At 30.2% G+C, this 57671-nt stretch carries 50 protein-coding genes, 1 tRNA gene and 1 pseudogene (2 of these 52 cut by a window edge); 24 read left to right on the top strand and 28 right to left on the bottom strand.

Annotated elements, in window-relative coordinates; all coding sequences use genetic code 11:
• Positions 1-1199, bottom strand: partial view of a GEVED domain-containing protein gene (locus tag AAC008_RS02950; protein ID WP_339887323.1) — the beginning only. 3865 nt of this gene lie to the left of the window's left edge; the window shows 1199 of its 5064 coding nt (coding positions 1-1199); its start codon is at positions 1197-1199; its stop codon lies beyond the left edge, outside the window.
• Positions 1200-1407: 208 nt separating this feature from the next.
• Between AAC008_RS02950 and AAC008_RS02945 the strand changes: the two genes are divergently transcribed.
• Positions 1408-1785, top strand: coding sequence for a regulatory protein RecX (locus AAC008_RS02945; RefSeq protein WP_339887322.1), 378 nt, complete (start codon positions 1408-1410; stop codon positions 1783-1785).
• 208 nt (positions 1786-1993) lie between these two features.
• Here AAC008_RS02945 and AAC008_RS02940 read toward each other — a convergent pair whose 3' ends face one another.
• Positions 1994-3808, bottom strand: coding sequence for a TonB-dependent receptor (locus AAC008_RS02940; RefSeq protein ID WP_339887321.1), 1815 nt, complete (start codon positions 3806-3808; stop codon positions 1994-1996).
• A gap of 79 nt (positions 3809-3887) precedes the next feature.
• Here AAC008_RS02940 and AAC008_RS02935 point away from each other — a divergent pair, with 79 nt between their 5' ends.
• From AAC008_RS02935 to AAC008_RS02920, 4 genes are all read left to right on the top strand, one after another.
• Positions 3888-5384: a PLP-dependent aminotransferase family protein gene (locus AAC008_RS02935; RefSeq protein WP_339887320.1), complete on the top strand. Its 1497-nt coding sequence runs from the start codon at positions 3888-3890 to the stop codon at positions 5382-5384.
• A gap of 80 nt (positions 5385-5464) precedes the next feature.
• Positions 5465-6022, top strand: coding sequence for a hypothetical protein (locus tag AAC008_RS02930; RefSeq protein WP_339887319.1), 558 nt, complete (start codon positions 5465-5467; stop codon positions 6020-6022).
• 2 nt (positions 6023-6024) lie between these two features.
• Positions 6025-6528, top strand: a complete 504-nt coding sequence (locus AAC008_RS02925) for a DUF2975 domain-containing protein (protein ID WP_339887318.1) — start codon at positions 6025-6027, stop codon at positions 6526-6528.
• Between the two features lie 2 nt (positions 6529-6530).
• Positions 6531-6737 carry a helix-turn-helix transcriptional regulator gene (locus tag AAC008_RS02920; RefSeq protein WP_339887317.1) on the top strand — a complete coding sequence of 69 codons (207 nt, stop codon included), beginning with the start codon at positions 6531-6533 and terminating at the stop codon, positions 6735-6737.
• A gap of 324 nt (positions 6738-7061) precedes the next feature.
• Here AAC008_RS02920 and AAC008_RS02915 read toward each other — a convergent pair whose 3' ends face one another.
• The 5 genes from AAC008_RS02915 to AAC008_RS02895 form a co-directional block, all read right to left on the bottom strand.
• On the bottom strand, positions 7062-7343 hold the full coding sequence (locus tag AAC008_RS02915; protein ID WP_026717634.1) for a F0F1 ATP synthase subunit epsilon: 282 nt from the start codon (positions 7341-7343) through the stop codon (positions 7062-7064).
• A gap of 75 nt (positions 7344-7418) precedes the next feature.
• Positions 7419-8930 carry a F0F1 ATP synthase subunit beta gene (atpD, locus tag AAC008_RS02910; RefSeq protein WP_339887315.1) on the bottom strand — a complete coding sequence of 504 codons (1512 nt, stop codon included), beginning with the start codon at positions 8928-8930 and terminating at the stop codon, positions 7419-7421.
• A 152-nt stretch (positions 8931-9082) separates the two neighbouring features.
• A complete protein-coding gene (gene glmS, locus AAC008_RS02905; protein ID WP_339887313.1) occupies positions 9083-10933 on the bottom strand; it encodes a glutamine--fructose-6-phosphate transaminase (isomerizing) in 1851 nt (616 codons plus the stop codon).
• 8 nt (positions 10934-10941) lie between these two features.
• Entirely contained in the window at positions 10942-12645 is a 1704-nt protein-coding gene (locus tag AAC008_RS02900) for a DUF4270 domain-containing protein (RefSeq protein WP_339887312.1), read from the bottom strand.
• An 8-nt stretch (positions 12646-12653) separates the two neighbouring features.
• Complete coding sequence (locus AAC008_RS02895; protein WP_339887311.1) at positions 12654-13463, bottom strand: glycogen/starch synthase; 810 nt, start codon at positions 13461-13463, stop codon at positions 12654-12656.
• A gap of 101 nt (positions 13464-13564) precedes the next feature.
• Between AAC008_RS02895 and panC the strand changes: the two genes are divergently transcribed.
• From panC to AAC008_RS02860, 7 genes are all read left to right on the top strand, one after another.
• Positions 13565-14413 (top strand): pantoate--beta-alanine ligase, encoded by an 849-nt coding sequence (gene panC / locus AAC008_RS02890; protein WP_339887310.1) that lies wholly within the window; start codon positions 13565-13567, stop codon positions 14411-14413.
• A gap of 13 nt (positions 14414-14426) precedes the next feature.
• Positions 14427-14777, top strand: coding sequence for an aspartate 1-decarboxylase (gene panD, locus AAC008_RS02885; RefSeq protein ID WP_339887309.1), 351 nt, complete (start codon positions 14427-14429; stop codon positions 14775-14777).
• A gap of 2 nt (positions 14778-14779) precedes the next feature.
• Positions 14780-15742 (top strand): lysylphosphatidylglycerol synthase transmembrane domain-containing protein, encoded by a 963-nt coding sequence (locus tag AAC008_RS02880; protein ID WP_339887308.1) that lies wholly within the window; start codon positions 14780-14782, stop codon positions 15740-15742.
• Between the two features lie 36 nt (positions 15743-15778).
• Positions 15779-16927 (top strand): alpha/beta hydrolase-fold protein, encoded by a 1149-nt coding sequence (locus tag AAC008_RS02875; protein ID WP_339887306.1) that lies wholly within the window; start codon positions 15779-15781, stop codon positions 16925-16927.
• Complete coding sequence (gene radA, locus AAC008_RS02870; protein ID WP_339887305.1) at positions 16927-18288, top strand: DNA repair protein RadA; 1362 nt, start codon at positions 16927-16929, stop codon at positions 18286-18288. Before AAC008_RS02875 ends, radA begins: the two co-directional genes overlap by 1 nt.
• 104 nt (positions 18289-18392) lie before the next feature.
• Entirely contained in the window at positions 18393-20003 is a 1611-nt protein-coding gene (locus tag AAC008_RS02865) for a DUF4139 domain-containing protein (protein WP_339887304.1), read from the top strand.
• Between the two features lie 93 nt (positions 20004-20096).
• The gene (locus AAC008_RS02860; protein WP_339887303.1) at positions 20097-21473 is read left to right on the top strand and encodes a PQQ-dependent sugar dehydrogenase; all 1377 of its coding nucleotides are present in this window, start codon (positions 20097-20099) and stop codon (positions 21471-21473) included.
• 72 nt (positions 21474-21545) lie between these two features.
• On the opposite strand, the gene AAC008_RS02855 is transcribed toward AAC008_RS02860, so the two are convergent.
• From AAC008_RS02855 to AAC008_RS02840, 4 genes are all read right to left on the bottom strand, one after another.
• Positions 21546-22586 carry an NADP(H)-dependent aldo-keto reductase gene (locus AAC008_RS02855; protein WP_339887302.1) on the bottom strand — a complete coding sequence of 347 codons (1041 nt, stop codon included), beginning with the start codon at positions 22584-22586 and terminating at the stop codon, positions 21546-21548.
• A 110-nt stretch (positions 22587-22696) separates the two neighbouring features.
• The gene (locus AAC008_RS02850; protein WP_339887300.1) at positions 22697-23194 is read right to left on the bottom strand and encodes a MepB family protein; all 498 of its coding nucleotides are present in this window, start codon (positions 23192-23194) and stop codon (positions 22697-22699) included.
• Positions 23187-24155 (bottom strand): OmpA family protein, encoded by a 969-nt coding sequence (locus AAC008_RS02845; protein WP_339887299.1) that lies wholly within the window; start codon positions 24153-24155, stop codon positions 23187-23189. Before AAC008_RS02845 ends, AAC008_RS02850 begins: the two co-directional genes overlap by 8 nt.
• 90 nt (positions 24156-24245) lie before the next feature.
• Complete coding sequence (locus AAC008_RS02840; protein WP_339887298.1) at positions 24246-25007, bottom strand: exodeoxyribonuclease III; 762 nt, start codon at positions 25005-25007, stop codon at positions 24246-24248.
• 183 nt (positions 25008-25190) lie between these two features.
• Between AAC008_RS02840 and AAC008_RS02835 the strand changes: the two genes are divergently transcribed.
• A complete protein-coding gene (locus AAC008_RS02835) occupies positions 25191-26996 on the top strand; it encodes a lysophospholipid acyltransferase family protein (RefSeq protein WP_339887297.1) in 1806 nt (601 codons plus the stop codon).
• A 20-nt stretch (positions 26997-27016) separates the two neighbouring features.
• On the opposite strand, the gene AAC008_RS02830 is transcribed toward AAC008_RS02835, so the two are convergent.
• From AAC008_RS02830 to AAC008_RS02810, 5 genes and pseudogenes are all read right to left on the bottom strand, one after another.
• Positions 27017-27418, bottom strand: a complete 402-nt coding sequence (locus AAC008_RS02830; RefSeq protein WP_339887296.1) for a DUF805 domain-containing protein — start codon at positions 27416-27418, stop codon at positions 27017-27019.
• A gap of 40 nt (positions 27419-27458) precedes the next feature.
• Entirely contained in the window at positions 27459-27770 is a 312-nt protein-coding gene (locus tag AAC008_RS02825; RefSeq protein ID WP_339887295.1) for a DUF2752 domain-containing protein, read from the bottom strand.
• A gap of 128 nt (positions 27771-27898) precedes the next feature.
• Entirely contained in the window at positions 27899-28285 is a 387-nt protein-coding gene (locus AAC008_RS02820) for a DUF4234 domain-containing protein (protein ID WP_339887293.1), read from the bottom strand.
• A 41-nt stretch (positions 28286-28326) separates the two neighbouring features.
• Positions 28327-28692, bottom strand: a complete 366-nt coding sequence (locus AAC008_RS02815) for a VOC family protein (protein ID WP_339887705.1) — start codon at positions 28690-28692, stop codon at positions 28327-28329.
• 42 nt (positions 28693-28734) lie between these two features.
• A pseudogene (locus tag AAC008_RS02810) lies at positions 28735-29685 on the bottom strand (2-hydroxyacid dehydrogenase); the annotation flags it as partial.
• 75 nt (positions 29686-29760) lie between these two features.
• Here AAC008_RS02810 and AAC008_RS02805 point away from each other — a divergent pair.
• The gene (locus AAC008_RS02805; RefSeq protein ID WP_339887292.1) at positions 29761-30435 is read left to right on the top strand and encodes a hypothetical protein; all 675 of its coding nucleotides are present in this window, start codon (positions 29761-29763) and stop codon (positions 30433-30435) included.
• On the opposite strand, the gene mgtE is transcribed toward AAC008_RS02805, so the two are convergent.
• The 5 genes from mgtE to serS form a co-directional block, all read right to left on the bottom strand.
• Positions 30432-31784 carry a magnesium transporter gene (mgtE, locus tag AAC008_RS02800; protein WP_339887291.1) on the bottom strand — a complete coding sequence of 451 codons (1353 nt, stop codon included), beginning with the start codon at positions 31782-31784 and terminating at the stop codon, positions 30432-30434. The genes AAC008_RS02805 and mgtE overlap by 4 nt on opposite strands.
• Positions 31774-32550 (bottom strand): 16S rRNA (adenine(1518)-N(6)/adenine(1519)-N(6))-dimethyltransferase RsmA, encoded by a 777-nt coding sequence (gene rsmA / locus AAC008_RS02795; RefSeq protein WP_339887289.1) that lies wholly within the window; start codon positions 32548-32550, stop codon positions 31774-31776. Before rsmA ends, mgtE begins: the two co-directional genes overlap by 11 nt.
• A 39-nt stretch (positions 32551-32589) precedes the next feature.
• The gene (locus AAC008_RS02790; RefSeq protein WP_339887287.1) at positions 32590-32913 is read right to left on the bottom strand and encodes a DUF4286 family protein; all 324 of its coding nucleotides are present in this window, start codon (positions 32911-32913) and stop codon (positions 32590-32592) included.
• 14 nt (positions 32914-32927) lie between these two features.
• On the bottom strand, positions 32928-34703 hold the full coding sequence (locus AAC008_RS02785) for a tetratricopeptide repeat protein (RefSeq protein ID WP_339887286.1): 1776 nt from the start codon (positions 34701-34703) through the stop codon (positions 32928-32930).
• A gap of 84 nt (positions 34704-34787) precedes the next feature.
• The gene (gene serS, locus AAC008_RS02780; RefSeq protein ID WP_339887284.1) at positions 34788-36059 is read right to left on the bottom strand and encodes a serine--tRNA ligase; all 1272 of its coding nucleotides are present in this window, start codon (positions 36057-36059) and stop codon (positions 34788-34790) included.
• Between the two features lie 158 nt (positions 36060-36217).
• On the opposite strand from serS, the gene AAC008_RS02775 reads away from it, so the two are divergent.
• From AAC008_RS02775 to AAC008_RS02760, 4 genes are all read left to right on the top strand, one after another.
• Positions 36218-38158, top strand: coding sequence for a M1 family aminopeptidase (locus tag AAC008_RS02775; protein WP_339887283.1), 1941 nt, complete (start codon positions 36218-36220; stop codon positions 38156-38158).
• A 73-nt stretch (positions 38159-38231) separates the two neighbouring features.
• Complete coding sequence (gene rseP / locus AAC008_RS02770) at positions 38232-39554, top strand: RIP metalloprotease RseP (protein WP_339887282.1); 1323 nt, start codon at positions 38232-38234, stop codon at positions 39552-39554.
• 110 nt (positions 39555-39664) lie between these two features.
• A tRNA-Asn gene (locus tag AAC008_RS02765) sits at positions 39665-39738 on the top strand.
• 121 nt (positions 39739-39859) lie between these two features.
• On the top strand, positions 39860-43933 hold the full coding sequence (locus AAC008_RS02760) for a choice-of-anchor L domain-containing protein (protein ID WP_339887281.1): 4074 nt from the start codon (positions 39860-39862) through the stop codon (positions 43931-43933).
• Here AAC008_RS02760 and AAC008_RS02755 read toward each other — a convergent pair.
• A complete protein-coding gene (locus AAC008_RS02755; protein ID WP_339887279.1) occupies positions 43920-44534 on the bottom strand; it encodes a 2OG-Fe(II) oxygenase in 615 nt (204 codons plus the stop codon). The genes AAC008_RS02760 and AAC008_RS02755 overlap by 14 nt on opposite strands.
• Positions 44535-44645: 111 nt before the next feature.
• Between AAC008_RS02755 and AAC008_RS02750 the strand changes: the two genes are divergently transcribed.
• Positions 44646-45155, top strand: a complete 510-nt coding sequence (locus tag AAC008_RS02750) for a nuclear transport factor 2 family protein (RefSeq protein WP_339887278.1) — start codon at positions 44646-44648, stop codon at positions 45153-45155.
• 2 nt (positions 45156-45157) lie between these two features.
• Here the strand turns inward: AAC008_RS02750 and AAC008_RS02745 are convergent, their stop codons facing one another.
• Positions 45158-46114 (bottom strand): L-threonine 3-dehydrogenase, encoded by a 957-nt coding sequence (locus AAC008_RS02745; protein ID WP_339887277.1) that lies wholly within the window; start codon positions 46112-46114, stop codon positions 45158-45160.
• A gap of 251 nt (positions 46115-46365) precedes the next feature.
• Here AAC008_RS02745 and AAC008_RS02740 point away from each other — a divergent pair, with 251 nt between their 5' ends.
• Positions 46366-47010 carry a hypothetical protein gene (locus AAC008_RS02740; protein ID WP_339887276.1) on the top strand — a complete coding sequence of 215 codons (645 nt, stop codon included), beginning with the start codon at positions 46366-46368 and terminating at the stop codon, positions 47008-47010.
• 46 nt (positions 47011-47056) lie between these two features.
• Positions 47057-50368, top strand: coding sequence for a transcription-repair coupling factor (gene mfd / locus AAC008_RS02735; protein WP_339887703.1), 3312 nt, complete (start codon positions 47057-47059; stop codon positions 50366-50368).
• On the opposite strand, the gene AAC008_RS02730 is transcribed toward mfd, so the two are convergent.
• From AAC008_RS02730 to AAC008_RS02715, 4 genes are all read right to left on the bottom strand, one after another.
• Positions 50369-51028 (bottom strand): aspartate kinase, encoded by a 660-nt coding sequence (locus AAC008_RS02730; protein ID WP_339887275.1) that lies wholly within the window; start codon positions 51026-51028, stop codon positions 50369-50371.
• Positions 51029-51090: 62 nt separating this feature from the next.
• Positions 51091-51450 (bottom strand): YraN family protein, encoded by a 360-nt coding sequence (locus AAC008_RS02725; protein WP_339887274.1) that lies wholly within the window; start codon positions 51448-51450, stop codon positions 51091-51093.
• An 88-nt stretch (positions 51451-51538) separates the two neighbouring features.
• Entirely contained in the window at positions 51539-52438 is a 900-nt protein-coding gene (locus AAC008_RS02720) for an LD-carboxypeptidase (RefSeq protein ID WP_339887273.1), read from the bottom strand.
• Between the two features lie 67 nt (positions 52439-52505).
• Positions 52506-53141, bottom strand: a complete 636-nt coding sequence (locus AAC008_RS02715) for a hypothetical protein (protein ID WP_339887272.1) — start codon at positions 53139-53141, stop codon at positions 52506-52508.
• 94 nt (positions 53142-53235) lie between these two features.
• Here AAC008_RS02715 and metG point away from each other — a divergent pair, with 94 nt between their 5' ends.
• The 3 genes from metG to AAC008_RS02700 are packed head-to-tail and all read left to right on the top strand — an operon-like array spanning position 53236 to position 57419.
• A complete protein-coding gene (metG, locus tag AAC008_RS02710; protein ID WP_339887271.1) occupies positions 53236-55290 on the top strand; it encodes a methionine--tRNA ligase in 2055 nt (684 codons plus the stop codon).
• An 11-nt stretch (positions 55291-55301) separates the two neighbouring features.
• On the top strand, positions 55302-56723 hold the full coding sequence (locus AAC008_RS02705; protein ID WP_339887270.1) for a hypothetical protein: 1422 nt from the start codon (positions 55302-55304) through the stop codon (positions 56721-56723).
• Between the two features lie 3 nt (positions 56724-56726).
• Positions 56727-57419, top strand: a complete 693-nt coding sequence (locus tag AAC008_RS02700) for an HAD family hydrolase (protein ID WP_339887268.1) — start codon at positions 56727-56729, stop codon at positions 57417-57419.
• Here AAC008_RS02700 and AAC008_RS02695 read toward each other — a convergent pair.
• A protein-coding gene (locus AAC008_RS02695; protein WP_339887267.1) for an HRDC domain-containing protein crosses the window boundary here: on the bottom strand, positions 57405-57671 show its 3' portion. Its footprint extends 177 nt past the window's final position; 267 of the gene's 444 nt are visible here — the last part of the coding sequence; its start codon lies beyond the right edge, outside the window; its stop codon occupies positions 57405-57407. The genes AAC008_RS02700 and AAC008_RS02695 overlap by 15 nt on opposite strands.

The raw sequence follows: 57671 nt of genomic DNA, 5'->3' as shown, positions 1-57671 counted from the left end.
GTAGTAACAAATGTAATAGCTGTTAAAACTGCATTGAAATTAGTGACAGCTAAATCAAATTTATAAATTACGTTATTTGTAGTTGCTTGTGAAATTGTACTAGCTGCAACAGCTGGATTTGAAGAACTAAGTACAACATTTGGAGGTAATGATACATTTATTCGTACTTGACCAGAAGTTACTGTTCCACATGAATAGGTTGAAACACAAACCACATAATAAGTACCTGCCGAAACAAAGTTTGGTGTATAAGTTGTAGCTGTAGCTCCAGAAATTGCTGTACCATAAGGCCCTCCAGAAACTGTTCCATAATACCACTGTCTGCTGATAGCCCCAGCGTTTTCTGTAGCAGTTAATAAAGTACCATTTGTAGACACAAATATATTTTGTGTTGCAGTTGGCCCAACGGTTACATTTGCTAAGTTTACAGTTAAATTAACTGTATTATCTGTACCTATTACAGTTGGTGCGCTAGAAACTACTCTAATTCTATATCCTGTTCCTGCAGCAGTTCCTGCTGGAATTGTTGCTGAAATTGTACCTGAATTTGCTGTACTAGACAAAGTACCAATGTTTATTGGTGTAACAAAACTACCCGAAGTATTAGATAATTGAGCTGTATATACATTACCCGCAGTAAAAGTATCTGTACTTGTAAAAGGAACTGAAACTGAAGCGCTCGTTGAACCTGTTACACAAAAAGGACTACCTGCTATAGCGGTATTTGTAGTAATTGTGTTTGGATTTGGAGGTGTTGTAATTATTACATCATCTATTGTAACATTTTGAGCAACTTTATTATAAGTCCATCTAACATATCTTGTTAAAGAGTTTAATGTATAACTATAATTTGTACATGATGTAGGTAAAGTAGTATGGTTAACTACTGTGGTCCAAGTTGATCCATTTGCAGACTCTTGTACTAACAAACTACTAGTTGCAGACCCTGATATTTTTATATCATAAGTTAATTGGTTTGGGGTTCCAGTAAAAAATACTTGATAGTAATCATTTGTGTCATCAAACTGACCACCATTATTCCCTGAACATGCAAATGATGACGTGTAATTTCCTGTTCCTGAATCAATCCAACCAGTTGGTGTAGCACCTGTCCAAGTTGTACGATTTACCGGAAGACTAGCTTGCCCCCAACTAAAAATTGAGCACAGAAAAGTAATAATGAGTAAAAATTTCTTCATTTTTTGTTTGTATTGGTTTATTAAATACTTTTGGGAAAAATTCTCTGTGTCTAGTACCAAAAGTACTATATAATAGAGAATTTATTAAACAATCATTCAGCAAGTGCAAAATAATCGACTAAATACATTTTCTATCGCCGAAATACGTAAAAAGCTGGAATACTACTGTGCTTATCAAGACAGATGCCACCAAGAAGTGTATCAAAAAATGTTTTCTTTCTCACTAAATACTTACGAAAAAGAGGAGCTTATGGTCTATTTAATTGAAAATAACTTTTTAAACGAAGAACGTTTTGCCCAAAGCTTTAGCAGAGGAAAACACAATTATAAAAAATGGGGAAAAGTTAGAATCGTAAATGAATTAAAAGCAAGAAACATTTCATCAAACCTCATAAAAATTGCTTTAAAAGAAATTAATGATTCCCTTTATCTAGAAACTTTTGAAGAATTAGCCAACAAACATTGGGAGTCTATTTCAGAATCAAACTTTATGAAAAAAAGAAAAAAATTCTGTGATTATTTCATGAGAAAAGGTTGGGAAAATGATTTGATATATGAAAAGGTGAGAGAGCTGGAGAAATTGTGATGGGGAGAAAGGGAGAAAATTAAAGATTTTGATAATTGATTTTTCTTTTGGAACACAGATTTAAAAAATTTAAGAAATCTTTGAAATTGAGTTTTTTTTACAGATTAATTTGATGTTGTCTTTAATAGTATCATAAAAACCACCCCGTCCTTCGGACACCCCTCCAATGGAGGGGAAGTTAGAAGTGCAATTGATTCTTGAAAAGCTCTTATCTAAAAGTATATTTTAAACCTAACATCATGTTTCCTTTTGGCATGGGTACATAAGTATGTTCAAAATATTCTGTGTTGAAAATGTTTTGAAATAAAGCTGTAAGCTCTAAATCATTTATTTTATAACTGGTATTTAAATCAAACACATTATAAGACACCCCTGAAGTTCGTTCCACATATTTATAGGCTATGTTTTGTTTAAATCTTTTGAAAATTTGCAAATTATAATTAATTATCGCTTGATGTTTCATTGAATTTATTCCGTTCTTAGAAATTAAACTTGTATCAATATTGTCATCAATATAGGTGTAATTTAAATGAATTTGATGTGTAATGGAATTAGTGTCAAACATGAATTTTAATGAAGATTCAATTCCTTGAGTTCTTACATCAATATTTAAAGGTTTCCATAAATCACTTGGTGTTGCTCTTCTGTAATCAATAAAATCATCCGTTTTCCTATTAAAAAGAGCTGCATTAAACTGAAATGATTTTAAATTATATTTTAATCCTAATTCTTGTGCAAAAGCACTTTCAGCTTGTAAATTTGGATTTCCAGCCGTTGAACTGTCTCTATAATATAAATCTGTATAAGTTGGAACTCTGTATGTATAACCTATGTTTCCGTATACTTTAACTTCGTTGTTTATTTTATATCCTAAATCAATTCCGGGAAATAATTTATTGTCAAAATCTGAGAAATACGATGCTGCAATTCCTGGTGTAACATCTAATTTATTATCTAAAAACTGAAAACGATGTTCTAAAAATAATGTGGCAATTTCTCTTTCCGCATCTCCTAAATTATTACTTTGAATTACATATTTAGAAAATTCTATACCAAAACCTGTTGTTCCTAAATTGGAATCATACGAACCGTTTAATTCACCAGCAAATTTATTAGTTATGTGTAGATTTCTATAAAAACTTGGGTCATTTTTTTTTAATAGAAATTCATCTTGGTTTCTTCTCCAATATACTTTTGGTTTCCAATTAAAATTTCCTTTTTTGATTACAGTAGAAAGTCCAACTAAACTGGTTTGAGTTTCTTCATATGGAATTGCAGATGAAAAGGTAACCCCATAAAAATTTTGTGCTCCAAATTTTCGTTCGGAATGACTTGCAATCAAATTAATAGGAAGTTTATTTTTATTGAACTGACTTTTTACAAATAAATTTTGGTTGTCAAAATCGGTGTTTTCTCTATAACCGTTTGAAAAATTCTTACTAAAATGAACAATATGACTGCTATTCTCTAAATTAACTGAACCAGTAGCTTCAGCCAAAAACTGATCATAAGAACCCGCTTGAAATTTTGTTACTAAAGCATTACTAGGAGCGTTTTTGGTAACGATATTTACAGCTCCAGAAAAAGCATTTTGCCCAAAAATACGAGCAGCTGGACCTTTTATAATTTCGATTCGTTCGATAACTTCAATTGGTAAAGCTAAATTTAAAGTATGATGTCCTGTTTGTGGATCGTCTACTTTTATGCCGTCAATTAATAATAAGGTTTGATCAAAACTTCCACCTCTTATGTATAAATCGGCTTGCATACCATTTACACCTTGTCTTCTTACATCAATTCCTGCAACTTGTTGTAAAGCATCAGCCACATTTGTAACGCCTAATTTCTGAATATCAGAAGCTGTGACAATTTGAATGGTTCTCGAGTTTTCATCAAAAGGTAAATCAATTCTAGAAGAAGTCACGACAACTTCTCTTAACGAATCTGTTTTTTGTTGTGTGTCTTGCGCTTTTCCTGTTAAAGTAAAAACCGCTAAAGAAGCTATTAAAAAGGTATTTTTCATAATACTGACTATTGTTTATTTTAAAACGATGCAAAATTCGTAACTTTCCGGACGAGTAATGTAGTCCAGTTTTTAAATTATGAATAGTCCGGTTGAAACACTTTTAAAGCAATTAATTCAGTTTGAAAAAAATATTTCCACAGCTGTATTTATTCAAATTTCTCATCAAATTATTGATGCCATTCAACGTGGTTATTTAACCCGAGGAACTGCTTTGCCAGGAAGTCGAACGTTGAGTCAAGTATTGAATATTCATAGAAATACTGTTGTGGCTGTTTATGATGAATTGGCTTCACAAGGTTGGGTTGAAATTATTCCTAATAAAGGAACATTTGTAATTGTACCTGATCAAAAAACAGTTTCTATTAAAGCTATTTCTTACCCCACAAATCAAGAAAACGAAAATACAGAAAGGACTGGATTTGATTTTAAACCTTCTTTTCACCTAGCTTCTACCACTGAAACTAAAGAAACAAAGTATACAATAAATGATGGACAGCCCGATTTACGGTTACACCCAACACATCAGTTTTCAAAATGGTATAGTGCTTCTATGAAACGGAAAACTTTGCTTTCTAAATGGAATCAGGCTTCAAATACAACTCATTCGGTTTATAAAAATCAACTGTGTAATTATTTAAATGCTACTCGTGGCTTTCACATTAAACCTAAAAACTTAATAAGTACACGAAGTACAGAAATGAGTTTGTACATCGTATCACAGCTTTTACTGCAGCCCAACGATGTTGTTTTGGTTGGTGATCTGAGTAATTATGCTGCCAATATGATTTTTCAACAAGTTGGAGCAACGATTCATACTATTCCAATTGATGAAAATGGTTTGGATGTTGAATACATTCGAAAACATTACATAAAAAAATCGATTCGTTGCGTTTATGTTTGTGCTCATCGTCATTACCCAACAACAAATACACTTAGTGCTGAACGAAGATTGGCATTACTAGAATTGGCCAAAGAATATGGGTTTGCCATAATTGAAGACGATTTTGATTACGACTTTCAATTTGAAGGCTCGGCTATGTTACCAATGGCAAGTTCTGATGCTAATGGAAATGTGATTTATTTAGGAAAACTGGGACAATCTTTGTTTCCTAGTTTTCAAACGGGTTTTGTCGTTGCTCCAACTAATTTAATTGTTGAAGCAAAGAATTATTTGCAAATGTTGGATAAACAAGGAGATGTAATTCAGGAACAAATGCTTTCTGAATTGATTTATGAAGGTGAAATTCACCGATTGATTAAAAAAAATATCATCAACTATAAACAAAGACGTGATTATTTATGTCAAATGCTAAATCTACATTTTAAAGAAAGTGTTTGCTGGGGAAAACCTTCCGGTGGATTGGCTATTTGGTTGCAATTTGAACCTAAAATATCATTAGTTCAATTAGCTAAAGAAGCACAAAAGAATGATTTATTTCTTCCTAAAACCATACTTTTTCAGAATAAAAACACTTGTGCTATTCGTTTTGGTTTTGGTCATTTAGATGAAGATGAGCTTGAAATTGTGGTAAAGAAGTTGAAAAATGCCTATGATTTAGTTGGTAAAAAATAATTTTTTATTCTTTTTTGATGTTTTTTTATTGTTATTCGATAATTTTTATATATTTGTGAAATAATTTTAATTAATTAAACATGGAAATTAAAATCACAAACAATCAAATCTTGAAGGTATTGGAAATACTTTCGTGGATCATTTTTATTGGATTATGTGTGGAAGCAGGTGCAATTGTTGTAAACACATTTATCTCGCTTTTTATTAATCCTGATGGTGTGGAAAATTTTTGGAAAGGAAAAGAGTATTTATCTAGCATTTACCAACACGATTATGGTTATTTTATGGTAGTGGCAATTATTATGTGTATTGTTGCTGTTTTGAAAGCCATTATGTTTTATCTTATTATAAAAATGTTCGTTAATAAAAAATTGGATTTTTACAAACCCTTTAGTTTGGAATTAAGACTGTTCATTTCTAGACTATCTTATCTTGCATTAGGAATTGGACTGTTTTCTATTTCTGGGGATAAATATTCTGAATTACTTTCAAAACAAGGGCTTCAAGCAGTTAACTTACAATTGTTAAACTTAGAAGGAGCAGATGTTTGGTTGTTTATGGCTGTGATTCTTTTTATTATTTCACATATTGTAAAAAAAGGAATAGATATACAAACCGAAAACGAACTAACTATATAATTATGAGAAAACTAAATATTTTAAAAGCTATCGTAGATTTTGTTTGGATTATGTCGTTTATTGCAATTCCATTATTAATTCTATTTTTAGGTTATGTTTTAATAAATGATGAACCTTTTGGAATACCAATAAATATAAATGGTATTGAAGTAGCTGTTGTAGATTTACAGTCTAAAATCTTATTAATTTGTATTACACTTGCTGCCCTACTAATTGTTTTTTGTCTATTTCTATTTAGAAAAATATTAAGATCTTTTCAAAGGAATAAAATATTTGATTTAGAAGTTATTAAAAACTTTAATATGATTGGAATTTTGCTACTTATTTCATCTCTTTTGTCAGGAGTTCCTGCTTTTATTATAAAATTATTGAAAAGAGAAGTTAGTATTGAGATGGGGTTAAATCCTTTTGTTATGCTATTTTGTTTAGGGTTATTTTTTATGGTTTTAAGCGAAGTGTTTATGATTGCTAAAACACAAAAGGAAGAAAACGAATTAACGATATAACTATGCCAATAATTGTAAACTTAGATGTAATGTTAGCCAAACGCAAAATGAAGAGCAATGAATTGGCAGAGAAAGTAGGCATAACTGTTGCTAATTTATCGATTTTAAAAACTGGAAAAGCAAAAGCCATTAGGTTCTCTACTTTAGAAGCTATTTGTGAAGAATTGGAATGTCAACCTGCTGATATTTTGGAGTTTGTTAGAGAGTAGTTATTTCACAGAGATTCACAGAGGTTTACACAAAGTTTCGCAAAGAATTTTGTTTTAAACTTAAGTATAAAAGTAAACCTAACAGATTTTTAAAACCTGTTAGGTTTGATATAAGTGAATATGAAAATGATTTATATTTATTAACGTAAAACCCTAGCCCAGATAGTAATGGCATCCTTTTATTGCGAGGAACGAAGTAATCTCCTCAAAAGATTGCTTCGTTCCTCGCAATAAAAGATATAGTGAATAGCCGGAAATAGCTTAAAAACAAAAAAAACCTAACAAATTAATGTTAGGTTTTTTATTTATAAAATCGAAATTGTCTTAGTCTGCTAAAACAATAACTTTATTTTCATTCATTTCGATTGTTCCTGAGTTAATTGGTAACCAAAATGTTTGCTCGTTTACTTTTTTGAATTGAGAAATAAATTCTTTATCAATATTAATTTTTTGAGCATTTATTTTAATGTTACCTTTTGTCAATAATGAAACAATTGGTGCGTGATTATTCAACATTTGAAACTCACCATTCACACCTGGCAAAGCTACTGAAGTAACTTCTCCTTTAAATAATGTAGCTTCTGGTGATACTATTTCTAAAATCATATTTTTAGTGATTAGTAATTAGTGATTAGTAAATAGCAATAACTAAATGTTGCTACCTCCTAACTGCTAACTAATTTATGCTTCTGCTAACATTTTTTCTCCAGCTTCGATAGCTTCTTCGATAGTACCTTTAAGGTTGAAAGCTGATTCTGGTAAGTGATCTAATTCACCATCCATAATCATATTAAATCCTTTGATAGTATCTTTAATGTCTACTAAAACTCCTTTTAAACCTGTAAATTGCTCTGCTACGTGGAATGGTTGCGATAAGAAACGTTGTACACGTCTTGCTCTACCTACAACTAATTTATCTTCTTCAGATAATTCTTCCATACCTAAAATTGCAATAATATCTTGTAATTCTTTGTAACGTTGTAATATTTCTTTTACCTTTTGAGCACAAGTATAATGTTCTTTTCCTAAGATGTCTGCAGTTAAAATTCTAGAAGTAGAATCTAACGGGTCAACCGCAGGATAAATTCCTAACTCAGCAATCTTACGAGACAATACAGTTGTAGCATCTAAGTGAGCAAACGTTGTTGCTGGTGCTGGATCCGTTAAATCATCCGCAGGTACGTAAACCGCTTGTACAGATGTAATAGAACCTCTTTTTGTTGATGTAATACGCTCTTGCATCACACCCATTTCTGTTGCTAAAGTTGGTTGGTAACCTACTGCAGAAGGCATACGACCTAAAAGAGCCGAAACCTCAGAACCTGCTTGTGTAAAACGGAAGATGTTATCAACGAAGAAAAGTACATCTTTTCCTTGTCCGTCTCCTGCTCCATCACGGAAATATTCAGCAATAGTTAATCCTGATAATGCCACACGAGCACGAGCTCCAGGTGGTTCATTCATTTGTCCGAATACGAAAGTAGCTTTCGATTCTTTCATTATATTTTTATCTACTTTAGATAAATCCCATCCACCTTCTTCCATAGAGTGCATGAATTCATCACCGTATTTGATAATTCCTGATTCTAACATTTCACGTAAAAGGTCATTTCCTTCACGAGTTCTTTCTCCTACTCCTGCGAATACTGAAAGTCCACCGTGTCCTTTTGCGATGTTATTAATTAATTCTTGGATAAGTACTGTTTTACCAACACCTGCTCCACCAAATAATCCAATTTTTCCTCCTTTTGCATAAGGCTCAATAAGGTCGATTACTTTGATACCTGTAAATAATACCTCAGTAGCAGTAGATAAATCCTCAAATTTAGGTGCACTTCTGTGAATTGATAAACCATTTGTACCTGCTTTTGGCAAATCTCCTAATCCGTCAATTGCATCACCAATTACGTTAAATAAACGTCCAAAAACATCTTCACCAATTGGCATTTGAATTGGAGCACCAGTAGCAACTACATCAACTCCTCTTGCTAAACCATCTGTTGAATCCATTGAGATAGTACGAACCGTATTTTCTCCAATGTGAGATTGTACTTCAAGTACTAATAATGTTCCATCTTTTTTAGTGATTTCTAATGAATCATAAATTTTTGGAAGTTCGACTCCTTCTGTGCTGAAAACAACGTCAACAACTGGTCCGATAATTTTTGAAACTTTTCCTGTAACTTTAGACATTACTTATGTATTTATTTAATAGCTATTTACTGTTGAAAAAAAGATACTTTTTTCCGTTTGCAAAGATAGTTTTTTTCAAAACAATTTTGCAATTTATTTTTTGAATTTTTTGCAATAAAAAAGCGAAATCTTTCAATTTCGCTTTAAATATGTTATTCTACCGTCACCGATTTTGCTAAATTCCTAGGTTGATCAACATTACACTCTCTCATAACCGCGATGTGATAGGATAATAATTGTAAAGGAATTGTTGTTAATAATGGAGTTAATGCTTCCGTAGCTTCTGGAATCTCAATTACGTGATCCGCTAATGCTTTTACTTGCGTGTCTCCTTTCGTAACAATTGCAATAATTTTACCACTACGTGATTTAATTTCTTGAATATTACTAACTACTTTATCATAATGCCCTTTATTTGGTGCAATTACAATAACCGGCATTGATTCGTCAATTAATGCAATTGGTCCGTGCTTCATTTCTGCAGCTGGATAACCTTCCGCATGAATATATGAAATTTCTTTTAATTTTAATGCTCCTTCTAAGGCTACTGGGAAATTATAACCTCTTCCTAAATACAAACAATTTGGTGAGTCTTTATAAATTTCAGCAATAGCTTTTGCCGCTTCATTTGTAGTTTGAAGTGCTTCTTCTACTTTTTCTGGAATTAATTCTAATTCTAATAAATATCTTTGATAATCAGAATTATTCATTGTTCCTTTTGCTTTAGCTAAACGCAAAGCTAACATTGTAAGCACTGTAATTTGAGTCGTAAATGCTTTTGTTGAAGCTACTCCAATTTCTGGTCCAGCATGCGTATAAGCTCCTGCATGAGTTTCACGTGAAATTGATGAACCCACAACATTACAAACTCCAAAAACAAATGCTCCTTTTTCTTTTGCTAATTTGATTGCTGCTAAAGTATCCGCTGTTTCTCCTGATTGAGAAATTGCTATGATTACGTCGTCTTTATTTATGATTGGATTTCTGTATCTAAATTCTGAAGCATATTCTACCTCAACAGGAATTCTTGCAAATTCTTCAATAATATATTCTGCTACTAATCCTGCATGCCATGATGTTCCACAAGCAATGATTACTATTCTTTTAGCATTGATAAATCTTTCAAGATTGTCTTCTACACCAGCCATACGAATTATACCTTTATTTGCTAAAAGTCTTCCTCTATATGTATCTTTTATTACGCTTGGTTGTTCGTAGATTTCTTTTAACATAAAATGATCATACCCTCCTTTTTCAATTTGCTCCAAATTCATTTGAAGTTCTTGAATATATGGGTCAACTAAAGAATCATCTTTAATTTTACGAACTTTTATAGGTTTATGTAGACGCACAATTGCCATTTCTTCATCTTCTAAATAAATTGCATTTGAAGTATACTCAATAAATGGAGATGCATCTGAAGCTATAAAGTATTCGTTTTCACCAATACCTAATGCTAGAGGACTTCCTAATCTTGCAACTACAATTTCATCTGGCTTATCTACATCAATAACTGCAATTGCATAAGCTCCTACCACTTGGTTTAAAGCTATTTGAACAGCTTTTCCTAGTTTGCATTTTTCGTTTTTCTTAACTTCTTCTATTAGATTAATTAAAACTTCTGTATCGGTGTCAGACTGAAATGTATATCCTCTTTTAATTAATTCTATTTTTAATGGCTCATAATTTTCGATGATTCCATTGTGGATAATTACTAATTTTCCTGAGTTAGAAAAATGTGGATGAGAGTTTACATCATTTGGAACTCCATGAGTTGCCCAACGTGTATGACCCATTCCTACAAATCCTTTAGTAGTTCCTTCTTGTTCAGCTTTTAGTTCTAAATCTGAAACTTTTCCTTTAGTTTTTGACATTTTTAGATTCGTTCCATCAAAAAGAACTAAACCTGCACTGTCATAACCTCTATATTCTAATCTCTTTAATCCTTTTATAATAACAGGATAAGCTTCTCTATATCCAATATAACCTACAATTCCACACATAAATTATTTTATTTAGGTTCGGTGTAATAAATTTCTAGTTTCAATTTTTTATCAGGATCTGTACTTTGTGCTCCATACAAAACAGTTCCTAACGGATGCATTACTGATGCTACTGGCAAGTATTTTAATTCATCAGTACCTATTGTATATGGAGTTTTTAAAAATGCGTTTGTTACTAAATTTATATTTTCAGTTACAATTAGTCCTAATCTTGAATTTCCATTATTATTAGGATTAGTCCCATTTAAAACATTATTGATGTAATCAGTAATTCTGATTTTATACTTTGTCCCTTTTCCATCACTATCTTTTTGGATAATTCCACCGTGAATATACTTATTTAATTTAGCATTAGCCCCTAATGAAATATCTGCATAATAATCTAACAATGGTTTGTTTTTTGTTGCATCAAATAAATAAACTCTTTGAGGTTCATAATCAGCGTTAGCCATGGCTGTTTGATCAATATAGAACACTAAATTAGCTTCATTGATTAACCATTTATTGGCACGCAATTTATCTAATTCATCAGGTATTCCATTTGGACCTCCATTTACAGCTCCAGTCAAATCTTCTGTTCCAAAAAGATCGATATAAGCTACAGATCCATTAACTCCTCCTTTTAAATATAATTTTCCATCTGTATTATTTCCTAATAAAGCTTCTGAATAATTAGCATCTATATTAGAAAACTCAAATAAATTAACTGAATTACTCTTTTTTGTTCCTGTTTCGGAATAACCCATTTGAAATTTCAATGCACTCTTTAAAGCTAATGCCTGATCTGTTACACCATCTTCAAAGAAATAATGATATTGTACTAATAGTTCTGCTTTAGAAAAATCTAGTTTAACAAGTGATCCTTGGTCCGCAACATTTTCTTCAACTTCAAAATATAAACCTTTAAAGTATTGTTTAAAAATGTTGTTGTTATAAAGCTTTCCTTGCGCAACCGCATCTAATATTCTAGTTTTAAGAGCTGCTTGGTTTAAATTCAACCAAACACCTGGCAACTTTCTTTCTTTAATTACATACTTATCTGGGTCAGTAGTTATAGCATTTTCACTATCATAATATTGCCCATTACCATTTGTTTTATAAATAATAATTTCTTTATTATTAAAAAAGAATTCAGTGTTTTCACTTGTTGTTCCAGTGTTTAAAAGTTGAGAACTTTTATAAGTGTCAATTGTTGGCTTAAGGTCAGAATAGTATTTTTGTGTAGATTGATTGTTAGTCGAAGGATCAAAATCTCTTAAATAGTAGCCGTTTTCATACACTTTAAGGTTAAATTTCGCGTCACTATCTCCATAGATTGAATCAATTTCATACGATCTTACACCATCAGTAGATGTGCTTTCTAAAGTGCTATAAAACGGAATATATACATAAACTGAATCTTTTACTGGGTCAATATAATGATTGTAACCAAGACTAGGATCAGGATTAACCATTTCAATTTGTGAAACGAAATGAGCTTTTGTTTTTCCAAAAACAGGATTATTATAAATCCCTAAAGAATTTATTGGTAGATTATTGGTTTGAACTGGACCAGTACTTTTAATATATGAATTTAAATTTTCTGCATTATATTTTTCAAAAGTAAAATGCTCATCTCCAACTATATCCGAACCAAGTGTGTTAAAGTCTTTATCACACGAAATAAAAGTAAAAGCAAATAAAAGTAAAACTGCTTTAGTGAATGTATTCATATTTATTATTATTTTAAAACCGTATTTTTTAAGAAGTCTGTATAAACTTCATTGAAACTTTCTTTCGGTGTGAAAGGTAAAAAAGGTTTTTTTGAACTTTCTATATATTTTGTTAAACTTGATGACAAATCATCTGACGCAATAATAACTCCGTCTGAATGCTGAATAGAAGCCATTAACAAGTTCTCATAATTAGGTGCTTTTAACTCAGAAATACTTGCTTCAGGAATCTCATCAAAAACCATCTTATTGATCAATTTTTTATCTAATTCACCATCAAATGACTGATTATAAACTGAAGTTATAATTTTTGTTTCATTAAAAATACCCTCATTTTTATAATAATGCTTTAAATATATCGGCAAAAGAGCAGCCATCCACCCATGTACATGGATAACATCTGGAACCCAATTTAATTTTTTAACCGTTTCAACAACTCCTTTTGCAAAAAAGATAGCTCTTTCATCATTATCTGGATATAAAACTCCTTCTTCATCAGAAAATGTAGCTTTTCTTTTAAAATATTCATCGTTGTCAATAAAGTAAACTTGAATTCTTTCTTTAGGAATTGAAGCGACTTTAATTATCAGAGGCATATCTACATCATTTACAACCAAGTTCATACCTGAAAGTCTTATAACTTCGTGCAATTGATGCCTTCTTTCATTAATATTACCATATCTAGGCATAAAAATTCTAATTTGCCCTCCTACATCATTAATCATTTTTGGTAATTCATAAGATTGTATTGACACCTCGTTTTCAGCTAAGTAAGGAACCACTTCAGATGACACATACAAAATCCTTTTATCCTCCATAAAATTGTTTATTTTCAAATTATAAAACATGCAAAATTACAAAATTTTATGTATTTATCTACTAAAATAGTAAGTTTGCAGTCAATTTATTATTATTATTGATGCAAATTTTTAAAGAAAAAGCCCTTTTAACAGCTTATTTAAAAACAATTTGGGGCAAAAATTGTACCATAGGTTTTATCCCAACAATGGGTGCTCTACATGAAGGGCATCTATCATTAATTAAAAATTCTTTAGAGGAGAATGAATATAATGTGGTTAGTATTTTTGTTAATCCAACCCAGTTTAATAATATTCAAGATTTAGAAAAATATCCTAGAACTTTAGAAACTGATATAGAAAAAATCAAAATAATTTGTCCAAATTGTATTGTTTTTGCTCCAACTGTAGATGATATTTATGAAGGAAAGACAAATTCTAAATCATTTAATTATGATGGAATAGAAAATGAAATGGAAGGCAAACATCGCCCAGGCCATTTTGATGGTGTTGGCACCATTGTAAAAAAATTATTCGAAATTGTAAAACCGACAAATGCTTATTTTGGAGAAAAAGATTTTCAGCAATTACAAATTGTTAAAAAACTAGTTTCTAAAAACAGTTTAAGAGTCAACATCATAGGTTGTTCTATATTTAGAGAAGCTAATGGATTAGCAATGAGCTCTAGAAACGAAAGGCTTTCCAAAAAAGACAGAGAAGAAGCTTCAATAATTTTTAAAACATTACTGACTGCCAAAGAAAAATTTGGCACAAAAAGTGCTAAAGAAGTAAGCGAATGGGTAAAAAACTCATTAGAAAAAAATAAAAACATAACCTTGGAATACTTTGAAATTGCTGATGAAACTACTTTAAAAACATGTATTAGAAAGTCTAAAAACAAAAAATACAGGGCTTTTATAGCTGTTTTTATAGATAATATCAGATTAATAGATAATATTTCACTTAATTAATTATTTTTGCACCATGCAAATTCACGTAGTAAAATCTAAAATTCACAGAGTAACTGTAACTGGAGCCGATTTAAATTATATTGGAAGTATAACCATTGACGAAGATTTAATGGAAGCTGCCAACTTAATTGAAGGTGAAAAAGTTCAAATTGTTAATATTAATAACGGAGAACGTTTCGAAACATATACTATTAAGGGTAATCGTAAATCTGGAGAAATAACATTAAATGGACCAGCAGCAAGAAGGGTGCAAAAAGGTGATGTTATTATCATTATCGCTTACGGAATTTTAGGCATCGAAGAAGCTAAAGTTTTTAAACCAGCACTTGTTTTTCCTAATGAGGAAAACAATTTATTAATCTAACTTTGGCTTCCCCATTTAGAAAAATTGCCAGTTTAACAATTCCATTATTAATTGGAATTGGATTAATTTATTATCAATACTCAAGCTTAACTCCAGAACAATTAGAAAACATTAAACTGTATTTTAAAAATGCAGATTATACATATGTTTTCTTATCGCTTTGTATTTCACTAGTTGCTTATTGGGCTAGAGCTTATAGATGGAAATATAGCTTAAATCATCTGGGATATACCACAAAACTACACAACAATTTTTTTGCTGTTGGAGTAGCTTATTTTGTTAATTTAACAATTCCTCGGTCTGGAGAAGTTACCAGAGCTGTTTTATTAAAAAAATATGAAAATGTGCCCTTTGATAAAGGATTTGGTACAATTGTAGCCGAGAGAGTTGTTGATTTATTAATTTTCTTATTGTTTGTTTTTATTGCATTCATTTTGCAATTTAATATTATAAGTGAATTTATCTTTTCCAATATTTCTCCTTCAAAATTAATTATTATAGGAATTGTTTTATTTGTTCTAGGAATTGTTTTTTTACTAATTTGGTTTCGTTCTAATTGGAAGATTGTTGGAAAAATAAAAGAAAAATTTGCTGGATTAATTGAAGGAATGACAAGCATTTTGGTCATGAAAGATCGATGGAAATACTTATTCTTTTCTTTTTTAATCTGGACTTTATATTTATTGATGTTTTATGTTTGCGTTTTTGCTATTCCTGAAACTTCTGACATAGCTTTCAGTATAGTAATAATGGGATTTATTTTTGGAAGTGTAGCAATAGGTTTTACAAATGGAGGAATCGGTGCTTTTCCAATTTCAATTCAAACTGTATTATTACTTTATGGAATTAATAAAGGAGCCGGTGCTGCATTAGGTTGGATTATTTGGACATCACAAACATTACTTACCGTATTAGTAGGTCTTTTGTCGTATTTGTTATTACATTTTTTTAATAAACATAAATAATTAACTAAATTGCCATTTCTTTACCAGAAACTCATCATGAAAAACATATATATAGCATTATTATTACTACTTTCTTTTATTTCAATGGCTCAAAAGAAAACAGAAACAATTGACTCAAATAGATTAGGAAAATCTAGGCAAATTTCTGTTATTTTACCTCCATCATATGAGTTTGAAAAAGATAAAAAATACCCCGTTATTTATCTTTTAGATGGTGAATATTTAATGGATCCTTTTAACGGTTCTTTACAATATGGATACTATTTTGATGATTTGCCCGAAGTTATTATTGTGGGAATTCATCAAGCAAAAAACAACGATAGGATTATTGACTCAAAAGGAAATGAAGATGGATTACCCACTGAAAAAAGCGGTAATTTTTATGAATTTATTGCAGCTGAAGTAATTCCGTTTGTAAATGATAGTTATAGAACTGTTCCTTATAAAATTATTGCAGGTCATGATGCAACTGCTGGTTTTTTAAACTTTTTCCTATACAAAGACAATCCAATTTTTGATGGTTATATATCAATGTGCCCAGACTTAGCCTATGACATGGAAAATCGAATTGAAGATAGAATGAAAATGATGCCAAAACCTATTAGCTATTTTCAAGTTTCTTCTCCTACGGATGAAACATCTATTTATGAAAGAGTAAAATTATTAGATGAAAATCTAAAAACAGTTCTAAATAAAAATGTTTCTTATAAATATTTACAACTAGATGGTTATTCTCATTACTCAATGGTTCCCGTAGCTATTCCACAAGCGCTATATCATGTGTTTAAAGGATATCAACCCATAAACAAAGAAGAATATAAGCAACTTCAAAACCAAACTTCTGGGTTTGTTGATTATCTTACTGAAAAATACAAAAACATTAATACTCTTTATGGTGTTGATATGAAAATTAGATTAATTGACTTTTTAGCGATTCAAAATCTAATTACTAAGAATGGCTCAAGTGAAGAATTAAAAAATTTAGAAAAAATAGCTAGTAAAGAATATCCAAAAACGATGTTACCTTCATTTATTGAAGCTTCCTATTATGAAAAAGACAGAAATTATGACAAGGCTATTAAAGCTGTTGAAAAAGGATATTCTCTAAAAGATATTGGAATGTTCACTAAAGCTTTTATGCTTGAAAAACTAGAAGACCTTAAAAGAAAAAGAGCAGGCCAATAATGAGTAAAGTAAAAACATCTTTTTTTTGTCAAAATTGCGGAACTCCATTTTCTAAATGGCAGGGACAATGTCATAATTGCAAAGAATGGAACACTATTGCCGAAGAAATTATCCAAAAAGAAGAAAAAAAAACTTGGAAAAGTGATTCTGGATCAACTTCAAAAGCATCAAAACCTTTATTAATTAAGGAAATAGATTCTGCTAAAGAAATTCGTTTAAACACAAATGACAACGAACTAAACAGGGTTCTAGGTGGTGGAATTGTTCCTGGTTCTTTGATACTTTTAGGTGGTGAACCTGGAATTGGAAAAAGTACACTTTTACTTCAAATATCTTTAAAATTACCTTATAAAACGCTTTATGTTTCTGGAGAAGAAAGCCAAAAACAAATAAAAATGCGTGCCGAAAGAATTACTCCAAACAGTGATAATTGCTACATTCTTACGGAAACTAAAACACAAAACATCTTCAAACAAATTCAGGAAATCCAACCTGAAATTGTCATTATTGATTCAATTCAAACCTTACATACAGATTATATTGAATCTTCGGCAGGAAGTATTTCTCAAATTCGAGAATGTACAGCTGAGTTGATAAAATATGCCAAAGAATCAAACGTTCCCGTAATTTTAATTGGTCACATTACAAAAGATGGAACAATTGCTGGTCCAAAAATATTAGAACACATGGTTGATACGGTTCTTCAATTTGAAGGTGACAGAAATCATGTTTATAGAATTCTTCGCTCGTTAAAAAATCGTTTTGGTTCTACTGCCGAATTAGGAATTTATGAAATGCTAGGAAGTGGTTTGCGTGAAGTTGAAAATCCTTCTGAAATATTAATTTCGCACAAAGACGAACAACTTTCTGGAACTGCAATTGCTTGTACTTTAGAAGGAATGCGACCTTTGATGATAGAAATTCAATCTCTTGTAAGTTCTGCAGTTTATGGAACACCTCAACGAAGTACAACAGGTTATAATGCCAAAAGACTAAACATGATTTTGGCTGTTTTAGAAAAACGTGCAGGTTTCCGATTAGGAACAAAAGATGTTTTTTTAAATATAACTGGTGGAATAAATGTGGATGACACAGCTATTGATTTAGCCGTTGTAGCTGCCATTTTATCATCAAACGAAGACATTGCGATTGAAGACGGTTTTTGTTTTGCTGGTGAAGTTGGCTTATCAGGAGAAATTCGTCCAGTAAATAGAATTGACCAACGTATTCAAGAAGCTGAAAAATTAGGGTTTACTACTATTTTGGTTTCAAAACACAACAAAATTTCTCTAAAAAATACTTTTATAAAAATTGTATTAGTGGCTAAAATTGAAGATGTGGTTAACGTTTTGTTTGAGTAACAATTACTTTTTTACTAAAAACTGAACACTGAGCACTTTTTTCACTTGCTTTCCAACCTTTTCATTAAAAAGTCACTCTTACTATAAATAGAAAATATAAAATCATGAAAAAAATACTTTTAATTCTAACGCTTTTTGCATCAGTAATTGCTTTGGCTCAAAAACCAATCTTTACTTCAGCAAAAGTAAATGCAGCAACCGTTTATACTAATGGTGCTGAATTATCACAATCAACTTCATTAACTCTTCCAAAAGGGACAAGTGAAATTGTCATCAAAAATGTAGCTGATTATTTAAATGAAAATACCGTTCAAATTGGTGCTCCAAGTTCGTTGACAGTGCTTTCGGTTCAGTTTACCCAAAATTATATTTCTGAATATGAAATCGATGAAAGTAATCCTGCTATCAAGAAAGTGAGAGATAGTATTTCTTGGGTTCAAAAAGAAATTACTAAAGTTCAGATTGATAAAACTTCGCATTCAAAAACAATTGAATTATTGGACAAAAACCAACAAGTTGCTGGACAAAATTCAGGTTTAAGTGTAATAGAATTGATGAAATTAGTGGATTACTATAAATCTAAACGAACCGAATTAAGTAACGCAATTACCTCTTTTCAAGAAAAAGAAAATAAGCTGAATGAAAAATTAAAAAGACTAAATTCAAAACTTGAAATCAATACTAAAAACGAAGAAAAAACATCTAGAGGAAAACTAATTCTTCAAGTAATGAATGAAATAGCTGGAAATGTAGATTTGGATATAAATTACATGACTAACAATGCTTCTTGGCAACCTTTTTATGATTTACGTGCCGAAAACATCAAAGAACCAATCAATATGATGTACAAAGCAAAAGTGGTTCAAAATACAGGAATTGACTGGAGAAAAGTAAAACTGACTTTATCAAGCGGAAATCCTAATCAAAACAATGAAGCACCTATTTTACAAGCTTGGTTTTTGAGATATGGTTATCCTGTTGCTTATGGTTATAGAAATCAAAATGCTCCTATAAATACAATTCAAGGAAAAGTTTCAGGTTTAGAAGTTAACGCTGACAAAATGGAAGAATCCTCCATTTCAAATTATACAACTGTTAATGAAAACCAACTTAACGTATCCTTCGACATTGAAATTCCTTATGATATTTTATCCAATGGAAAAGCACATAGTGTTGCTTTAAAAGAAATAAAATTACCCGCTTCTTACAGATATTATGCTGTTCCGAGAATGGAAAAAGAAGCGTTTTTATTAGCTCAAATTAATGATTATTCTAAATTTAATTTATTACCTGGTGAAGCAAATATCATTTTTGAAGGAATGTATGTTGGAAAAACGTTTATCAATCCAAATCAAACAGCCGATACTTTGAGTTTATCAATGGGAAGAGATAAAAAGATTTCTATTAAACGTGAAAAAGTAACGGATAAATCGGGAACAAAATTCTTATCATCTTACAAAGAACAAACCTTTACTTATGATATTACGGTTAGAAACAACAAAAAAGAAACCGTTGAAATCCTTTTAAAGGATCAATATCCAATAAGTACTGATAAAGAAATTACGATTGAAGTTCTAGAAAAAGATAGAGCTAAAGTAAACGAAGAAACTGGTGTTATGACTTGGGATTTAAAACTCGCGCCAAACGAAACCAAGAAAATTAGAATTAGTTATTTAGTAAAATATCCAAAAGACAAAGTAATAGACAATCTATAATTTTACTTACATTGATTTTTAAACGACTGAATATTAATATGTTCAGTCGTTTTTTTATTGTTTTTTATTTATCTTTACAAGAAAAGAGAAACTATGAAAAAATTATTACTATTACTTGTAGCCTTTACTTCTTCACTTGTTTTTTCTCAAACCATAGCTATTCAACCTTTTGCCACAGGTTTTTCTGGAGCCGTTGAAATCACTCATGCTGGTGATAGCCGTTTATTTGTGGTTCAACAAGGTGGATTAATTCGTGTTTTAAATTCAAACGGAACGGTTAATGCAACACCTTTTCTAAATTTATCTAGTATAATTGCTTCTGGTGGAGAAAGAGGTTTATTAGGTTTGGTTTTTCATCCAAATTATGCTTCTAACGGTTATTTCTTTGTAAACTACACCAATACTTCTGGTGATACTGTTATAGCAAGGTATTCTGTTAACAGCACAAATCCTGATGTTGCTGTAAATTCTGGAACTATTTTAATGACTATTTCTCAACCTTATTCTAATCATAATGGTGGAAGTATAAAATTCGGTCCAGATGGCTATTTATATATTGGAATGGGTGACGGAGGAAGTGCTGGTGATCCAGGAAATAGAGCTCAAAACATAAATGAAAATTTGGGAAAAATGCTTCGTATTGATGTAAATACAACCATTGCTCCTTATTACACTTCTCCTGCTGGAAATCCTTATGTTGGAATTGCTGGTAATGATGAAATTTGGGCAATTGGAGTAAGAAATCCTTGGAAATTTTCCTTTAACAGATTAAATGGTGATTTATGGATTGCAGATGTTGGACAAAATAATATTGAGGAAATTAATAAAGTCACAAATCCTTTAACTGCTGGTTTAAATTTTGGTTGGAAATGTTATGAAGGAAATGTTGCTTACAACACTTCTGGTTGTGCTCCAATAGGAACAATGACAATGCCAGTAGCACAATACACTCATTCAGGTGGAAATTGTTCTATAACTGGTGGCTATGTCTACACAGGAACAATGTATCCTAATTTATTAAACAAATATTTCTTTGCAGATTATTGTGTGAATAGAATTGGATATGTTGATACAACTTCAAACGCTGTGACTTATACTCCTAATTTTTCAGGAAGTAATAATTTCACTTCTTTTGGTGAAGACATGAATGGTGAATTATATGTATCAAACTCAAGTGTGATTTATAAAATAGTTGACACTTCAACAGCTTCGACAACTAGTTTTGAAAATAGTGGTTTTAGTTTATATCCAAATCCTGCAAAAAATAGCATTACAATTTCTAGTTCAGAAGCAAGTTTTGCAAAACAAATTCAGGTTTTTGATGTTTCTGGAAAACTACTTCTTTCTAAAGAAGTTTTACAAAATAAAACAAATACAATTGATGTGACTTCTCTTTCCAATGGAGTTTATATTGTAAATGTAACTACTATTGATGGAAATAATTATAGTTCTAAATTGGTAAAAGAATAATAAAAGTGTTCAGTGCTCAGTTTTTAGTAAGCAGTTTAACTGAAGACTAAAAATTGAGCGCTGAAAACTATTTTAAGGTGCAGGATTAGGAATTAATTCATGAATGTTTTCTATTTCAGCTAAAATATCTTGCGATAAAACGATGTCAAAAGCATCAATATTAGCTTTTAATTGTTCTAACGAAGTTGCTCCAATGATCGTAGAAGTAACTAAACGTTGTTGATTAACGTATGCTAAAGCCATTTCACTAGAAGTCATTTCATTTGCTTCGGCTAAATCTTTGTATAATTTTGTGGCTTTGAAACAATTTTCGTTGGTATATCTAGTAAAATTAGGAAATGTTTTCATGCGTGATTTTTCTGGAAAACCATCTAAATATTTTCCTGTTAGAAATCCAAAAGCCAAAGGTGAATAGGCCAATAAACCAACGTTTTCTCTAATACAAATTTCAGATAAACCAACTTCATACAAACGATTTAATAAAGAATATGGGTTTTGAATCGTTGCAATTTTAGGTAAATTATGCTTTTCACTTTCCATCAAATAACGCATTACACCATAAGGGTTTTCATTTGAAACTCCTATATGTTTTATCTTTCCTTCTTTAATCAAATCCTCAAAAATTTGAAGAATTTCTAAAATAGAATACTGCCAATTTTCATCAATTTGTTGCACACCTCTTTGTCCAAACATATTCATCACACGCTCTGGCCAATGCATTTGGTATAAATCAATATAATCTGTTTGCAGGTTTTTTAAACTCAATTCAACCGCTTCTTTAATATTTTTTTTTGAAAAATCTAAAGGTTGACGAATGTATTCCATACCGCGATTTGGTCCAGCAATTTTTGTAGCTACAACTAGTTTTTCTCTTTCTGTTTGACCAATTTTATTTATCCAAGTTCCAATATGTTTTTCTGTACTACCAAAAATTTGAGCATTTCCACCAATTGGATACATTTCGGCCGTGTCCAAAAAGTTGATGCCTCGTTCAATAGCATAATCTAATTGTGAGTGAGCTTCAGCTTCGGTATTTTGATTGCCAAAAGTCATTGTTCCTAAACAAATTTTGCTGATTTTTATGTTGGTATTTGGTAGTGTTGTGTATTTCATTTTATGCTGAATTTAGTTCAGTATCTTATTATTATAGATACAAAGATACAAAGCGTCTAAGTTTAATAAAAATAAAAACCTGCTAGTATTTCTACTTACAGGTTTTCTATTTAATTTGAATATAATTTTTTTACAAAATTGAAATCTAAATCTTCTTTGACTTCAAAAAAATAGTTTAGTTGCCATTTTTGAGTTACAATTGCTTGTTTGTTTATGGTTTTGTCCCAAATTGGATAAACTCTAAAACCTCTTTTTCCGTCTTTTTTTGAAGTTGAAATAATTCCTTTTTCAATTAAAACTGATTTTGGAAACACAAACTGTCCAACTTTATTTTCTGATTGAACATTTATGACATAAAGATCAATGGTATCATTTTCAGAAAAAGGTTCTGTTATTCCTTCTTTGTTTCTTTTCCAAAAAGGTACAAATTGACCCACTTTTTTTGGTGTGATTTTAGCACTTCTGAAAATTATTCTTTTTTCATCTACTACAAATTCACAGCCATCATATTCTTGACTTTCTTTGTCAATTATTAGTTTAGAAATTTTAAAATTTAGTTTTTTGTAAATATTTGAATTAATATACTTTAAGGCTATAATTTTAGTCATTTAAATCCTCTAACATCTTAGAGATCTCATCTAATTTTGGCGTTAAGATAATCTCAATTCTTCTGTTTTTTGCTTTTCCAATTGCGTTATCGTTTGAAGCCATTGGAGCAAATTCTCCACGACCAGCTGCTGTTAAGTTCTTTTTGTCAATAGTCTTGTTTTCGGCTAAGATGTTTACGATTGCTGTTGCTCTTTTTGTAGATAAATCCCAATTATTTTCAATTGAACCTACGCTTCCCAAAAATTTATCATTATCCGTATGACCCTCAATTAAAACAGAAATTTCAGGATTTTCACCTAAAACTTTTCCTAAAGCTACAACTGCTTTTTTACCTTCAGTTCCAACCGTATAGCTTCCAGATTCGAATAACAATTTGTTTTCCATAGAAACATATACTTTTCCGTTTCTTTGTTCTACTGTTAATCCTTTTCCTTCAAAGGCATTTAAGGCTTTTGATAAATTGTCTTTTAATTTTTTCATTCCAGCATCTTTGGCTGCAATCATTTCTTCTAATTCGTTTAAACGTTTTGAACTTGCTTCTAAATCAGCTTTCAATTTATTTAATCGATCTTGTTCTGCGTTTAGTGTTTTTTGTTTTGCATCTAATTCGGCAATTAACTCTCTATTTTTATTAATATTAGCAGCTAAAGCTTGATTACTATCTTTTTCTAAAGCATCATAAGAAGCTTTTAAGTTGTCATAACTTTTCTTTGTAGCTGCATAATCATTCGCTAATTTATCTCTTTCGGTTTTAGTTTTATCTAATTGTGATTGTAAGTCATTAGCCTTAATATCTAAAGCGTTTTTATCTTTTAAAAGAGCAGCATTTTCATCAAATAAATTGTTGCGTTCTTTTTTTACATCTGCAAATTTGTTTTCTAAATCATTATAGATTTTTTTTGAAACACAAGAAGTTGTTAAGCCAACAACTACTAAACTTAGGGCAAGTTTTTTTATCATTTTTGTTATTTATTATTCTTTTATATTAGGCAAAACGTTAATGTAAGTATCTTTATTATTGAGTTTTGAAATTGTTACTGTATTTAAAAATTAATCAATTTCTACTAAAACCGGGCAATGGTCTGAATGATTGGCTTCTGGTAAAATTAAGGCTCTAGTTAATCTGTCTTTTAAACTTTCATTTACTAAGCAATAATCAATTCTCCAACCTTTATTATTTCCTCTTGCTCCAGCTCTATAACTCCACCAACTATAATTATGAGGTTCTTTGTTAAAATTTCTAAACGTATCAATAAATCCAGATTTCATAAATTTATCTAACCAGGCTCTTTCTTCTGGCAGAAATCCTGATGTGTTTTTATTTTGTACTGGATTATGAATATCAATAGCTTCATGACAAATGTTATAATCACCACAAATCACTAAATTTGATTTATTTATTTTCAATTCGTCAATATAGTTTTGAAAATCATCCATAAACATAAATTTATGGTCAAGTCTTTCAATATTTGTTCCTGATGGCAAATACAAACTCATAACTGAAACTGTATCGAAATCGGCACGAAGTATTCTTCCTTCAAAATCCATATGTTCTATGCCAGCACCAAATTCTACATGATTGGGCTTTGTTTTGCATAAAATAGCAACTCCACTATATCCTTTTTTTTGTGCTGAAAAATAATATTGGAAAGGATAACCTGCTTTTGTAATTTCTTCTGTCGGAATTTGATCTTCGTTGGCTTTTATTTCTTGCAAACAAATCACGTCTGGATTAGCTTGTTGCAACCATTCTATAAACCCTTTTTTGATGGCTGCTCTTATACCATTTACGTTATATGAGATAATCTTCATGTATATTTTATTTACTTCAAAAGTACTAAAAAGCTACTAGAATAGTAAACTCCTTTAAATATTTATTAACATCGTTATTAGCATTTTTATGTTTGACAATCATTTGTTAAAATATAGTTTTTTTAAAAGTTTTGATTTAATTTGTTTTGTTTATCTTTGTTTCTGGTCAAAAAAACAATAAAAATGGGATTAGTTTCTGCCAAAGAAGTAGCCAAGGCTATTAATTTAGACAAATATGGTTTTATGGGAACTTTTTCAGGATGGTTACTGATGAAGTTGACCAAAATATCTACGATAAATAAATTATACAATCGGAATAAACATTTAGAAGGCGTTGATTTTCTTGATGGGCTTCTTGACGACTTAGAAATTAAATTCGAAATTCCGGAAGAAGATTTAAAACGTTTGCCAAAAGAGGGTGCTTACATAACCATCTCTAATCATCCATTGGGTGGAATTGATGGTATATTATTATTAAAATTAATGCTTGAAAAAGAGCCTAATTTTAAAATAATTGCCAATTTTTTATTGCATAGAATAGAGCCAATGAAGCCTTATATTATGCCTGTTAATCCATTTGAAAACCATAAAGACGCCAAATCTAGTGTTGCCGGGCTAAAAGATGCATTACGTCATTTGAGCGATGGAAAGCCTCTTGGTGTTTTTCCTGCTGGAGAAGTTTCTACTTATAAAGACGGAAAATTGGTTGTAGACAAACCTTGGGAAGAAGGTGCTATGAAGTTTATTAAAAAAGCAAATGTACCTGTTGTTCCTATATATTTTCATGCCAAAAACAGTAGGTTGTTTTATTTTTTAAGCAAATTAAATGACACTTTTAGAACCGCTAAATTACCAAGCGAAGTTTTAACACAAAGAAAACGAGTTATTAAAGTTAGAATAGGAAAGCCTATTTCAATAAACGAACAAAACGAAATCGAAAACATAGAAGCTTATGGTGAATTTCTTAGAAGAAAAACCTACATGCTTTCTAATTCGTTTGAAGAAGAAAGTTCTTTTTTAAAAGCACCTAATTTAAATTTATCTACTCCAAAACCACCAAAACAAATAGTTTTACCTGCAAATCATCAACAAATTTTAGAAGAAGTTGCTTATTGTCAAGAAAATGATTGTCGTTTATTGCAAAGTAAAAACTATGAAGTTTACTTTATAACTGCCGATAAAATTCCAAATATTTTACATGAAATTGGTCGTTTAAGAGAAATTACTTTTAGAGAGGTTGGTGAAGGAACAAACGAATCTATTGATCTTGACCAATACGACAAATATTATCATCACATGTTTTTGTGGGATAGTGAAACGCAATTAATAGCTGGTGCATATAGAATGGGACTTGGTTCTCACATATATCCAAAACATGGTATTGATGGGTTTTATTTACATGAACTTTTTAGATTTGAACCTGAGTTATTCGATATGATGAATAGTTCGATTGAAATGGGAAGAGCTTTTATTACTAAAGAATACCAACTAAAACCAATGCCTCTTTTCTTATTATGGAAAGGGATTGTTCACACAACACTTCGTTTTCCTGAACATAAATATTTAATTGGTGGTGTAAGTATTAGCAATCAATTTACTGATTTCTCAAAGTCATTGATGATTGAGTTTATGAAATCACATTATTACGATCCTTATATAGCTCAATATATTCATCCTAAAAAAGAATACAAAGTAAAACTTAAGGATGCTGATAAGGATTTTGTATTCAATGAAACAGAAGCTGATTTGAATAAATTTGATAAAATTATTGATGAAATCGAACCTGGAAGCCTTCGTTTACCTGTTTTAATAAAGAAATACATTAAGCAAAACGCTCGCGTGGTTGCCTTTAATGTTGATCCATTATTCAACAATGCAGTTGATGGTTTAATGTATATAAGAATTGCAGATTTACCTGAAAGCACTGTAAAACCTGTTATGGAAGAATTTCAGGCTGAATTAGAAAAAAAGGAAAAGAATTTTAAGTAGTGTTTTTTCATTACTTATTTCTATTCTTTACCTATTTCATTTATTTCGTCTATGTATCTTTTCGAATCTAGTCCATAATTGTTTTTACCAATTGTTCCTTCACTAAAAAGCAACACTAACAACCAGATACCTCCAATAAAAGGAATAAATACAATTAAAAGAAACCAACCACTTTTATCAACATCATGTAATCTTCTAATTGCAACAGCTAAACCTGGAATAAAAGTTGCAATTATATATATTAAATAAAATGGTCCTCCAGAACCTTTTTCAAAATTTAGGCCCAAATTAACATCTATTAAATAGGCAGCTATTGCAAATAGAAAATTAAAAAGGACAAAATACCAATATTCTGATCTTCTTGCTCTACCACTAAAATTTGCATAATTTTCAACAACAACTTTCTTATACCAATTTAACATAATAATTTTTTTTAATTTTTTTACAATATTATATTTTAAATTACCCCCAAATTGATTGTTCAATAATAGAATTCCAATTGTTTTCTTTTATAAAAAGCACAAGTCTTATAACGTGATAGCCAATTAAAAAGGCAGCTAAATAATACGCTAATTTTCTATTGAAAAACCATGCTCTAAAGTAAGTTTTCTTTGTTTTTAATTCCACTAAAAAAAGAACAATAATAAAAAGACAAAAACCAACTACCAATGGTCCAAATAAATGATAGCTTAAACTTTTAAGTAAATTTCCATCATAAAAATAAACTATTGATTTAGTAATTCCACATGAAGGACAAGGAAAGCCAGTAACCATTTTTAAAGGACATAAAGACTGTTCTGTATCTAAAGAATTATTGCTGTTCTGAAACCATAAAACAAAAGGTATTACAAGTGTTGCGAAAGCACCTGTAATACCTAAAATTCTATTTAAAACAAAAGGTTTTATGAGTATAATCTATTGATATCTCCTTGCACAATCATAGCTGCTGCAAAAGGAAAAAATAATCCTAATATAATTAATAAAGTTGACTGATCTTTTTCCAACTCTTTAGTTAATTTATAAACATTTGGCAAACCTTCTTTTCCCATTACGTAGTAAAAATATAAGTTTACTGGCAAACAACATCCAGAAAACACAGCTATTGGCGTAGAAATTACTTCTCTATTTGAAACAGCGTTAATTACTTCGGCAACTTTAATGTTCCAATAAATTAAGTATAATCCACAAGTTATAAAGCTTAAAAGCAATACAACAATTGGATCTACTTTAAATACAGGAATATTTCCGTTAGGTTGGTTCCATTGTTCTGGTGTTTTTGTTGTTTCCATTTTGTTTTAGTTTTTGGTTAGTTATTTTTAGAAAGTTATTTTTATTGAAATGCTGAGTCAATTGGTTCCCAAAGTTCAATTTTGTTGTTTTCTGGGTCAAGAATCCAAGCAAACTTTCCATACTCATAAGTCTGCATTTCATCTATAATTGTTACACCTTCTTGTACTAATTTTTTTAATAATGTTTCTAAGTCATGTACTCTAAAGTTTTGCATGAACTGTTTTTCTGAAGGTTCAAAGTAATTTGTATCATTTTTAAAAGTACTCCATTGTGTAGAACAATCGTCTCCTTTTTCGTCTTTCCACCAAAAAGTACAGCCATAATCATCGGTGTTAAAACCCAAATGCTTTTTGTACCATTCCTTAATTTCTTTAGGATTATCTGTTTTGAAGAAAAAGCCACCAATTCCTGTAACTCGTTTTTCTTCAACTTCTGGAATTTCTTCTTTACTGTAAATTGTTTTGATTTTATCGACAATTGTTTGCGCGAGCTTTTCGTGACTTTCAAAAGTCCAACCAGCAATATGTGGTGTTAACAATACGTTTTCTGCTTGACGCAAATATTCGAAACTTTCGTTTTTACTTTCTGCGTCAAATAGATTTTCGAAAGATAATTTTTCGTATTCTAAAACATCTAAACCAGCACCTAAAACTTTTCCTGATTTTAAAGCTTCCACTAAATCTGAAGTCACTACACTTTTTCCACGAGCTGTGTTGATTAGCCAAAATGGCTTTTGAAAAGCATTTATAAAATCGGCATTCACCATTTTATCTGTTTCTTGTGTCCATGGAATGTGTAAACTCAGCACATCTGATTTTTCTTGAAGCTCTTTTAAAGTGACTTGTTTTGCATTGGCATCAGCTACATTTTCTTGAATATCACAGCATAAAACTTTTAGGTCAAAACCTCTTAATTTTTTTGCAAAAGCTTTTCCCATGTTTCCATAACCTATGATTCCAACCGTTTTTCCGTCTAATTCATGACCACGATTGGCTTCACGATTCCATTGTCCGTTTTTAACTTCTGCGTTAGCTTTGTTAAGGTTATTAAAAAGGGATAATATCATTCCCAATGCTTGTTCACCAACAGCATTTCTATTTCCTTCTGGAGCAGCAATTAGTTGAATGTTTTTAGAAGTTGCATAATCGCAATCTATACTTTCTAAACCAGCTCCAACTCTAGCAATAAATTGCAGATTGGTAGCTTTATCTAAAAAAGTTTTATCAATTTTAAAACGACTGCGAATTACAATTCCGTGATACTTCTGAATTTTGGTTTCGATTTCTTCTTTAGTTGATGTAAAATCTTCTTCGTTTTGGAATCCTAACTCTTTTAACTGATTCCATAATAAAGGATTATTAGAATCAATATGAAGGATTTTTATAGTATTTGGCGACATAGTTTTATTTTAAAAGCTAAAGGTAATTTTTTTAGAAAACTTTTTCTAATTAAATTAAAATCATATTTTTATAAAATGAAAAAACTACTCTTACTCCTTTTAATAAGTCAAGCTTTTTATGCTCAAAAGGTTTATGATTTTGATTATGTATTGGAATATAAAAATGAAATTGATTCAACTAAGTTGATTTCAAATCCAACTTATTATGTTAATTCTGAAGCTAATAATTATTCCATCCTTGTTTTTAAAAGAGACAGTTTAAACATTGGTCTTTATTTTGGAGATATGAATGGAACTAAACAACCTAGAGTTAATTCTAATGTAAATGAGAATGCGTTTAATAACACAAAGTCTATTTCTGTTACTTGTGAAGCTCTTTCGTACTCTGGAGAATATTATTATAAATATAAGGTAAAGGAATATTATTTTGAAAACTTAAAAGACACAATTATTGATAAAGTTCCCTATTTTCATTATGTAATAAAATCTAATAAACCTTTAAAATACCAAAAAAGAAAAAACATAGCACAGTCTCACTTTATAGTAGATAAAAATAGCCCCTTGTTTTTACCCTTTTTTAATCGTCCGATTGTATATGAAGAATGGAAAACGGATAAAAAGATTGTTCCTAATGGAATTTTAAAAATAAAATATAATACAAATTGGGAAAATAAAATTACAGATAAGTGGGTTTTGGAAAAAATAACTCCAATTAAAAAAGAACTAATTATTCCTGAAGATTGTGATTAAAACCCTAAAATAACTTTTGCAATTGTAAAGAAAATTATAATTCCCATTATATCATTACTAGTTGTTATAAATGGTCCTGTAGCAAGTGCTGGATCAATTCCATATTTATCTAAAACAATAGGTATAAAAGTTCCAATTAAAGATGCCATAATAATAACTGAAAGTAAGGCCAATGAAACCGTAATTCCTGTTATTACATCAATATTTAGCAAGAAATAGCTGCCTATAATTAATAGAACGGCTAATATAAATCCGTTTAACAGGCCTAATGATAATTCTTTTAATAATCGTTTAAATAACGAACCAGACAATGCGTTATTTGCCAAACCTTGAACAATAATTGCTGAAGATTGTACGCCAACATTTCCTGCCATAGCCGCAATTAATGGTGTAAAAAAGAACAATTCTGGATGAACATCCATAGCTGGTCCATATAAACCTAATACTTTAACCGAAATAAATCCTCCGAAAAGAGCTAAAACTAACCAAGGCAATCTTGCTTTTGTTAATTCAAAAATGCTATCATCTGCTTCAACATCTTGCGAGATACCTGCTGCTAATTGGTAATCTTTATCAGCTTCTTCTTTAATTACATCAACAATGTCATCAATAGTAATACGACCAACCAGTCTTCCTAATTCATCTACAACCGGAATGGCTTCCAAGTCATATTTTTGCATAATTCGAGCTACCTCAACATTCTCAGTATCCACTCTTACGTAATCTACTTTTGCAATATAAATATCACCAATTGGTGTTTTTGTTGAAGTTGTTAATAAATCTTTTAATGAAAGTCTTCCTTTTAATCGGTTTTCATCATCAACTACATAAATAGAATGAACTCGTGTCACATTTTCAGCTTGAGCACGCATTTCTTTAACACAAGTAAGTACATTCCAATTTTCATTGACTTTTACCAACTCTTTTGCCATCAAACCACCCGCAGAATCTTCATCATATCGAAGTAAATCAACAATATCTTTCGCATGCTCAACGTCTTCTAATTCAGAAATTACTTGTTCTTTTCTTTCTTTAGAAAGTTCTCCAATAATATCAGCAGCATCATTTGTACTTAACTCATCTAACTCTTCTGCAATTTCTTTAGGCGATAGGTTTCTAAGGATTTTTTCTCGAACATCATCATCTAATTCTAAAAGAATTTCTGCTGTTATTTCTGAATCTAAAGTGTTGAAAATATAACTAGCTTCATGACTATCAAGCTCGTCCATAATTTCTGCAATATCAGCAAAGTGAAGATCAAGAAGCAAGTCATTTAACTCTTTTTCTTTATTTTCACTAATAAGTTGCTCTATTTGAGCAATGAATTCTTTGCTGATTTTAAACTCCATCGGCTGCTATTTTTTGGGTAATTTCTATAAATTGTTCAACCGAAAGTTGTTCTGGTCGAAGGTCAAAGATAACATCTTCTTTTAAACTATCAGAAAATGCGAAGGTTTTTAGACTATTTCTTAATGTTTTTCTTCTTTGTTGAAATGAAGTTTTTACAACTCTAAAGAATAATTTTTCGTCGCAAGGCAAAGTAAAATTTTCTTTTCGCGTTAAACGCAAAACACCTGAATCTACTTTTGGTGGTGGATTAAAAACTTCTGGTGGAACAGTAAATAAATATTCAGCATCGAAAAATGCTTGTGTTAAAACTGATAAAATTCCGTACACTTTACTTCCCTTTTTTTCGCAAATACGCAGCGCTACTTCTTTTTGAAACATTCCAGCAAATTCTGGCACTTGGTTTCTCATTTCAATAGCTTTAAAAAGAATTTGAGAAGAAATATTATAAGGAAAGTTTCCAATAATGGCAAATTGTTCTCCTTTAAAGACTTCATTTAAATCATACTTTAAAAAATCCTTAGAAATAATATTACTCGCTAAGTTTAAATAATGCGTTTTTAAATATTCAACCGATTCTGTATCAATTTCTACTACAAATGTTTCTGTAGGTTTTTCTAGAATATATTTTGTCAAAACACCCATTCCTGGACCAACTTCTATAGTTTTTGAATAGCCCGAATAAGTCAATGCATCTGCTATTCTTTGAGCGATGGATTCATCTGTTAGGAAATGTTGACCTAAATGTTTTTTTGCTTTTACTGACATTTTATGTGTGGTAATGGGTTTTGGGTAAATGGTTTTAGGCTAGTTTTCAGAATGAAAATGTTCACTTAGCACCTCTAATTCAGTTCTGAATGCTAACATTTTATCACCAAAAAGCTCTAAGCTTTCTTGTCTTAATCTTGGTGCGTGATTCTGGTAATAGTCGTTTAGTTTTTCTTTAGAATCTGAAAAGAACTGAACCGAATAGGTTGCTCCTTCGTCTTCATTTACTATAACTTTTACAAACCTTGCATTGTTAAATAATCCAGTTGCTAAAACATCTGAAATGTGTTTGTTTTGCATCCATTGCAACCATTTGTTATGAATTGAATGGTCTATATTTACGGTAACATTGTATATAATCATTTAATTGTGTTTTCTTAAATAGCATCTCCACGAAGCAAACGGAATTGCTTTCGAGCTTCCGTGAAATGAATACTATCTGCGTGTTCAAAAATCATTTTTTCGTATAATGGCTTGGCTTTGTCATTTTCATTTAGGTATTTTCGATAAATTTCGGCAGAATAAAATAAAGCTTCATCTGCATAAATTCCGTCGGAATGATTGTCTAAAATATTTTTGTAGTAAGCTAAAGCATTTGTGTAATCTTTCTTCTTTTCATAAATCTGTGCGATTTTAAAAAGAGCATTATCTTCAATTGTGTCTCCTTTATGTTTTTCAAGAATTTCTAAAAACTGAGCCAAAGCTAGCTCATTCTTATTTTGATAAGTTAGCAAATCTGCTTTTGAAAATGCTTTTAAAGCAACTCTTGTACTATCTTCTGCTGAATTATCACTAATTAGCAAAAACAATTCGATGGCATTATTTGCAATCAATAAACTTGAAGATTGTTTTAAGACTTTTACTTGTTGTAATGCCCAATCGAAATCTTGTTTGTAATAACTTGTTTCAGCCATTTTCATACTTGCCTCATGTGATTTTTCATCATTTTTTAAGGTTTCTGAAATTTGAGCATAGTACAAAATAGCTTGATTGAATTTTTCATCTAAAACTAAAATATCAGCCAATTCCATCTTAACTTCAGCTTCTTGTCTTGGTGTTAATCTAAGAGATAATGCATTATCTAAAGTAGCTTTTGCTTTATCAAATTGCTTCATATAAAAAGCATCAAAATGTGCTGACAATAGCTGCAAATCTAAAGTATAAGGAGAAATTCCGTATTGTTTTACTAAACCTTCAATTGTCTGCTGTATTGTTGAATATTCTTTTTCTGAAGATTCTTCAATTTGCATTGAAATTAAAAAATCGTGAGCCATAATTTGTAAACCGTAATCTTGTGTATTTTCTAAAATGAATTGAAAAATGGTTTTTGCTGTTTCATTTTCTTTTTCTTCCATTGCAAACTTGGCTAAATTTACAATATTATAAAAACCTTCGGGATTTCGTTTATAGATTGCTTTTTCTTGTGTAAAGGCTTTTCCATATTCTTTTTGTTGCATAAAATACCAACTCAAAAATTGATTCCAATAAATATCCTGATTTTTTTGAACTCTTAATAAAAGTGATTTTTTAATATATTCTGTAAAATTTCCTTCAGTATCTTCGCTGATAAATCTAGTCAATTGATTTTGAACAAGTGGAGTATTATTTTGATTACTAAAAGAATAATCTAATAGTTTTTCGACCATTAAATCTAAATTTCCCATTTGGCCGTTTAACAAAGCCACTTGATAATCAAAGTTTAAATTTGGATTTCCTAATTTCCCAACTTCATATGCTTTGATTGCCCAATCTAACAATGTTTTTTGTTCAAATACCGATGCTACAGAATAAGCATAATTGGATTGCAAAACGACTTGTTCTATAGCTAAATTATAATTTTCAGTTGCTTTAGCTTCGTTCTTTTGTAATTGAAAATTATAGCCTAATTCTACATATAAGGTAGGTGTTTTAGAAATTTTCATTTTATATAAAATAGCCGTTTCTGCTTTATCGTATTGTTTTAATTGTTGATAACATTCAATCATTTTTTGAAAAAACGCAGGATTTCCTGGCTGTTTCACAACAATTTCTTCAAGTAAAGTAATCGCTTTATCAAATTCACCTCTATCAAAATAATTGTAGGCTAACTGCTCAGATTGAGCAGAAACAAACAGTGAAACAAATAATAAAAATGTGATAAAAAGTTTTCTCATACAATTACTTAGAAAAAAATAATGTACTAAAGTAACATTTTTTATGCCAATTTAGTACATTGTTTTTATAAAGATTAACGTTTATTAGTCAATGATATCAAATCCTGTGTACCTTCTTAATACTTCTGGAATTACAATTCCTTCTGGTGTTTGATAGTTTTCTAAAATTCCGGCTAAAACTCTTGGTAAGGCTAATGAACTTCCATTCAACGTATGTGCTAATTGGTTTTTTCCGTCTTTATCTTTGAATCTTAATTTTAATCTATTGGCTTGGAAAGTTTCAAAATTAGAAACAGAACTTATTTCTAACCAACGTTCTTGAGCTGTTGAATATACTTCAAAGTCATAGGTTAATGCTGAAGCAAAACTCATATCACCACCACATAAACGTAAAATTCTATATGGTAATTTTAATTCGTTTAAAATCTCTTTTACATGTTCCACCATCATATCTAAAGCTTTGTATGAGTTGTCAGGATGTTCAATTCGTACAATTTCAACTTTATCAAATTGATGTAAACGATTTAAACCTCTAACGTGTGCTCCCCAAGAACCAGCTTCTCTTCTAAAACAAGGTGTATAGCCTGTTGCTAAAACTGGTAATTCATTTTCTTGAAGAATTACATCTCTAAAAATGTTGGTTACCGGAACTTCTGCTGTTGGAATTAAATACAAGTTGTCTTTTGCATCATGATACATTTGACCTTCTTTATCAGGTAACTGTCCTGTTCCATAAGCTGATGCTTCATTTACCAAAAGAGGCACTTGATACTCTTGATATCCTGCATCAATATTTTTATCTAAGAAATAAGAAATTAAAGCACGTTGTAATTTAGCTCCTTTTCCTTTATAAACTGGAAAACCTGGTGCCGTTATTTTTGTACCTAATTCAAAATCTACGATGTCGTATTTTTTTATTAATTCCCAATGAGGTAATGCTCCTTCATGAAGAGTTGGAATAGTTCCTTCTTCAAAAATATTTTCATTTTCTTCAGGAGTTTTTCCGTTTGGAACTATTTCTGCTGGTAAATTTGGTAATTTATATAATTCTTCTTCTAACTGAGCTGTAACAGTGTTTAGAGTTTCTTTTAATACTTCTGTTTGCTCTTTAAAATCAGTTGTTTTACTTTTTAGTATTTCCGCTTTAGCTTTTTCGCCATTACGCATTAAATCACCAATGTCTTTGGATACTTTATTGGATTCCGCAAGAATTGTATCAAGAGCAACTTGTGTTGATCTTCTTTTTTCATCAAAGTTAATTATATCTTCAACAATCGATTTAGCATCCATGTTTTTCTTGGCTAATCGAGTAATAACTTCTTCCTTGTTTTCTCTAATAAATTGTATTTGTAACATAGTAAATTATTTAAGATTGCAAATGTATAAAATAGAAAGTTTAGATGCTAAAAATAGCGCAAAACAGTTGCTAAATTTCTTTTAATTTCCTTAAAATTTAGATAATATAAAAACTATCTTCAGAAAAAAACTTTACATTTGGGTAAAATTCTAAAAAAATGAAAAAAATCATACTCCTATTTGTACTGATTTTAAGCTCAATAACATTTGCTCAGACAGATTCTTCTGAATTTGAAAAAATGGTTGAAGCTGAAATGAAATCAGCTGCAAAAACACAAAATTTAACGGTAAATCCAAATACTCAAAATTACGACATTACTTATCACGAATTGCGTTTTACTGTTGATCCTGCAACTTATTATATTGGTGGAATTGTAACAACTACTTTTACAGCATTAGCAAATATGAATACTGTAACTTTTGACATGAGTGATTCTATGACTGTTAATTCTGTTACTAGAAACGGTCAATCTTTAATTTTTACACAAAACACCAATAAAGAATTGGTTATAGATTTTCCAACTGCAATTCCTACAGGAACAAATGCTACAGTTGTAATTACTTACGCTGGACCACCTGAAAGTAATGGTTTTGGTTCGTTTAATACAACTACCCATAATGGAACACCTGTTTTATGGACATTATCTGAGCCATTTGGAGCAAGAGACTGGTGGCCTTGTAAGCAAGATTTAAATGATAAAGTAAATAGTATAGATGTTTATATTACAGCACCTTCTCAATACACAAGTGTTACAAATGGATTAGAAGTTTCTCAAACCACAAACGGTTCAAATAAAACTACACATTTTCATCATGGATATCCTATTCCGGCTTATTTAATTGCTATTGCAGTAACAAATTATCAAATTCACAATCAACAAGCTGGTTTAGGAACTGTTGCAAGTCCGTTTTTTCCAATTGTAAACTACATGTATCCCGAAACTGCTACAAATAATATTGCCAGCGTTGCAATTACACCAACTATAATGAACTTCTTTGAAGCTACATTCACACCTTATCCTTTTAGAAACGAAAAATATGGTCATGCTCAATTTGGTTGGGGTGGTGGAATGGAACATACTACTGTCTCATTTATGACTGCGAATGGGCTTGGTGCTTACAGTAGAAGTTTAATTGCACATGAATTAGGTCATCAATGGTTTGGAGATAAAATTACTTGTGGCTCGTGGAGAGATATTTGGTTAAATGAAGGTTTTGCAACCTATTTGGCTTCCTTAGTAATAGAAAATTTAGATGGAGCTGCAGCTTTTGTTAGTGATAAAAATAACATGATTAACAATATCACTTCTCAACTAGGTGGAGCTGTTTATCTAACAGAAACTGAAGCTGAAAATGTTAATCGAATTTTTAGCAGTAGATTATCATACAATAAAGGGGCAATGGTTTTAGAAATGTTGCGATGGAAAATGGGTGATGTTATGTTTTTTCAAGCGTTACGTAATTATTTGAATGATTCTAATCTTGCTTATGCTTATGCTTTAACACCAAATTTACAAGCACATTTAGAAGCTGTTTATGGAAGTTCATTAACTGAATTTTTTAACGACTGGATATATAATCAAGGATATCCAACCTATACAATAAATACTACTCCAATAAATTCTGGTCAAGTTCAAATTACGGTTAACCAAACACAATCGCATTCTAGTGTTTCTTATTTTGAAATGCCAATTGAAGTTCGCTTAACGGGTGCTGGAAGTCAAGTTTTTGATGCTAGATTAGAAAATAGTTCAAACGGGCAACAATTTATTGTAAATGTTCCTTTTGCTGTAACTGGTGTAACTTTTGATCCAAATAAACACCTTATTTCTAAAAACAACACAACTGCTTTAGCTAATTCAATTTTTGAATTGCAAGAATCTATCATATTATCTCCTAATCCTGCAAATTCATTTGTAGAATTAATAGTTCCTGATACTATATTTCTTGAAAAAGTAGAAATATATAATACTTTAGGTCAATTAATTTCAACAAAAACCACTTCTCAATTTAATATAGAAGATTTGTCAACTGGTCTATTCATTGCTAGAATTTATACAAATGAAGGAGTCGTAATTAAAAATCTATTAAAAAAATAAATCCTTTTAAAAAATAATTGTCAGAAGTAAGGCGAAAACCTTACTTTTGTCGCTTATAAAATTAAATACAACAATGATTCAAGTAGCACAAATTCTATTTATATTATCCGTATTAGTTATTCTTCATGAGTTTGGTCATTATTTAGCGGCCAAAATATTCAAAGTAAGAGTAGAAAAATTCTATCTTTTTATGGACGCAGGATTTTCTTTAGTTAAGAAAAAAATTGGAGAAACTGAATGGGGAATTGGTTGGTTACCAATTGGTGGTTATGTTAAGCTTTCAGGAATGATTGATGAAAGTATGGATGTTGAACAAATGAACAGCGAACCAGAAGAATGGGAATTTAGAGCAAAACCAGCATGGCAACGTTTAATAATCATGCTTGGTGGAATTATTGTAAATATTCTTTTGGCTTGGTTTATTTATTTAATCATGTTTTCGACAGTTGGACAAAAATATGTTTCGACAGAAGTTATTCAAAAAAATGGTTTGTCTTTTGGAGAAGTTGGAAAAAGCGTTGGATTTAAAGATGGAGATAGAATTTTATCCGTTGATGGAAAATTACAACCAAAATTCAATTGGATGATTATTGATGTTTTATTAAGCGATAAAATCGAAATAGAACGTGATGGTAAAAAAATGGAGCTAGATTTAACTGAAGAACAAAAAGGTGAAATCATTAGTAAAGAAGGAAAAAGTTTTGCTGGTCCAAGATTGATAAATGCAATTGTAGATTCTTTAACAAGTGCAAATACAATAAATTCAGGTTTTAAAAAAGAAGATTTAATAGTTGGAGTAAATGGAGTAAAAATTCCATTTTATGACAAACTTACTTTAGAATTAGAAAAAAATAAAAATGATTCTATAACAATTGATATATTGAGAAATGGAAATCCATTATCAATAAAAACATTAGTTGATAAAGACGGTAAAATTGGCTTTAGACCAACTTTTAAAGAAATAAAAGACTATCAAATAATAAACAAATTAAGCATTGGCGACGCAGCTCCTGCAGCTGCAAAAGAAGCTTGGCAGTTATTAGTTTATAATGTAAAACAATTTAAATTAATTTTAAGTCCAAAAACCGAAGCCTATAAACAAGTAAAAAGTCCAGTTGGAATTGCAAGAATTTTACCTGATGAGTGGAATTGGGAGTTTATTTGGAATTTTACAGCTTTATTTTCAATTGGTTTAGCTTTTATTAATTTATTACCTATTCCAGGTTTAGATGGTGGACATGCTCTTTTTACTATAGTAGAAATGATAACTGGAAAAACTTTAAGTGTAAAAGCAGCAGAAAGAGTGCAGACCTTTGGAATGATTATCTTATTGACTTTGATGGCTTTAACCTTTGGTAAAGATATTTATCAATTAGTAGTAGATAAATTATTTTAAAATTTATTAAAAAAAGTTTGTAAAAAGAAAAATGAGTGCTATATTTGCACTCGCAAAAAGGGTTAAACCTTGGCACATAAAGAGAATTATTGAGATTAAAATATATAGTTTCCTTCTTAGCTCAGTTGGTTAGAGCATCTGACTGTTAATCAGAGGGTCCTTGGTTCGAGCCCAAGAGAGGGAGCTTTAAAAGCCTAACAGCAATGTTAGGCTTTTTTTATATACTTTTTTCTCTAAAATTTCGTTTAAATTTTATTGTATATATTTGCTACTTAATTATTAATCATTTCATTAAGCCCCAATCGATGAAAAAATTAATCTCTTTTATATGTTTATGTTCATTCATAAGCTATGGTCAAACTATTACTGTTGATAGTAATAGCTATTCAGCTTCAGATTTAGCTAATCTATTGGTTACTAACTCTTGTATTACACCAACCAACATTTCATACTCCTCAGGTCAGTCTGTGGCTTATTTTAATAAGAATGGTTCTGCCTTTCCAATAACTCAAGGTGTTGTTATCCGAAATGGAATAGCACAACATTCTGAAGGAACTTACACTGGAAATAACTTAAGTAGTCAAGTAAATTCTAATAGCGATGTTGATCTTCAAAATTTAAGCAATAGCTCTGGACAAACCTCAACAATAACCGATGCCGCTTATCTAGAATTTGATTTTATTCCAATATCTAATAATTTCAATTTTAGATTTTTATTTGCCTCTAATGAATATGGTGAATTTCAATGTGGCTTTAGTGATGTATTTGCCTTTTTACTTACAGATTTAACAACTGGTGTTACTACAAATATTGCAGTTGTTCCTGGAACAAGCACTCCGATTTCTGTAAAAGACATTAGAAATAATGCTTATAATTCTTCTTGTAGCTCTGTCAATCCAAGTTTGTTTAATATTTATAATGTAAATAATCCTGCTGTTTCAAGTTTAAATATGCGCGGATTTACTCAAGTATTAAATGCCTCTGCCACTACTATTCCAAACAATCCATATAGAATAAAACTTGTAATTGGTGATTACAATGATGCTGATTATGATTCAGCTGTTTTTGTCTCTGCAGGAAGTTTTAACAGTACTATTAATTTAGGTCCAGATTCAAGTTTATGCTTAGGAAACAACACTTCTATTACGTCTGGCCTAGATGCCACTGAATACTCTCATACATGGAGCTTAAATGGAGTTGTAATTTCTAGTGAAACAAATAATACTTTGAATATTACTCAAGCTGGAACTTATAAAGTAACTGTTGTTAAAGCTGGTACAACATGTCAATTAACAGATACAATTGTCTTTACCGACTTACAAGTAAATCCTCCTCAAGACTTATATCTATGTAATAATGGAACCAACAATTACACATTTGATTTAACCCAAAATAATGCTACTGCTTTAGGAATTAATTCAAGCCAATATCAAATTTTTTATTATAATTCAATAGCTAATGTAAATGCCAATAATTCGATACCTTCTTCAAGTTTAAATACTTATGCTAGTAGTGGTAATGAAACAATATATATTAAGCTTTTTAACATTAGCAATAATACATTTTGTAGTGCTCAATATTCATTTGATTTATTGGTAAACAGTCCTGTTATAGCAAATCAACCAAATAATATAAATTTATGCAATAATGCGGCTTCTTTAACTATAGATTTAACAACTCAAAATAGTCAAATATTAAATGGACAAAGTTCAAATAATTTGACCATTACATATTTTAATTCAGAAGTAAATGCTACAAACAATACAAATGCTACAAGTTCATCAGCAACTATAACATCAGCAACTTCTCCTAGAACAATTTGGGTAAGGGTTGAAAGTACTTCAAATTCAAGTTGTTTTGCTGTAACTAGTTTTCAAATTATAGTAAACCCTTTACCGCAAGTGGATTCAATTCCAGAGGTTATTGCTTGTGAAAACTTTACACTTCCTGCGCTAACAAATGGAGCATATTACACTGGTCCAAATGGTTCTGGCAATCAATTAAATGCAAATGACATAATTGACGAAACAGGAACTTATTATATTTACAACGGTCCAGATGCCAATGGTTGTACAAATCAAACTTCTTTTTTAGCAACATTCATGGATGAATATGAAATTGATCTAGAACATTGTGGTCAATTTGTAGTTCCTAAACCTAAAGCTGGTGATTTTTATTCAGATACAGGTGGCCCATCTGGGACAGGTGTTCTTATCCCAGAAGGAACAGTAATAACCACTAATCAAACTATTTATTTTTATGTAGCATTTAATGGTGTTTTTTGTAGAGAAGAAGCATATCCTTTAATAATTCACATATTACCACCTGTTGACTCATTAAATGATGTTATAACTTGTGGAAGCTATACGTTACAACCAATTTCAAACGGAAATTATTTCACAGAAACAAATGGCGGAGGAACTCCTTTATTTGCTGGAAATACTTTAACAACAACCGATACTATTTATATTTTTGCTGATAATGGCACTTGTACTAATGAGACTTCTTTTTATGTAGCTATTTTAAACCAACCAACCCCTAAAGTAGTCTGTGGAAGCTATACTTTACCAGCATTAATCGTAGGTAATTATTATACACAAATTGGAGGTCAAGGTACAATCATTCCTGCCGGAACTGTTATTACAAGTTCACAAACCATTTATATTTTTGCAAATACAACTTCTACACCTAATTGTACTTCTACTTTTACATTACCTATAACTATTAAACCAAAACCAGTTGTTGATGATTTAAATGATGAAATTCGTTGTGCAAACAATCCTTTTGAATTACCTGTATTGTCTGGTGGAAATTATTATACAGCCACTAATGGTGGTGGAACAATGCTAAATGCTGGAGATATTATTTCTACTACACAAACCATATACATTTACGATATATTAAATGGTTGTTCTGATCAAACTTCATTCAATGTTGAAATTGTTCCCTTACCTCAGGTAGAAAATTTTACAGATATATTTAGCTGTAACCCATTTGTGTTGCCAAATTTAATACATGGAACATATTACACTGAACCCGCAGGAAATGGAAATATAATACCTAATGGCACTGCAATTACAACAACTCAAGTTATATATATATTCAATGAGGCACTAGACGCTAATGGTTGTTATGCTGAAACTCTTTTTCAGGTAAACTACTTGGGCGTAGAGGTAGGTACTTTTAATGATATTACAGAATGTGACACTTTTACTTTACCTGCTTTAACAATTGGAAACTATTTCTGGCAAACTGGTGGTATTGATCCTATTTCTACTTTAGACTTTACTTTTAACACACCGGGTACTTATACGATTTATGTTTATGCACAAAATGGAGGACGCTTTTTTTGTAGTGACGAAGATTCTTTTACAATTACAATTTCAGAAACTCCTGTATTACCAAGTTTTTCAGATGTCATAAAGTGTGGAACTTATACTTTACCTCCTTTAGATAATTCAAGTTATAACGTAAATTATTATTTGAGTCAGAATGGAACTGATATCATTAATTTGGCCGACTATAGCATAAACACACCTGGAACTTACACTATTTATGTTTATGGTACGGCTTTTAATAACGTGAATTGTAATGATGAAACCTCTTTTACTTTAACAATTTATCCTTTATTAGATTTGGATCTACAAGAAGCTTTTATGTGTGTTAATCCACTAACCAACGATGTTATCCAGCCAGCGTTCATTGACACTAACCTAAACCCTTCACTTTTTACAGTTAATTGGTATTTTAACAACAACCTAATTCATACTGGTCCATCGTATAATGCTACCCAAATAGGAACATATACAATTGAAACTATTAAATTAACTCCAGATTCTGGCTCAAATTGTAATTATAACACTACAACTGTTTTAGTTTCACAATCTAGTTATGCCGTTGCTGAAGCAATAGTTTCAACTGATTTTGATGATAGTGCCTCAATAACTATAAATATTTTAAATGGTTATGGCGAATATGAATATCAATTAGATAATATAGGTGGTTTTCAGTCTAACAATGTTTTTTATAATGTGTCATCTGGCGAGCACATAATATATGTAAGAGATATTTTAGGAAATTGTAATGATATATTTGTAACTGCTACTGTTTTAAAATATCCAAAATACTTTACCCCAAATGGAGATGGATATAATGACACATGGAATATCTGGGATTTAAGAAATAGTACAAATGCAGTTATTTCCGTGTTTGATAGATATGGAAAATTCATCAAACAATTTAAAACATCAGGTTTTGGTTGGGATGGAAAACTAGATGGTTATGATTTACCCGCTACAGATTATTGGTTTGTAGTTAATTATTTTAATGAAAATGGAGAAGCAAGAGAATTTAAATCTCACTTTGCTATGAAACGATAACATCAATAAGATCTTTTCGAAGCCAACCAGTTATACTTAATCTTAATTGGTTGGTTTCTAAAACTTCGTGTTCTAATTCATTACTTTTAAAAAAAACAGTTTTACGATTGGTTGGACTAACTGTTTGTGATTTTTCACCATCATAAACTTTCAACTCACCTCCATCACCTTCTTTCCAACCCACATTCAAATAAGTTATCATGGAAAATTGACGATTGCTTGTGTCTTGAAATTGATCTAAATGTCGTTTATAAAAAGTTCCAGGTTTATACAAAGCATAGTGAAATTCATAGCTTTTTATTCCAGTAAAACATTCTTTATTTAGATAAGCTATAAAATCTTCAATTAGAGTAAAAAACTCCATTTCATGAGGGTTATTGTTTTCTTTATCTAACCAATAGATGACATCACTTCGAATCTCTTTATTTTTTGCAAAAGTTCCAAAATGTCCTATTCCAGCAGATTTTAACTCTTCGTCTTTGTATAATTTAATCAAATTGTTTTTTAGATTATTCGCTAAAGCTTCGCTTAAAAAGTCTTTAGAAATACCTGTTTTACTGTCAATATAACTCGAAATCAATTCTTCAAAACTTTCTTCCATGGTGTAGGTTACCTGAAAGGACAAATAACGTGCGAATGTAAACTAAAAATTAATTGAATTATTAAAACCGACCTAAAACTTCGTTTTGTATATTTAACAAAATTTATGACCATGAAAAAAATATTCTTTCAAATAGCACTACTTTTCATAATTAGTTCTTGTGTTTCAAATAAAAATTTAACCGAAGAAACCAGTAAATCAAAAATTAATTCAATAGTAGACAAATGGCACAAAGACGCAGCCGAAACAAATTTTCAAGCTTATTTTGACGCTATTGCTGATGACGGAATTTTCATTGGAACAGATGCAACAGAAAACTGGAACAAAAAAGATTTCATGACTTTTTCAAAACCTTTTTTTGACAAAGGAAAAGCTTGGGATTTTACATCACTTGAAAGAAATATTTATTTTTCTACTGATGGAAAAACAGCTTGGTTTGATGAATTATTAAATACGCAAATGAAAATCTGTAGAGGCTCAGGAGTTTTAGTTAGAATAAATAATGATTGGAAAATCAAACATTATGTACTTTCTATGACTATTCCAAATGATAATTCTACTGAAGTTATTTCAATAAAATCTACGATTGAAGATAAAATTATAAAAGAAAAAAAGAAATAGAACTACTTATTGTATTTGTGCTCTTTTAAGTTTTTAAACATCTCATCTGTCATGTTTTCTATATTGAAATCATTCTGCCAATGCCAATCTTCTCTTGCACATGAATCATCAATACTTGCTGGCCAACTATCTGCTATTTTTTGTCTAAAATCGGGCTCATAGCTCATTGCAAAATCAGGGTAATGTTTTTTAATTTCTGAAGCAATTTGTTCTGGTGTAAAACTCATTCCACTTAAATTATAAGATGAACGGATTTTTATTTGCTCTTCAGGTGCTTGCATAATTTGTACAGTAGCTTTAATAGCGTCATCCATATACATCATTGGTAAAGCTGTATCTTTAGATAAGAAACTAGTATAATTTCCAGTCAAAATAGCTTGATGATATATTTCAACAGCATAATCTGTTGTTCCACCACCTGGCTCTGAAACCCAACTAATTAATCCTGGATAACGGATACTTCTTACATCAACACCATATTGTTTACTATAATATTCACACCAACGTTCACCAGATTGTTTACTAATTCCATAAACCGTTGAAGGTTCCATGATAGTATATTGAGGTGTGTTCTGACTTGGAGTTGTAGGACCAAAAACAGCAATACTCGAAGGCCAAAATATTTTCTTAATTTTTCCTGCTTTAGCAATATTTAATACATGGAAAAGCGAATTCATATTCAAATCCCAAGCAAATGCAGGGTTTTTTTCAGCTGTAGCTGATAACAACGCTGCCATCAAATACACATCTGTAATTTCATATTGCTCCACTAAATGATCAATTTGATTATAATCTAAAGCATTTACTACTTCAAAAATTCCATTGTTAACAACATCTATATTTAATTTTCTAATGTCAGAAGCTACTACATTTTCAATACCATAAATCTCACGCAATTTTTTGGTAAGTTCTGTTCCTATTTGCCCACAAGCACCGATAATTAAAACTTTTGTTTTCATAAATTCCTTAAATTTTTGCTACACAAATATAGTATTTTCAAGTATTGAATTATAGAATAACACCCTAATTTTTTGCTAAATGTTTAAAAAATTCTCATTATCAACACTTACGATTTAAGAAGTCTCAAAAAAACAAAGTTATGTTCTTGATTTGCTTGACATTAATTTTTTTACAAAAATGTGTTAACTTATGCTAATTACTTTACTTTTGTTTTTTAAACATTTGTACATTTGTAATCCAATTGAAATGTATGTATAAATCTATTGCCTTTTTATTTATATCAATTTTCTTGTTTTCTTGTGAAGAAGATACTACAAAAGCTGAAAACGAAAAAATTATTGCAAAAAACACCCAAACCTTTAATTTGGTTAATTCTGTGTGGAATTTAAAAACCCCAACGCTTTCTCCAACTGCACAAAATGAAGTTGCAAATTGGAATGAATGGCAACAATTTGTTATTGAAATCAACCAAAAACCAAAAAGTAATTTAACGGCTTTTCAATTAAAAACTAAGAATATTTCTTCAAAAATTGATTCTCTTCAGTTAAATATCCCACCACAATTTGACAAACCTCAAGTAAAAAGTAGAATTGCCGCTTTAAATACGAAAATTAAAATGCTTGATACATTTATTCACTTAACAGATGTACCACAAAGTAAAATTAAAGAGTTAATTCCTGAAATCAATGCAGAAATTATTGCTCTTGTTAGTCAATGGGAAGAAATTATTATTAAAAAAAGAATCCCAAAAGAAATTGGTGAAGAATACATGATTAAGGCTTTAGATACTGCTAGAAATGCAAAACCTGAATTGATGATGGAAAAAATGAAACAGCAAGATTCTATAAATAATTCACAAAACAAAAGGAAATCTCCTTTACTAAATAAAAAATAGTTTTTTGAAACCTGAAATAACCAATTCCTATCAAAAATCTGCAAAAATTTCTGCTTTTGCTGAATCGTTAGTGCAACAAAATCAAAAAATTCATGCCAAAGGTTTATTAGGCTCTTCGATTTCCTTTGTGATTCAAGCACTTTTTGAAAAAACTGAATTACCTTTTCTTTTATTGTTTAATGATAAAGAAGAAGCAGCCTATTATTTGAATGATTTGGAATTGCTTATCAACTCTAATGATGTATTGTTTTATCCAGGTTCATACAGAAGGCCTTATCAAATTGAAGAAACAGATAATGCCAATATTTTGCTTCGTGCAGAAGTTTTAAACCGTATAAATTCCAGAAAAAAACCAGCAATTATTGTTTCGTATCCAGAAGCATTATTTGAAAAAGTTGTAACAAGAAAAGAATTAGAAAAAAATACTTTAAAGGTTTCCGTAAACGATAAACTATCAATCGATTTTATAAATGAAACCCTTTTTGAATACAATTTCAAAAGAGTAGATTTCGTAACTGAACCCGGAGAATTCTCTGTTCGTGGTGGAATCATCGATGTGTTTTCATTTTCAAACGATCATCCCTATAGAATTGAATTTTTTGGAAACGAAGTTGATAGCATTAGAAGTTTTGATGTAGAAACCCAACTTTCAGTTGAAAAATTAAAGAAAATTTCAATTATTCCTAATGTTGAAAATAAGTTTTTAGATGAAAATCGTGAAACATTTCTGAATTACATCAACGACAAAACAGTCATTTTTACTCAGAATACAGAATTGGTTTGCAATCAATTAGACAAATTATTTGCTAAAGCCATTGAAGCTTTTGATAAACTTTCGAAAGACATTAAACATGCTCAACCAAAAGAATTGTTTGTCAATCAAGAACAATTTTTAAAGCAAGCTGTTCATTTTAATATTGTTGAATTAAGCAATACCGCTTTATTCAAAACAACCAAAGAATTTGAATTTCACATTCAACCTCAACCTTCTTTTAACAAGCAATTTGATTTATTACTGAACAATTTAAGTGAAAATCATTTTAACGGAATTAAGAATTATTTATTCTGTTCCAATCAAAATCAAGCTAATCGTTTTCATGATATTTTTGAAGATTTGGATGAGGAAAATCACGAAAGTGTAAGAAAGCAATATAAAACAGAAGTTTTATCGATTTATCAAGGCTTCATTGATGAAGAATTACAAATAGCTTGTTATACTGATCATCAAATTTTTGAACGTTATCATAAGTTCAACATCAAGAGTAATTACTCCAAAAAGCAAACGATTACGCTTAAGGAATTAACGTCTTTACAAGTTGGAGATTACGTTACACATATAGATCACGGAATTGGAAAATTTGGTGGTTTACAAAAAATTCAGGTTGAAGGAAAAACCCAAGAAGCTATTAAAATCGCTTACGCTGATAATGATATCGTTTATGTAAGTATTCATTCCTTACATAAAATTTCAAAGTTTAATGGAAAAGACGGAATTGCTCCAAAAATCTACAAATTAGGAAGTAGTGCTTGGAAAACTTTAAAACAAAAAACTAAAGCTCGTGTAAAACATGTTGTATTTAATTTGATTCAATTGTATGCGAAACGAAGATTGGAAAAAGGATTTCAATTTGCACCTGATAGCTATTTACAAAAAGAATTAGAAAGTTCTTTTATTTATGAAGATACACCCGATCAAATTACCGCTACAGCTGATGTAAAAGCTGATATGGAAAACGAACGACCAATGGATCGATTGGTTTGTGGTGATGTTGGTTTTGGAAAAACAGAAGTCGCAATTCGTGCAGCATTCAAAGCTGTTGATAATGGAAAACAAGTTGCTATTTTAGTTCCAACTACAATTTTGGCTTATCAACATTATAGAACGTTTACAGAACGTTTGAAAGAAATGCCAGTTACGGTGAGTTATTTAAACCGATTTAGAACGGCAAAACAAAAAGCGGAAACCATAAAAGAATTAGCCGAAGGAAAAGTTGATATAATTATAGGAACCCATCAATTAGTCAACAAAAATGTAGTTTTTAAAGATTTAGGATTGCTGATTGTTGATGAAGAACAAAAATTTGGCGTCAACGTAAAAGATAAATTAAAAACGATTGCTGCAAATGTTGATACATTGACATTAACGGCAACTCCAATTCCAAGGACATTACAATTTTCATTGATGGCTGCTCGTGATTTGTCTGTAATTACAACGCCACCTCCAAATCGTTATCCAATTGAAACAAATGTTATTCGTCATAGCGAAGAATTAATTCGTGATGCCATTACTTATGAAATTCAGCGAAATGGTCAAGTTTTCTTTATTAATAATCGAATAGAAAACATCAAAGAAGTCGCTGGAATGATTCAGAGATTAGTTCCAGATGCTCGAGTTGGAATTGGTCACGGTCAAATGGACGGCAAAAAGTTAGAAGAATTAATGCTGGCTTTTATGGAAGGAGAATTTGATGTTTTGGTAGCAACAACCATTATTGAAAGTGGTTTGGATGTTCCAAATGCAAACACCATTTTCATAAATAACGCGAATAATTTTGGATTATCTGATTTGCATCAAATGCGTGGTCGTGTTGGTAGAAGTAATAAAAAAGCATTTTGTTATTTCATTACACCTCCTTATTCAATGATGACAAGTGAAGCTCAAAAACGTATTAATGCTTTAGAGCAATTTAGCGAATTAGGAAGTGGATTTAATATTGCCATGAAGGATTTAGAAATTCGTGGCGCTGGAGATTTATTAGGTGGTGAACAAAGTGGTTTTATGAATGATATTGGTTTTGATACGTATCAAAAAATCATGAATGAAGCTATTGATGAATTGAAAGAAAACGAATTCAAGGATTTATATGTAACTGAAAACGATATTGAAACTAAAGAATTTGTAAAAGACATATTGATTGATGCTGATTTTGAATTGTTGTTTCCAGATGATTATATCAATAGTGTTTCAGAACGATTGGCTTTGTATAACGAATTAGGAACTATAAAAACCGAAGAACAATTACTAGCTTTCGAGCAAAAATTAATTGATAGATTTGGAGCTTTACCGAAACAAGCTATTGCTTTATTAAACAGTGTCAGAATAAAATGGATTGCCACAAGAATTGGTCTTGAAAAACTAATCATGAAACAAGGCAAAATGATTGGATATTTTATTAGTGACCAACAATCTAATTTTTATCAATCAAACCGATTTATAAAAGTGATGCAGTTTGTTCAGCACAATGGAAATATTTGCAAACTAAAGGAAAAAGATACTAAAAACGGATTAAGATTACTACTTACTTTTGATAATGTAAAAAGTATTAATAAGGCTTTAGAATTGATGCAACGATTTTAGTTAAACATTCTTCAAGTCCTTAATAACTCTAAAAGCAATATCAACCTGTTGTTCACTAACTAAAAAAGTGAATTCATTTGAAGTAGAAATCACCTCATAAAGTACAATGCCTTCCCATGCTAAACGTTGAAAAATGTAATAATAAACACCAGGAACATTAACATTTTCATTGGGTAGTTTTATAGTAATAGATGACAAATCTTTTAACTTTTGTATTTTTTTTTCTCCAGTAAAAAGTTCTTCAATAGTTGTATCCATTGAATTACTCAACACAATATTAATTTCATTAACACCACGGGAAGAAGTATAAAAAATATCTTTTTGAAGATTAATTTTCGAAATTAATTCAGCATGTTTGTTTAAAATTGAATCCGAAATAGCATATGTATAATCATTCAAAGAAGAACGAACTGTTATTTCACCAATATTCTTAATTACTTTAATAACCTTATGATTTATTTTAAAATCTAATTCTTCTGTTAACCTCTTTAAAGACATTACAACAGCACCTTGCTTAATGTCTTTACCCAATTGTTTTTCCACTTCTGGCATCATATTTCTAGCTAAAGAAGTAAGATTAATTATGCCTTCAGATAATGAATTTAATAAAAACGGTTTAGTTTTTAAATAATGTTCTACAAAGGATGATACGGTCTTCATTAATAAATTTTTTTGCAATGATACAAAATAAATACAAAATGTTACAATTATAACAAAAGATTTTAAAAATAATAAAATGCTTCTTCAATATGCTCAATATCAATAGTGGCTTTAGTATAATGAATCGCAATAATATCAAACCGAACCGTTACATCTAAATCTTTACTAACCACATATTCATTTACGGCTTTTACCAATAATTGGATTTTCTTTGGCTTTACAAAATCTTGTGGTAATCCAAATTCTAAACAAGAACGTGTTTTGACTTCCACAACCGCTAATATATTATTCTTTTGAGCAATAATATCTACTTCAGCTTTCTGAAAACGCCAATTTCTATCCAGGATTTCATAGCCTTTTTTTTGTAAGAAATCAACAGCTAAGTCTTCTCCTAATTGTCCTAAATCATTATGTTCTGCCATTTTTCAGTGTTCAGTAATCAGTATTTAGTGTTCAGTTAGTTTTTTATTTTAAAAAAAATTTTAATTTCTCAAATCTGTGTTCCAAAAATTAATCCTTAAATTTTAAAACAACAGCTTTATCATTCACTTCAAAATCAACTTGTTTTCCTAAAATAAGCGTTCTATTATCTTTTAAATGTCCAGCAGGAAAATCAAAACAAACTGGAATATTATACTCTTTTGCAATCGCAGTAATTATTTGCACCGCATTTTGACCAAACGGAATTTCGTTATCGTGCATATCAGTCATTCCACCAACAAGTAAACCATTTAAATTTTCAAAATATCCGTTACGCTTTAAATTTTGCATCATTCTATCGATATGATATAAATATTCATCTAAATCTTCAATATAAAGTACCTTTTTATTAGTATCTAAAGACGATTTTGAACCTAATAAACTATATAAAATTGATAAATTTCCACCAACTAATTCTCCTGAAGTTTTTCCTTTAATATCATAAGGTTTTGAAGGAACTGTATATTCAATTTTTTCTCCAAATAAAGCTTTTCGCAAGGTTTCTTTTACCTCATCAGAAGCTTTTGGGACAGTAAATGGCATAATGCAATGCAAAGAAGCAACTCGTTCAACATTAGCTTGTGAGTGCAAAACCGTGACATCACTAAAACCCATTATCCATTTTGGATTCTTATTGAAATTAGTAAAATCTAACAAATCAACCATTCTAACTGTTCCATATCCACCACGAGAACACCAAATTGCTTTGATATTGTCGTCATCCATCATGTTTTGAAAATCGGAAGCTCTTTCTAAATCGGTTCCTCCTAATTGACAAGTATCTAAACCAATAGTTGCACCCAATTTTATTTTTAAACCCCAAGATTCTAATAATTCTTTAGCAGGAATTGCATCTTCTGGAAAAAATTTTCGAGCGGTACAAACAATAGCAACTGTGTCGCCTTTTTTTAAATAAGGTGGAATTTTCATCTTCTTTTGGGAATAATTTTGAAACGAAATTAAAAATAATATTATTATAATTAGCTGCTTCACGAATTTAATATTTTTTATGCCAACCAAAACCATAGGTTAAACCAATACCTAAATAAGTAGTTTTTGAAAAGTTTCCTATTATTTTAAAACCAATACTTCTTCCAAAACTAACTCTTTTTTTACCAATAGGAATTAAACCATAATAAGCTCGAAACCTCTTTTTTTCTGCTTTGAACCATTTAATGTTAAATTCAACGGGTAAACCAATGTTTATATCATCAAATTTATTATAGTAATTTAATTCTTCTGAATATTTATAAAATGTTCTATCATTGATTGAAATTCCTGCTGAAATACTTAATGATTTGTTGTCAAACGTGTATCGTTTTCCATATAAAAAAGCATATTCAAGAACACTTTCTTCTCTAGTAAAAATAGGAAATGGAACATATCCAATATATAAGTATTCTCTCTCAAAAGAAGTAAATCCAGTATAACGTAAAGTTATTAAGTTAGATTTTTCAAATTCATAATTTAAATTAGCTCCTGCAAAAAACATTGAACCGTTTGTTCCTCCTCCAATACCACCATAAAATTCATAAAAAACAATTGGATTTGTTTTTTGTAACGAATCGGAAACAACAATTTCTTGTCCAAATACCTGAAAAGAAATGAACATTACAAAAACAATTATTCTCATTTATAACGATTTTATCTCAAAAGTAAACAAAATCTAAATTAAATTCGATAATTCATAGTTAAACAATTATTTTTGTACTCAAATTAAAATCATAATGATACAAAATCCGAAAAGATATACAATTACAGCAGCCTTACCCTACACTAATGGTCCTATTCACATTGGACATTTAGCTGGAGTTTATGTACCAAGTGATATTTATTCAAGATATTTAAGATTACAAGGAAAAGATGTTGCTTTTATTTGTGGAAGTGACGAACACGGTGTTGCCATTTCTATGAAAGCTAAAAAAGAAGGCATTACACCTCAAGAAGTAATTGATAAATATGACGGAATTATTCGTCAATCTTTTATAGATTTTGGAATTTCATTTGATAATTATTCAAGAACATCTTCTAAAATTCATCATGATACTGCTCAAGAATTCTTTAAAAAATTATATGAGCAAGGTGATTTTATTGAAGAAGTTACCGAACAATTATACGATGCTAAAGCAGATCAGTTTTTAGCGGATAGATTTGTGACAGGAACTTGTCCAAAATGTGATAATCCTGAAGCTTATGGTGATCAATGTGAAAGATGTGGTTCAACTTTAAATGCTACGGATTTAATTAATCCAAAATCAACCATTACAGGAGAAGTTCCAACTTTAAGAGAAACAAAACACTGGTTTTTACCTTTAGATAGATATCAAGATTTTTTAACCGAATGGATTTCTGTGGGTCATGCTAAAGACTGGAAAACAAATGTTTTAGGTCAAGTAAAATCGTGGTTAGATGATGGTTTAAAACCAAGAGCTGTAACACGTGATTTAGATTGGGGAATCGATGTTCCTGTTGAAGGTGCAGAAGGAAAAAAATTATACGTTTGGTTTGATGCTCCTATTGGTTACATTTCTTCAACGAAAGAATGGGCTGCTAAAGAAGGAAAAGATTGGGAACCGTATTGGAAAGATGCTGATACAAAATTAGTTCACTTTATAGGAAAAGATAATATTGTATTTCATTGTATTATTTTCCCAGCAATGTTAAAAGCAGAAGGAAGTTATATTTTACCTGATAATGTTCCAGCTAATGAATTTTTAAATTTAGAAGGAAATAAGCTTTCGACTTCTAAAAACTGGGCAGTTTGGTTGCACGAATATTTACAAGATTTTCCAAACCAACAAGATGTTTTGCGTTATGCTTTAACAGCAAATGCTCCAGAAACTAAAGACAATGACTTTACTTGGAAAGATTTTCAAGCAAGAAATAATAACGAATTAGTAGCTGTTTTTGGAAACTTCATCAATCGTGTTGTGGTTTTAACCAACAAATATTATGATGGAATTGTTCCCAATCCAAATGAATTTACTGAAGTAGATGAAGCAACTTTTGCTGAACTAAAAGCCTATCCAAATGTGATTTCAAGTTCAATTGAACGTTACCGTTTTAGAGAAGCTTTAGTTGAAATGATGAATGTTGCTCGTTTAGGAAATAAATATTTAGCGGATGAAGAGCCATGGAAAATGGTTAAAGAAAATCCTGAAAGAGTAAAAACACAAATGTATGTTGCTTTGCAAATTGCTGCTGCTTTGAGTGTTTTAGCTGAACCTTTCTTGCCTTTTACATCAACTAAATTAGAAAACATGTTGAACTGTAAATTAGCTTGGAATGATGTTTCAACAAATTCAGATTTATTGCCTGCTGGAAATAAAATTGGTCAAGCCGAATTGCTTTTCTCAAAAATTGAAGACGAAGAAGTTCAAAAACAAATAGATAAATTAGAAGCTACAAAAAAATCTAACGAAATGGAAAATGCTAAAGCAGAACCACAAAAAGAAGTTTCAACTTTTGATGATTTCTCTAAATTAGACATTCGTGTAGGAACAATTTTAGAAGCTGAAAAAATGCCAAAAGCCAACAAACTTTTAGTTTTAAAAGTTGATACTGGAATTGACGTAAGAACAATAGTTTCTGGAATTGCAGAACATTTTTCTCCAGAAGAAGTTGTTGGAAAACGAGTGACTGTTTTAGTAAATTTGGCTCCTAGAGCTTTACGTGGTGTTGAAAGTGCTGGAATGATCTTAATGACAAACAACGCAGAAGGAAAATTAGTTTTCGTAAATCCTGACGCAGATGGTGTTATGAATGGTGCTTTGATTAGCTAATTATATAAAATATGAAAAAAATATTTTGCCTTTTAATTTCAATATGTTTTTATTTATCTAATGGTCAAAATCTTGTTCAAGAATTTTCACTTGAATTAGAGAAAAAAACTGAATATTTAACTATTTTTAATTCTGAAAATAATGAAAATGGATTGTTTTTCTTTGATAAAGAAAACATGAAATGTATTAAGTTAAATGAGACACTAGAAGTTACTACACAATTTAATGTTGCACGGCCTGATAAAAAATATTATTCAATTCTTGGCTACAAAAACAAGGGTAATTTGTATACTATTTATTGGAGTAGCAAAAACGATATTTTAGAACAAAATATAGATTTTAACACTCAAAAAGTTTCATCAAAAATTGTTGAATTTAAATTAAAAGATGAAGCAGTTATCAATGAAATTACTTTGGGTTCAAAGTTTTACATAGTTACAATAGTTAAAAACTCTAGCACATTAAATATATATAGCCTTGAAGATACAGTTATAAAAAAATCTTTTTCTTTTGAAGACAAACGCTTTTTCAACTCTGAAGGAAGAACATCTACACTTTGGAATTTAATTTCTGAAAAAAGAGGAATGGATAAAAGTTATAATATGGAAATGATTTTAACTGAAACCCCACCTACTTTAGTTAAAAGTTCTGAAAAAAGAAAATGTTTTGTTTTTAAAAATAAAATAGTGCTTGTTTTTGACAACTCACTTACTTCAACTCAAACAGTGACTCTAAACTTAGATGATTTTACATCAAGTCAAAATGTTTATAGCAAACCCTTTGTAAAAGAAACAGAATTTGGTCTAGTTGATTCTAATTCGTTTATTTTTGACGATAAAATTATTCAATTAAAAATGAATAATGATAAAATGATTATTTTGATTAAGTCATTTGATAATGTTGAGATAAAAGCATTAGAAATAAATGATGATGAAGAAATTAAATTTAAAAATTCTGAAATTATTCAAGAGAATGGAAATATAGAAAAAAGAAGAGTTTTAGATAATACAAACAAGTTTTTACGAAAAATAAATAGTGAGTATCCAGCAATTTCTTTTTACAAAAAAAACAACACAATTTTAATGACTATAGGTGGAGTATCACCTATTAAAGACAATTATGCACCTTCATATGGTGGAATTATCGGTGGCTTTTCAGGATCTTTAATTGGATCATTACTAACAAGTTATTCTGTTTCTAATGTTAACTCTTATAACAACAGGAAAGTAATGTATGTTAATTGTCTTTTTGATGAAAATTTTAATCATATTCCAAAAGAAAAAGTTGTAAATCCATTTGATAGTATGAGAAAATTTATTCATGAAAATGAACAAATTGAAAAACAAATTGTATTTAAAATCAATGAAGATTTATATCTTGGTGGATATGATAAAAAAAGTTTAAAATATAAATTTTATAAATTTTCCAACTAACTAATGAACCCAAAAATAATAGCTTTCGACGCAGACGACACGCTTTGGCACAACGAACCTTATTTCGATGAAGCACAAGAACGATTTTGTCAATTATTTCAAGATTTTGCTTCTAGTCAAGAGATTTTGGGTATGATATTGAATCATCAAGTTAAGAATTTACCTTTATATGGTTTTGGAATTAAAGCTTTTACGCTCTCTATGATAGAAACTGCTTTGAAAATTACAGATAATAATATTACAGGAAAAGGTATTGAACAAATTATTACTATTGGAAAAGATTTATTGCAAAAGCCTGTTGAGTTATTACCTAATGTTGAAGATGTTTTAAAAGAACTTCACGGAAAATACAAATTGGTTGTTGCTACAAAAGGTGATTTAAAAGACCAACACAGAAAACTTCACGATTCCGGAATTGGTCATTATTTTCATCATATTGAAGTATTGAGTGATAAATCTGAATTAGATTACACAAAAATGTTTGGACGTTTAGAATGCAAACCTGAAGACATTTTAATGATTGGGAATTCTTTAAAATCAGATGTTTTACCTATTCTAAATTTAGGTGGTTTTGGAATTCATATTCCGTATCACACCACTTGGGAATACGAAAAAATAGATTTCGAGATTGAACATGAGAACTTCATAGCACTTTCAAATGTTAAAGAGATTTTAAATATTTTAAAAAGCATTTAAAACAGCTAAAATATCTTCTCCATATTTTTCAGTTCTAACTTCTCCAAATCCTTTTACTTTGGCTAATTCTTCTAAAGTTTCTGGTTTTGCTTCGACAATTGCTAATAAATGTGCATTGTGACAAATTCTAAAAGCTGACCAACTCAAATCTCTTGCTAAATCATTTCTCCATTGCTTCAATGATGAAAAAATTTCCTTTTCGTGTTCTGATAAATCTTCAAAAGTTGATTTGACTTCTTTTGAAGATTTATC

It is taken from the genome of uncultured Flavobacterium sp. (assembly GCF_963975515.1).
In the GTDB taxonomy this organism is placed as follows: domain Bacteria; phylum Bacteroidota; class Bacteroidia; order Flavobacteriales; family Flavobacteriaceae; genus Flavobacterium.
This window is presented reverse-complemented; position numbering and strand designations above follow the sequence as displayed.

Excerpts from the sequence above, each read along its gene's own strand:
- AAC008_RS02755 (WP_339887279.1), bottom strand. The coding sequence starts at position 44,534 with ATGGAAGAAAGTTTTGAAGAATTGATTTCGAGTTATATTGACAGTAAA.
- AAC008_RS02730 (WP_339887275.1), bottom strand. The coding sequence starts at position 51,028 with ATGAAGACCGTATCATCCTTTGTAGAACATTATTTAAAAACTAAACCG.
- AAC008_RS02720 (WP_339887273.1), bottom strand. The coding sequence starts at position 52,438 with ATGAAAATTCCACCTTATTTAAAAAAAGGCGACACAGTTGCTATTGTT.
- AAC008_RS02760 (WP_339887281.1), top strand. The coding sequence starts at position 39,860 with ATGAAAAAATTAATCTCTTTTATATGTTTATGTTCATTCATAAGCTAT.
- AAC008_RS02930 (WP_339887319.1), top strand. The coding sequence starts at position 5,465 with ATGGAAATTAAAATCACAAACAATCAAATCTTGAAGGTATTGGAAATA.
- rsmA (WP_339887289.1), bottom strand. The coding sequence starts at position 32,550 with ATGTCAGTAAAAGCAAAAAAACATTTAGGTCAACATTTCCTAACAGAT.
- panC (WP_339887310.1), top strand. The coding sequence starts at position 13,565 with ATGCAAATTTTTAAAGAAAAAGCCCTTTTAACAGCTTATTTAAAAACA.
- radA (WP_339887305.1), top strand. The coding sequence starts at position 16,927 with ATGAGTAAAGTAAAAACATCTTTTTTTTGTCAAAATTGCGGAACTCCA.
- AAC008_RS02855 (WP_339887302.1), bottom strand. The coding sequence starts at position 22,586 with ATGAAATACACAACACTACCAAATACCAACATAAAAATCAGCAAAATT.
- AAC008_RS02940 (WP_339887321.1), bottom strand. The coding sequence starts at position 3,808 with ATGAAAAATACCTTTTTAATAGCTTCTTTAGCGGTTTTTACTTTAACA.
- AAC008_RS02935 (WP_339887320.1), top strand. The coding sequence starts at position 3,888 with ATGAATAGTCCGGTTGAAACACTTTTAAAGCAATTAATTCAGTTTGAA.
- AAC008_RS02820 (WP_339887293.1), bottom strand. The coding sequence starts at position 28,285 with ATGGAAACAACAAAAACACCAGAACAATGGAACCAACCTAACGGAAAT.
- AAC008_RS02860 (WP_339887303.1), top strand. The coding sequence starts at position 20,097 with ATGAAAAAATTATTACTATTACTTGTAGCCTTTACTTCTTCACTTGTT.
- AAC008_RS02915 (WP_026717634.1), bottom strand. The coding sequence starts at position 7,343 with ATGATTTTAGAAATAGTATCACCAGAAGCTACATTATTTAAAGGAGAA.
- AAC008_RS02850 (WP_339887300.1), bottom strand. The coding sequence starts at position 23,194 with ATGACTAAAATTATAGCCTTAAAGTATATTAATTCAAATATTTACAAA.
- AAC008_RS02825 (WP_339887295.1), bottom strand. The coding sequence starts at position 27,770 with ATGGTTACTGGCTTTCCTTGTCCTTCATGTGGAATTACTAAATCAATA.
- AAC008_RS02900 (WP_339887312.1), bottom strand. The coding sequence starts at position 12,645 with ATGAATACATTCACTAAAGCAGTTTTACTTTTATTTGCTTTTACTTTT.
- AAC008_RS02945 (WP_339887322.1), top strand. The coding sequence starts at position 1,408 with ATGTTTTCTTTCTCACTAAATACTTACGAAAAAGAGGAGCTTATGGTC.
- AAC008_RS02715 (WP_339887272.1), bottom strand. The coding sequence starts at position 53,141 with ATGAGAATAATTGTTTTTGTAATGTTCATTTCTTTTCAGGTATTTGGA.
- AAC008_RS02785 (WP_339887286.1), bottom strand. The coding sequence starts at position 34,703 with ATGAGAAAACTTTTTATCACATTTTTATTATTTGTTTCACTGTTTGTT.
- AAC008_RS02700 (WP_339887268.1), top strand. The coding sequence starts at position 56,727 with ATGAACCCAAAAATAATAGCTTTCGACGCAGACGACACGCTTTGGCAC.
- glmS (WP_339887313.1), bottom strand. The coding sequence starts at position 10,933 with ATGTGTGGAATTGTAGGTTATATTGGATATAGAGAAGCTTATCCTGTT.
- AAC008_RS02865 (WP_339887304.1), top strand. The coding sequence starts at position 18,393 with ATGAAAAAAATACTTTTAATTCTAACGCTTTTTGCATCAGTAATTGCT.
- metG (WP_339887271.1), top strand. The coding sequence starts at position 53,236 with ATGATACAAAATCCGAAAAGATATACAATTACAGCAGCCTTACCCTAC.
- AAC008_RS02895 (WP_339887311.1), bottom strand. The coding sequence starts at position 13,463 with ATGGAGGATAAAAGGATTTTGTATGTGTCATCTGAAGTGGTTCCTTAC.
- panD (WP_339887309.1), top strand. The coding sequence starts at position 14,427 with ATGCAAATTCACGTAGTAAAATCTAAAATTCACAGAGTAACTGTAACT.
- AAC008_RS02775 (WP_339887283.1), top strand. The coding sequence starts at position 36,218 with ATGAAAAAAATCATACTCCTATTTGTACTGATTTTAAGCTCAATAACA.
- AAC008_RS02845 (WP_339887299.1), bottom strand. The coding sequence starts at position 24,155 with ATGATAAAAAAACTTGCCCTAAGTTTAGTAGTTGTTGGCTTAACAACT.
- AAC008_RS02925 (WP_339887318.1), top strand. The coding sequence starts at position 6,025 with ATGAGAAAACTAAATATTTTAAAAGCTATCGTAGATTTTGTTTGGATT.
- AAC008_RS02835 (WP_339887297.1), top strand. The coding sequence starts at position 25,191 with ATGGGATTAGTTTCTGCCAAAGAAGTAGCCAAGGCTATTAATTTAGAC.
- atpD (WP_339887315.1), bottom strand. The coding sequence starts at position 8,930 with ATGTCTAAAGTTACAGGAAAAGTTTCAAAAATTATCGGACCAGTTGTT.
- AAC008_RS02840 (WP_339887298.1), bottom strand. The coding sequence starts at position 25,007 with ATGAAGATTATCTCATATAACGTAAATGGTATAAGAGCAGCCATCAAA.
- AAC008_RS02705 (WP_339887270.1), top strand. The coding sequence starts at position 55,302 with ATGAAAAAAATATTTTGCCTTTTAATTTCAATATGTTTTTATTTATCT.
- AAC008_RS02740 (WP_339887276.1), top strand. The coding sequence starts at position 46,366 with ATGTATAAATCTATTGCCTTTTTATTTATATCAATTTTCTTGTTTTCT.
- AAC008_RS02875 (WP_339887306.1), top strand. The coding sequence starts at position 15,779 with ATGAAAAACATATATATAGCATTATTATTACTACTTTCTTTTATTTCA.
- AAC008_RS02725 (WP_339887274.1), bottom strand. The coding sequence starts at position 51,450 with ATGGCAGAACATAATGATTTAGGACAATTAGGAGAAGACTTAGCTGTT.
- AAC008_RS02805 (WP_339887292.1), top strand. The coding sequence starts at position 29,761 with ATGAAAAAACTACTCTTACTCCTTTTAATAAGTCAAGCTTTTTATGCT.
- AAC008_RS02745 (WP_339887277.1), bottom strand. The coding sequence starts at position 46,114 with ATGAAAACAAAAGTTTTAATTATCGGTGCTTGTGGGCAAATAGGAACA.
- AAC008_RS02920 (WP_339887317.1), top strand. The coding sequence starts at position 6,531 with ATGCCAATAATTGTAAACTTAGATGTAATGTTAGCCAAACGCAAAATG.
- AAC008_RS02830 (WP_339887296.1), bottom strand. The coding sequence starts at position 27,418 with ATGTTAAATTGGTATAAGAAAGTTGTTGTTGAAAATTATGCAAATTTT.
- AAC008_RS02790 (WP_339887287.1), bottom strand. The coding sequence starts at position 32,913 with ATGATTATATACAATGTTACCGTAAATATAGACCATTCAATTCATAAC.
- rseP (WP_339887282.1), top strand. The coding sequence starts at position 38,232 with ATGATTCAAGTAGCACAAATTCTATTTATATTATCCGTATTAGTTATT.
- mgtE (WP_339887291.1), bottom strand. The coding sequence starts at position 31,784 with ATGGAGTTTAAAATCAGCAAAGAATTCATTGCTCAAATAGAGCAACTT.
- AAC008_RS02750 (WP_339887278.1), top strand. The coding sequence starts at position 44,646 with ATGAAAAAAATATTCTTTCAAATAGCACTACTTTTCATAATTAGTTCT.
- serS (WP_339887284.1), bottom strand. The coding sequence starts at position 36,059 with ATGTTACAAATACAATTTATTAGAGAAAACAAGGAAGAAGTTATTACT.